This is a genomic window from Lysinibacillus sp. NPDC097279 (assembly GCF_044761745.1).
Lineage (GTDB): Bacteria > Bacillota > Bacilli > Bacillales_A > Planococcaceae > Lysinibacillus.
On record NZ_JBIWDA010000001.1, the window covers coordinates 1,081,466 to 1,139,136 of the forward strand.

The window sequence follows — 57,671 nt, forward strand, 5'->3', positions numbered from 1 at the left end:
AGTTAGTGTTTTTTTCTTTGCTCTAATTAATAAAAAAGAGGGTTTGCGTAATTCTTTTTTGAGTTTTGGTAGTGCTTGAATTGCTTCAAGCGACGGGATAGGTTCTTCAATTTTTTCGATAGTGAGCCCATGTGCAATTAATGTATTAAGTATCGTAGATAACGTTCGATGATACTTAATAACACCGTCCACTAACCATGTTTGCTTTCGCATACCTTCCGCTTGATAATCATCCATTGCATAATGACTTACATCACCATCCTCATCGAAAATCCAATTATCCATTTGTTTGCGTGCTGTGACAATCGGGTGTTCAATGGAAAAAATGATAATACCTTCTTCACGAAGCATTGACGATATTTTAGTAATAACTGCATCGAAATCCTCTATATAATGTAGTGCGAGTGAGCTTGTAATACAATCAAAGCTATTTTCTGGTGCATTAAATTCTTCAAATGATTGTAAACAATAAGATATGTTTGGATGTGCATGTACAGCTTTAGCAACAGCAAGCATATTTTTCGATACATCTATCGCAGTTACATGGCGCGCATTATTTTCAATACAGAACTTTGCAAATTCTCCCATACCACAGCCGATATCAAGTAACTGTAAGTCATGTAGATTAGGCAGTAATGCTTTAAATGCTGGCTGTTCAAGTAATTGATTATAATTGAATGGGGATGTTCGTAATTGTTGGTATTGCTTAAAAAAATTGGGGTTATCATAAATATTCTGTTGCATGTAAAACCTCCGATTTATTTTACATAACGTTATGTTTTATTTGCGCATGTTTATTTTCCCACATAGCCAAAGAAAGAAATAGACTTATAATATAATTTTTGGTAATATGTAGATAGAGGCATGTCTGCTTTATCAAAACCAACTTTTTACGTTAGTGAAAAGTTGGTTTTTTTTTTGAAATGATGAATTACAGGATAAGGATTTGAAGTTTTGTCAAATTATTTAGTGATAAAAACTACATTATGTATATACATTCTTACTACTATAGTTCATCTATTTTTACTGACATTTTCTAATGGGCGAAGCTTGATTGGACTTACAATGATAATTCCACTCCTCTCCGTTTTTCTTATGCAAAAAATAGGTGCAAGCCTACCTATTGTTTATTCCTTTGCTTTTAAAAAGCCAAAATGGAATTGGTTATTAGCAAGCATTGTCATGCCCATTCTCATGGGGGGCAGCATTCATTATTATTTCCTATATACAAATCGAGGGACATTCCTTGTAACGAACATAGCTGATCTTTTTCCATTACTAATCATTGGTCTTACTATTAGTACATTTTCAGCATTATTAGAGGAAATTGTCTGGCGTGGAAATTTTCATTTTTATTTGCGTCAGTATTACGGTTTGTGGCAAACCGCTTGCATAACAGGTGCCATATGGTCTTTATGGCATTTACCAATTGCATTATTAGGGGTAATTATTTATTTGTTACTGCTATATGGGATATCGTTAATACTTTCATTGTTCCGAGAATATGGACAATCTATTATGCCAGTCGCTATATTACATGGACTGATGAATGTGTTTTTTTTAAGTGATGGGTACCAAATGTCGATTTCATTGGATGTCCAAGAAGGCGTAAAAAGTGCTATAATCCTGCTTCTATTCGTTTGCTTTTTCTTGTCTCGCCACATTTTTGTAACATACACCATTAAAAGAAGGATTTTACAGTAGAAAGTGGACACTTAATATAACGGTTTACGTTCTTTTATAAAGAGGCATTCACAGCTTCTACCAAAAAAGGATGTTGGAGGTCGTTATGTTGGAAACAGAAAAAATTTTAAGTATGAGTGGGAATTCGCTATTTGGAGCCTTTATTTTATTGTTAATCGCCATTTTCCCATTTGGACTAGCAGTAAAATCGTCTGGGCGGACGTTTAAAAGGCTTGGTCTTATCCTTACATATTCCGCCTTTGTTTTGCAATTATGCTATTTTATTTTAAGGTGGATTGCAGTAAAGCATGCGCCTGTAAGTAATATGTATGAGTTTATGACGTTTTTTGGCATTATGCTAACGGCTAGTTTTCTTATCATACATTTTTTGTATAAGCAAATTGTCGTAGGGTTGTTTGCTATACCTGTAGTACTTATCATTCTCGGCTATGGAAGCGTTTTTACAAATGAGGTGACACCGCTAGTCCCTTCATTACAAAGTAATTGGTTAACAATTCATGTAATGACAGTTGCCTTTTCAAGTGCTATTTTATCTATCTCATTTGCCACGGGAATAATTTATTTACTAAAAACATTGGATGTTCAAAAGCGATCCCTTAGTACGATTTCGTTAGAATTTGTCATGTACTGTTTGCTTGTTGTCATCGGCTTTAGTGGCGTATCGACTGCATTTAATATAATAAAGAATGACGTACATCTTCAATTTGAAAATGCACAGGGCAAGGAAGAAAAGGTTATTTATACGATGACACCTCTTATTGTCAATGAAGGAGCATTAAAGGATAGTGGAGACTCTATTGGGTTAGTGAAAGTACCCCAGAATATAGATGCAAAAAAGTTAAATTCTATTATCTGGGCATTTATCGTGGGGACTATTTTATATGGACTCATACGAATCATCTTTAGAAAGCGAGTTATTGTTTTATTAAAGCCACTGACAAAACGTGTACAGCCAGCATTAATGGACGAAATTTCATATAGAGCTGTTGTGATAGGTTTCCCATTATTTGCTTTAGGTGGATTATTATTTGCAATGATATGGGCACAAATTGCTTGGGGAAGATATTGGGGTTGGGACCCTAAAGAAGTATGGGCACTAATTACATTTTTATTTTATGCAGCTTTTTTACATTTACGTCTTTCCAAAGGCTGGGAAGGGGAAAAAACTGCATGGTTATCTATCATCGGTTTTGGCATTATTGTTTTTAATCAAGTTTTCGTTAACTTAGTCATTGCGGGTCTCCATTCATACGCTTAGAGAAATATTTACAAATGAAAAGAGACATCCATTAAGGATGTCTCTTGTAGTTTGAACTGTTAATTCTTGAAAAAGAATTAAAGTTTTACAACGTTTGTAGCTTGAGGGCCACGGTTACCTTCTTCAACGCCGAATTCTACTTTTTGTCCTTCTTCAAGTGTTTTGAAACCTTCAGATTGGATTGCAGAGAAGTGTACGAATACATCGTTTCCACCTTCTACTTCGATGAAGCCAAAACCTTTTTCTGCGTTAAACCATTTTACTGTACCTTGAGTCATTTAAAAAACCTCCAAAAATAAATTCAACAATCATATTCCTTCATTCTGTATAAATAAACACATAATCAGAAGATCCCAAAAACACGTTACTATTGAATACGTGGTTTCATTGTTTACGATGAAGTAATTTAATTATTACTTTCATTATATAACAGATTCATACATTTATCCAGCAAATGCCGTTTTTTAGTAAGAAAAAATTACATAATATTGTTTCTAAGTATAAGGATAAACCCATTTACTGAAAGAAAAGAGGTATAAAGAACCTATTTTGTTAATAAAAAACGATAAAATGAATGGATTTTAAACCTTTATCACATTATTAAATACTATGTAATTTTATGCGAAATTTAAGGTATCATAAATGACTCAGTCAATCCATGCTTTTTCCTTCGCAACGATTACCGCCTCTGCACGTGATTCCACTTGTAATCTTACAAAGAGTTTTGATAAATAATTTTCTACAGTACGCTGGGTAACGCCAATTGCAGAGGCGATGGCTTTATTTGTACAACCTTGTGCTACGAGCTGTAAAATTTCTTGTTCTTTATGACTTAGTAACACTTCCTGTTTTGCATTAGAACGATTCGAGTGTTGTTTGACAAAGTCCAAAAAATCAGCGGATAATAAAATCTCGCCGCGTAAAGTAGCTTGAATTGTTTGAATGACTTGTTCTTTCGTAGCAAGCTTTGATAATAGACCGTCCACTTTTTTTTCAATGAGTAGCTCGTAATAATCGGATAATTCGTAGCCTGTATAAAGGATAATGAGTGCTTCGGGCTGTTTTTTCTTAATCATTTCAGCAAGTTGAATTCCGTTTATTGGTTTCATATTAATATCAATTAAAAAGAGCTGAAATGATTGAGCCTCCATTCGGCAAGCGACATTAGCACTTTCTTGCTCTGTTTCAATATGAACGTTTTCCAAGTCTTGTAATAATGTTTTTGTTCCGTCTAAAACGACAGGATGATCATCTACAATCAATATTTCAATCATTTTTTATGGTTCCTCACATTCCTCTTGAATTTGAATAAAGACATGCATGCCATCATTTGGTTTGGAGGTAATGGTCATTTCTCCGTTAAACGCTCGAACACGTTCTCGAATGCCATTAATGCCCATAGAAGCGGATGATTGCATTAAATCTTCAATATTACAGCCGATTCCATTATCGTCGTATTGGAGAACAAAACCATTATTTATCGCAAATAGTTTAAGTGAAACTTTTGATGCATCAGCGTGTTTAATCGCATTATTAAGCAGTTCTTGAACTAGCCGATAAACGACTAAATGTAAAGTTGCATCTTGAAACTGAACTCGGTCAATTTGAGTATTCAATAGAAAGTTAGCACGAATTTTTACTTTTTGGACAAGTTTTTTTAAAGCCATTTCTAAACCAAACGTATCGAGTAATGGTGGGCTTAGATTTTCACAATACTCACGTAAATCTTTCGTGGCATTAATAAGCTGCTCTCGAATGTTTAAAACTTTTTTTTCTTCGATAATAGGGGAGCTTGCGATAACATCTAATTCCCTCGCTAAATGGAGCTGCTCCTGTAAAATAGTGTCATGTAACTCCTGGGCAAGGATACTTTTTTCTTTTTCAATAATATTCCATAATAATTTATCGAGCCAAGGAAGTTGGGTGTTATTTGTGTCTTTCATGTGTTGAATATCGCGTACTAAATCTTCGATATGCTTTAAATTGTCGATAAACATAGAGACATATAAAGCAAGTAACTCCAACCAAAGGAGCTCTTCTTTTTGTAGAGTGTGTCTTATCCGAATAAGAATCTTTTCATCCACTGTATCATGGATAAGCAGTTGTGTCATTTGGTTCTCAATTTGGATGCCACCTTGTGGAAATTGAACGTCTTCGGTTATTGTTTCAAGTGTAAATGCTGTCGTACCAAGTTTCTCGGTAATTTCACTTTTAAGCTTATTAAGTAATTCCTGTTGATTTTTTGCATTACCAATACGATTAACTGCAGCATATAAATTATGTACATAATCACCAGAAGACGAAAATATAATTTTTCGATGTTTAAAATCAAGTTGCTCTTTTATATAGAAGCTTGTAATAAAGCCTACGAAAAGCACGAAAAATACAACAATTAACATTGCAATTGTAAGCTGTGAAAATAGCAATATTGCTAAGAATGTCGTTATGATTAGTGAACTAAAAAAGGCAAGGGATGAATAGTAGCGAAATCGTGATAATTGGTACTCAATATCAAACAATCGTTCATTTAACTGAATGAATATAAAAGAAAAAGGAATAAACAAAATAAATAAAACACTTATTTCGGGCTGTATGATTGTGTTATTACCTAAAATCTCAGGTACGACAAATAATAGTAAAAAAGGCAAAAATGGAATAATGCACGAGATGGCAATTAATCGTATTTTCGCTAACCGTGTTCGTAAATAACTAGTGAGTAATATAAAAATAGCGTATAGAATTAGTAACGCAAATAAACTGAGCGTAATATTAGGTGTGATATTCCTAAACTGTGGCACAAATAATTCAATGACGTAACAAGAAGGTATGATGACTAACGGAATAAAATAGAGCCACTTTGTATCAAAGTATGACCATTTAATATGTAAATAGCGAAAATATTGTTGTAAAAAATGAATGATTAATACTAAACATAAAACGATACAAATACCATTTACGATCATACCAATTCCATTCCCTCGACTTGAAGCACCTGTGCTCGTATAAGCTAAAGAACATGTTAAAAGAAATAGCATAAGTAACTTGGTGATGAAATTGTCTTTATTATGCTGCCATAAGTAGAACGCAACACCAAAACAAAGCATGAAATAAAACATCGGAAAAACTATATGCGTATAAAACTCTTCAGGAAGCTCTCGATGTAATACTTTAATTGTATGTACTGTGCCGTCTAATTTTAAAATCGACAGTTCATTTGCGCTAGGAATATATGTATCTTGTTGGAAAGATTTAAAACCTTTCGCAGATTGTTGATCGATGCTCAGGATAATGTCTCCTTGTTCAATATTTTGTTGTTGTGCCCAACTTGTATAATAAGGATGAATTATGACGGGTAGCTCATTGGACGTATCGACAGAAATGTTAATAAAAGGGGCACGAATGGCAACAACAAGTACATAAATGCCAATAAGTAAGTAGGTTATAAAAATACTAGAAGTTAATTTGTGCATAGTATATCCTCTTTATTTTTCATAATCATTATGAAAATGCCTCGTTTCATCAATAAGTATCAACTATATTATCCCTAATTTTTGGGTTTTTTGGAATACCGAAAGAAGACGTTTCGGAAAACCACTAACATTTTTTCGGAATAACGAAATAGTATTTTCGGTAAAAGCTGTGATAATGTGAATCTAGCTTGTGTGAAGGAAAGGGGAGCCTACATGAAAAGATGTGTGCTAACACTAATCCTATTATTCTTAGTCGCCATCTCATTGTATCCGATAACAACAATGGCTAAAGCTATTGTTGAAACGTCAGTGGAAGTGGATATTTGTATTATTGGAAGAGACAATCATTTTGTTTATAAAATTCCTAAACAGCTACATAACAATACGCCATATAATGAGATGAAAAATGATATCGAAGCCTCTTTAGCAAATCATTGGAAAGTGGAAGGTGCACATTTTGAAACTAATCAAAAGGATGTTGCCTATACATTTTTTATCGGAGATTTGTTTCAAGAAAAACAAGATGGCCAATTGAAATTGTCAATACCCTATCGCACGTTAATTGGCATGTTTAGTGAAGATGAGTCTATTCAATTGCGTATTATGGCAAGTAAATTAACAAATTGGCAAATCAATGCTAAAGAATGGTCAACATTTGGATTTGTCCAACCACTAACATATTTGAGTGAACGTGAATACATCTATAATGGCAAAGTGAATGAATTGTTACAGCAACGCGTTGCCCATTTCGATGGGGCAATTGAAAAACAACAAATGATTTTACGCAGTATTATGTATTTTAGCTTTATTATCGTGCAAATTTTTGCCTGCTTGATTTTATCTAAACGTTTGAAAAAACGAATTCTTCAGCATCCAGAAAATATGCATCAATTTAGAAAACTAAACTACTTATATCAACTCATACCGTTATTAATTGTTATTGCTCAAATTACTTTCTTAGTGATGTCTGGATTATTGACTGCATTTGGACTCTTTTTTAGCCCTGGTATTGATTTGTTATTTATTGTTGGTCCTATCCTTGTATCAATTATCCTTTTACCGATGTTTTTCGTTGCTACAGAAAATGAAATTTCTAAAGAATTACACGATAAAACATTGGGTTCAGACATGTAATTAGTTTGTTGAAGAGAAGTAGAAAAAAATAGCAGATTTTAATGTTTGAGTTAAAATGCCGTTTCTTTTTATTTGAGCGTTCATTTACTACCGTTAGATGGTATAATGTTCAACAGCATATTTGAAGGAGCTGGTGACAAATTGACGCATCCAGAAACTGCGTATTTAAACTTACTACAACATATATTAGAAAATGGAGTTAAAAGGGACGACCGTACTGGAACAGGCACATATAGTGTCTTTGGCTATCAAATGCGCTTTGATTTAAGTAAAGGATTTCCACTTTTAACGACAAAGCGTGTTCCATTTAAACTTGTAGCAAGCGAGCTTCTTTGGTTTATTAAAGGCGATACAAATATTCGCTATTTATTACAAAACAATAATCATATTTGGGACGAATGGGCATTTAAAAAATGGGTAGAATCCGATGAATATTGCGGTCCTGATATGACTGATTTCGGCAGACGCTGTCTAATGGATGAAGCGTTCAATGCGTTATATCAAGCAGAGTTGACATCGTTTTGTGACCGCATTGTTCAGGATGATGATTTTGCGAAAAAAAACGGAGATCTTGGCAATGTTTATGGCAAGCAATGGCGTAATTGGACAACATCAAATGGGGAAAGTATTGATCAATTACAAGATGTCATTCACCAAATTAAACATAATCCAGATTCTCGACGTATTATTGTCAATGCTTGGAATCCTGAAGATGTCATTAATGCAGGTGCAAAGGGGAGTAAAGCTGCTTTGCCACCTTGTCATGTCATGTTCCAATTTTATGTAGCAAACGGGAAGTTAAGCTGTCAATTAATGCAAAGAAGTCTTGATACATTGCTTGGTTGTCCATTCAATATTGCTTCCTACGCATTATTAACACATTTAATTGCCCATGAATGTGGGCTCGAAGTTGGCGAATTTATTCATAGTATCGGCGATGCGCATATTTACGCAAATCACATAGAGCAAGTGAAAGAACAGCTCTCACGTGAGCCACGGGAACTACCAACCTTGAAAATAAACTCAAATAAAACGTCAATATTCGAAATAGAACTTGAGGATCTTTCCATCGAGGGCTACAATCCACATCCAGCAATTAAAGCACCAATTGCGGTTTAATAGAAGAAAGCAGCAACCAAAATGGTTGCTGCTTTTTTGAATAGTCGTATAAAATCGATCAATCTATTGAAAGAAATAGGAAAGAAGTCGGATGGTTAAGTAATGGCACGTCTATTATAGTGTTAATGGTATTAATAGGAATATTTTCTAATTAAATGTTTAGGGGTGGCTGTGTTGATAGAAAAAGTAATGCTTCAAACGACAAACAAAGCAAAAGTTCGTCGGTTGAGGAAAAATATACAAGAACCAGCATCGTTGGAAAAAGAACAGCAGACTCAACACGATAGCTTAAACATTTCAACAACTTTAACACAAGAACAATTAGTGAAAATGATGCAAATAGTTGAAGAAATACGGCTGAATGGCTATAAATAGCTTGAAATGTAAGCGCCTTCCATGATTGAAATAACGCTCATAATCTTAACCATGTTTCGAGTAATCATAAATGACTTCTCCAGTTTTATCATAAAAAGTAAACATTGCTGGGAAAGTATCTTTAGCATTTTCAGGTAGTTTAAATGTTTTCATAAATGGAGCGACTGTATCAACTTTAATTTCTTTTTCGAAATTCTTCCAGTTTGGTGTCAATTTGATTTTGGCAACATTACTGTCTAGTTCGTGTACATATAGTGTGCCATAGTTACCTTTATTTGTTTTATGTTCTCGATAAGTTACTGTGGGATCTGTTGCTAAATAAATAAATTTAAGTTTACCATTCCAACCTTTATTAAAACGTGCATGACCATATTTACTATCGTTAATTTTCAATTGTACTAGCCACATATTGGTTTCTTCTATTCGTTCAAAATGCATTATTTGTATGCTACTATCGATAAATTCCTCTATAAAATCTTTCACAGTCGTTTCGGATGATTTTAGATGATAGTCGTTATAATAAGCATTTCCGTAAATGAAAAGTCCAAATAATAGTAATGGTGAAAATGAGCATATTACGATTAATAATAATTTGATTTTCATACTAAATATCCTCCTTTTTTATAGAAAATCCTTTTACTGATTTTTTTTATAATTTATCATTTAAGTATGAAAAAAAACAAGGAGGAAACCAATATGAAAAAATTATTTTTTATCTTTATTATGATTATTTTCATAGGATTTAATTTGGGAGAAATTCAAGTGAAAGCTTCTAATTTAAGTGCAGAGCAAATGGAACATCTTGAGTCTCTTGGTTTTACTCAAGAAGAAATATTAAACATGCTCCCAGAAGAAATAAATAAAAATTTAGAAATAGATGGAGAAGTTGTTGCAACTAGTACAAAATTTTTAAAAGTGATAGAAAATGATATTTTTAATGAGGAAGATTTAATCAATTTAATTATCGAACTTGATGAGGAGACTTATTTTAAGGAAGTTCAATTACAAGAAGAGAAACAAAATAGGGGCTTTTTTTCAAATAAATCTATTGTAACAAGGAATGCCCTACATAAAAAAGATATTGATAAAAGTACAACTTCATATAAAACAGTTACAACAACTATAGTTGCTTTAGAAGCAAAGAAAAAATATCGAGTAAAAACAGCTATTACATGGCATATTATGCCGAAAAACAGAAAAATAGATGTGATAGGGACAAGTATTAACAGTGCCTTCTGGTCTCCTACTCCTGGTTCACAATATGGACAGCAAAGTTGGTCAGTAAGACATTCATGTAATAAAACGAAACATTTAGTAACAACTTATTCTAGCAGTAGTAATTCTTGGACAAAAGGTCCAACTGGTTATCCTTTAAGTATTGATTTACCTGATGATATTGTGAAATCTTATGCATGTCATAGTGAAAAAGTGTTAACTTTATCTGCATTTTCATATTTTACAGTAGATAGATTAACTTCTACAATTCCAACACAAATAGATGCATTTGGTAAATATTTGCACCAAGAATCCGTTTGGCAAATTTCTCCTTCTATTAACTTTACCTCTTGGTCATTTGGAGTTTCAGCTAGTCAGTCCAGTAAATTTACAGAAGCTACGACACATGCAAAAGTAATATTTTAATAAAAGCCTTCCCTAGGCGAGTATAGAGACTCAACTTAATTTACGCTATAAATCTAAGCACCTTCTAAGCTATAATGGCTAAGGAGGTGTTTTTAAATGAACGTATTTTTTATTGAAACGATTTCAGGGATGGAACTTTTACATATAGTGTCACATGATGTGGCTGGTATACTCGCTGCAGCTCAAGGGGAGAGCGTGACGTTTCCTGTTGGCCATTTTAAATATGAATTTCATAACTTAGATTTTTATGAAGAAAATGGGCAAATCAAACAAGAGCTCGTTATTTATGTGTCAAAAATATAAGAGGGGTAGTTAGATCTCTCAACATGTATTGTGTTCAGTAAGAATGAACAGGTTATGATAAGAGCAAAATACTTGTGATTATCCCGACCTGTAACTATAATAGTTACAACAGGTGGTGATTCATATGGTGAATAGTCGATTCTCGGTCGCTATCCATATACTTTCGCTCATTGCTACAACATCTGATAAAAGTCAGCTAACATCTGATTATATTGCTGGTAGTGTCAATACCAATCCAGTAGTCGTGCGACGAATGATCGGTGTATTAAAAAGAGCTGGTTTGTTAACATCGCAGTCAGGAATTGCAGGCTATGGGCTCGTTTTTGAACCAAAAGATTTGTCGTTATTAACTATTTATCGTGCAATTGATGGTCCTGAACAACTATTTGCAATTCATGATGAGCCAAACCCAGCATGTGCGGTTGGTCGAAAAATTCAGCATACGTTAGAAGCCGTTTATATAGATGTTTGGCATGCAATGGAAAAACAGTTACAAGCACAAACGTTACAAGATGTGCTAGATCAACTTCGTTAATGTAAAACGAGGTCGGTCTTACTGTGATTAACCTGTAACTAAAATGGTTACAATAGAATTGAGGAGGAATTTAAAATGAAAATAGGGGTAATTGGAGCAACAGGGAAAGCAGGACAAAAAATAGTAGAGGAAGCATTACAACGTGGCCATGAAGTAACTGCTATTGTTCGTTCGGCTTCTAAAGTAAAAGAAGATATTAAAGTGATTGAAAAAGATGTATTGAATTTAACACAACAGGACGTTCAAGACTTTGATGTAGTTGTGAATGCTTTTGGGGCACCTTTCGGACAAGAGGCATTGCATGTGAAAGTAGGTCGTCATTTAATTAATATTTTTAATGGCATTACAACAAAACTATTTGTTGTCGGTGGAGCAGGAAGCTTATTTGTTGATCCAGAGAAAACTATTCGTGTGATGGATACACCAGATTTTCCGGAAATGTTCTTTGCAACTGCAAAAAATCAAGGTGAAAATTTAACTGATTTACAAGCATCCAGTATTACTTGGACATTTTTAAGTCCGTCTGCGATGTTTGATCCTGAAGGACCACGTACAGGTAGCTACACTACTGGGAACGATCATCTATTAGTAAATGCATCGGGTGAAAGTTATGTTAGCTACAGTGATTTCGCTATTGCTGTATTAGATGAAATTGAAAATCCGCAAAATATTAATAAACGTTTTACTGTTTCTTCAACGAAATAATAATGCTACCGAGCGTACGAATTGCGCTCGGTTTTTGTTGATTATCGTCAAAATTGAAAAAAAACTTTTGCATTATGGCGAACTGACTGTTTACAAGACGGCATTTATTAGCTACTATCAGTGTGAGTATTACTTCAAAGGAGACGACAATAATGTCCACACAACGTACAGAAAAAGATTTTTTAGGTGAACGAGTATTACCAGGAGAAGCTTATTATGGGATTCAAACGCTTCGTGCAACAGAAAACTTCCCGATTACAGGTTACACAATTCATCCAGCACTTATTAAAGCAATGGGAATAGTTAAGAAAGCTGCTGCGCTAGGTAATATGGAAGTACACCTATTATCAAAAGAAATTGGAGAGGCAATTGTCAAGGCTGCACAAGAAGTCATCGATGGTCAATGGGATGCAGAGTTTCTAGTAGACCCAATCCAAGGTGGTGCAGGCACTTCTATTAATATGAATGCAAATGAAGTTATTGCGAACCGTGCACTTGAAATTTTAGGTAAAGCAAAAGGCGACTATCAAACGATTAGCCCAAACAGTCATGTTAATATGTCACAATCAACAAATGATGCCTTCCCAACAGCTATTCATATCGCTGTTTTAAATTTGATAGATGAACTTCTTGTTACAATGGAAAACATGCAAGCTGTATTCCATCAAAAAGCAGAACAATTTGCACATGTCATTAAAATGGGACGTACGCACTTACAAGATGCAGTACCGATTCGTTTAGGACAAGAGTTTGAAGCATATTGTCGTGTAATTAACCGTGATATTGTCCGTATTCGACAAACACGTCCAAATTTATATGATGTAAACATGGGGGCAACTGCTGTTGGTACAGGGTTAAATGCTTTCCCAGATTATATAAAATCAGTAGACGAACATCTTGCTGAAATTTCTGGCTTGCCATTAAAAGGTGCTACACATTTAGTAGATGCTACACAAAATACAGATGCATATACTGAAGTGTCAGGTGCACTTAAAATTTGTATGATTAATATGTCTAAAATCGCTAATGATTTACGATTGATGGCATCTGGTCCACGTGCAGGTTTAGGTGAAATTATTTTACCAGCACGCCAACCAGGATCATCTATTATGCCTGGTAAAGTAAACCCTGTTATGCCAGAAGTGCTTAACCAAGTAGCATTCCAAGTAATTGGTAATGACCATACGATTTCTTTAGCATCTGAAGCTGGTCAATTAGAGTTAAACGTTATGGAACCTGTTCTTGTCTTTAACTTAATTCAATCTATAAGCATTATGAATAATGTTTTCCGTGCATTTACTGAAAACTGCTTAAAAGATATTGAAGCAAATGAAGAGCGCATGAAGGAATATGTAGAAAAAAGTGTTGGTGTCCTTACTGCAGTGAACCCACATATTGGCTATGAAGTAGCAGCACGTCTTGCACGTGAAGCGATTCTTTCAGGACGTTCGATTCGTGAGCTTTGTATTGAATCAGGTGTTTTAACAAAAGAACAATTAGATTTAATTTTAGATCCTTATGAAATGACACACCCAGGTATTGCTGGTTCTAGTATGATGAAATTAAAATAAAATTGTACGTCCTTTGCTATATGTATAATATGTATAGCGTTGATAGAAGGCATCAGGAGTGAACTCTTGATGCCTTTTCTTTTATTGAAAGACATATTTTCAAAATTTTTTTGCAAACGAGTTAGCGGAGTAAATTGTCCTCAGCTTTTTTTCATTTCATAAATAAAAAGCAGGCGTTTTTCTGTGATTATTAGACTAAATCAACTATAATAATGGTATTATAGTAATATTATAGTTGGGGGAATTTAGTATGAGTTTGCGAAAAAAAAGCATTATCGGTTTTTCGGTATTAAATTTAATTATGATTGTTGTATTAATTATTGATTTGGCCAATTTAACATCTTTTGCTTGGCTTTCTACGATTTTAACAATCGTTGGTATTTCGATTACTTTATCTTATATGTTCTATGTCAAATATAAAGTAATTCTACCAATTAACCAATTATCAAATGCCGCGAAAGCGATTACAATTGGGGAATTTGATTCAGTTACAATTGCTACAGATGACAAAAGTGAGATATCAGAGTTAGCTAAAGCCTTTCATGAGATGAAAGAACAACTTCGTACGATGACGCAAACAATTGCGAACAGCTCGACAGATTTATCTGCAAGTATTGAGGAACTTTCAGCAAGTACAAATGACATTACGATTGCTGTAAAAGAGGTTGACCATCAAATGGAGAAGACGTCAACTGGATTAAAACAAGCTGCACAATCTGCTAATGATAGTGCTATTGCGATGCAGCACACGGTAGACGGCATTGAACGTATTACAACTGCAACACAAGGTGTTTACGACCATGCTAAAGAAGCAAATGATATCGCAGGAAACGGAGCAGAAATATTGCATGTTGCGAAAAAACAAATGGAGTTTATATCTTCTTCAACAGATAAAACGAGTGGATTAATGCAACAGTTAACAAATAAAATGACAGATATTAAAGCAATGACAGAAATGATTACAACTATTACCGATCAAACGAATTTACTTGCTTTGAATGCTGCAATCGAAGCTGCACGAGCTGGTGAACATGGCAAAGGCTTTGCGGTAGTTGCAGAGGAAGTTCGTCATTTAGCAGAGCAATCTAAACATTCAGCTACTCAAATTGTTGATCTTGTAGTAGGCATTGAAAGTGATACAAAACAAGTTGCTGTAGCTGTTGAGGAAGATTTAAAAAATGTCCAACAGGGTGTTTATGTAATTGATGAAGCAACAAAATCTTTTGGCAACATTTCAAATCATGTGAGCCAAATGACGAATCAACTCGAAGATATTTCGACTACTGCCAAACATTTATCGGGCAGTGCAAATGAGGTAGCCACATTAGTAACCAATATTGCTGGTGGTATGGATAAATTATCTCATTACACGGAAGCGGTGTTACAATCGATGGATGAGCAAACGGCATCTATGCAAGCAGTCAATCAAGTTTCACAGGAGTTAACGATTCAGGCAGATGACTTGCAAAAGGTTACAAATCGATTTCAAGTAGTTTAATGATTAGACGAGAAATTTTGCGTCAATAAATACTTCTTTAAAATAAAAATATAAGTTTTATAATATAATTTTTTAGATGTTTCAAACACAGACATAGTAGGCTGTTTCACAAAAGTAATTTATTTTTGTGAAATAGTCTCTTTTTTTTACTTTTTATTCAGAAAACTTGTAAGTTGACAGACAAATAAAAATGTTGAATTTTTTAATATTGTTTCTTATAATAGACTAACTGTTACCTCTTCTAACACACTTCAACTATTGCAACCCGCATTCGCCGGGTCAACATGTCACTTCTATAACCTTCGCAAATCCCAGCGAATTCATAACTTATATGAAAAAACAAACTGTAAGTAAAACTAAATTGTAAGAAAATTGAAAGTCCATATTTTATCTAGAATCATTATAGAAAGATAATTCTGAATTTTTGAAAGAGAGAGATTGGATTGAAGCTATCACAAGTAGAACAAGAAAAATTACTCCTCCATGTGGCAGGAGAACTTGCGCTGAAAAGAAAAGCGCGTGGGTTAAAGCTGAATTATCCAGAGGCTGTAGCACTTATAAGTAGTTACATTATGGAAGGTGCTCGAGATGGAAAAACCGTTGCTCAATTAATGAGTGATGCAAAACATGTTCTTACGGCAGAAGATGTTATGGAGGGTGTTGGCGACATGATTTCCGATGTACAAGTAGAGTGTACTTTCCCAGACGGAACAAAGCTTGTTACTGTACACCGTCCTATTCAGTAAAGGAGGAATTGATAATGATTCCTGGAGAAATCAGACCAAAAAATGATGTTATCGAAATTAATGTAGGTAGAGCAACAAAAAAAGTACTCGTTTCGAACACAGGAGATCGTCCGATTCAAGTAGGCTCCCATTTTCATTTTATCGAAGTCAATAGATTTCTAGAGTTCAATCGACAAGATGCCATCGGAATGCATCTTAACATTCCATCAGGTACAGCAGTTCGATTTGAACCTGGTGAAGAAAAGGAAGTAGAGCTTGTCGAGTTTGGCGGCAAACAACATGTTTTTGGATTAAATATGCTAACAGAAGGCTCTACTCATCATAAGGATGAAATATTAGATAAGGCAATTGAAGGTGGCTTTAAAGGAGCGGAAGACAAATGAAGGTAACACATGAAGCTTACGCGAAAATGTTTGGTCCAACAGTCGGAGATAAAGTTCGCTTGGCCGATACAGATTTGTGGATTGAAATTGAGAAGGACTATACAACATATGGAGATGAAGGCGTATTTGGTGGTGGTAAATCATTACGTGTCTCGATGGGACAAAACGGTAAGAATACACGAAATGAAGGTGTGCTTGACACTGTTATAACGAATGTCATGATCATTGATTATACTGGAATTGTAAAAGCGGATATCGGTATAAAAGATGGACGTATCATAGGCATTGGTAAAGCAGGAAATCCGAATAGCATGGATGGGGTCGACCAAGATATGATCATTGGCGTCGGTACGGAGGTCTATGCAGGCGAAGGGTTAATTGCAACGGCTGGAGCAATTGACACACATATCCATTTCATTAGTCCCGATCAAGTAGAAACAGCATTATTAGCGGGGACAACAACGTTTATTGGTGGAGGTACAGGACCTGCAGCTGGTTCGAAAGCGACAAGCTTAACTGCTGGTGAATGGCATTTACATCGTATGCTGCAAGCTGCTGAAGGTTTTCCAATAAATGTTGGATTACTTGGGAAAGGGAGTGCATCTGATCCTGAACCAATTATTGAGCAAGTTCGTGCGGGTGCGATTGGTATGAAAATACATGAAGACTGGGGAGCAACACCTGCTGCGCTAAACCAGAGTTTAATGGTTGCTGACGACTATGATATTCAAGTGGCATTACATTCAGATACTTTGAATGAGGCTGGATTCGTAGAAGATACGATCAATGCAATTGATGGTCGTGTAATTCACATTTTCCATACAGAAGGAGCGGGTGGTGGCCATGCGCCAGACCAATTAGTGATGGCATCATTACCGAATATATTACCAGCATCTACTAATCCTACAAAACCGTTTACAACAAATACGATAGATGAGCATTTAGATATGTTAATGGTTTGTCATCATTTAAAGCATGACGTACCAGAAGACGTGGCGTTTGCCGATTCTCGTATTCGACCAGAAACGATTGCTGCAGAAGATATTATGCAAGATTTAGGGATTTTAAGTATTATGTCCTCCGATTCACAAGCAATGGGTCGTGTTGGTGAAGTGACAATACGAACATTCCAAACGGCAGACAAAATGAAAAAACAGCGAGGTCCTTTACCGCAAGATGAAGGGAAAGATCACGATAATTATCGCGTTAAGCGTTATATGGCTAAGCTCAATATTAACCCAGCGATTGCGCATGGAATTAGCCATGAAGTAGGCTCATTAGAAGAAGGGAAGCTAGCGGATATCGTGCTTTGGGATCCAGCGTTCTTTGGCGTAAAAGCGGAAGTGGTCATAAAAAGTGGTATTGCAGTTTACGGTATTACAGGTGATCCGAATGCGTCCATTCCGACACCACAGCCGATGAAAGGACGTCGGACGTTTGGCTTCTATGGACAAGGCCCTCAAAATTGTGGCATGACATTTTTACCGAGCATTGCTGTAGAAGAAGGTTTACCAGAAAAATTAGGTTTAAAACGTATGATAGGAACAGTGAGGAATTGCCGAAATATTAGTAAAGCTGATATGAAGCTTAATAGTGCTACACCGAAAATTGATGTGAATCCTGAAACATATGAAGTAAAAATTGATGGTGAGCTAGCTACATGTGAGCCAGTGGATGTATTGCCAATGGCACAACGATATTTCTTATTCTAAAAGAAAAATAGAGAGTGTGTAACAGTAACAGAGGAACAGTAAAAAATTCGATGACGAGGAGCAACATAAATGTTAATTGAAAAAATTATCGGCAATATTGCCAACGAAGAAGAGCATGCACATAAAGCGACTGAGTGGATTGAGCTTGAGTGGGAAGAATTAAGCAAACGTATTCTTCGAACAGAAACTGATAAAGGCACGGATATTGCTTTACGTTTAGAAGGTGACGAGCCATTACAATATGGTGACTTATTATTTGAGGATGATAGCCGTCGCATTGCGATTCGTACAAAGCTCGAACCAGTTATCGTCATTTCACCGAAAGATATGTATGAGATGGGGAAATCTGCATTTGAATTAGGCAATCGCCATACGCCTTGCTTAATTGAACAGAATGAAATCATCGTACGAGCTGATCATACGATTAACCCATTATTAGATGAAATAGGAGTGAACTATGAAACGACAGAACGACGATTTAAACAACCGTTTAAATACCGCGGACACGCTCACTAATTTTTCATTATTGCGTCTATTACAAATTCATGATTCTGCATTTCCAATAGGCTCGTATACCCATTCATATGGGATGGAAACGTATATTCAAGAAGATGTTATTCGCACAAAAGAACAATTAATAGATTATTGCCAAGCGTATATATTTCATAATTTAGTGCATGGTGACGCCTTAATTATTCAGGATGCGTTTCATGCAGCAAAAGTACACGATGTTGCTCGTCTAATAGAACTTGACGAACTTTGTGGGGCTATCAAGCTAGCTAAAGAATCGAGAGATGCTAGTGTCAACGTCGGCAAGCAATTTATACGAACAGTGGCACCTCTTATGGACAGCCCCTTATTATCGCAATGGCAAGAAAAATTAGCTGAAAATAAGGTGCAAGGTCATTACGCTGTACTTTATGCAATTTATAGTGAAGCACTCGGTGTAGATGTCTATCATGCAGTGATGACATATATGTATGCCTCCATTAGCGGATTAGTACAAAATGCTGTACGCGCTGTGCCGTTTGGTCAAAATACAGGTGTACAAGCATTAAATAAACTGCTTGTCTCTATTGAGGAAGCAGCGGAAAAGGTCATGACATTAACGATAGATGACCTATCCAATAATGCTTTAAGTATTGAACTAGCATCGATGAAGCATGAATTTTTATTTTCAAGATTATTTATTTCATAGAAAGAGAGTGGATATAAATGACTCCAATTCGAATTGGTATCGGAGGCCCAGTTGGCTCTGGGAAAACATCTTTAGTAGATCAATTAACACGTGCAATGCATGAAAAATATAACGTGGCGGTAATCACGAATGATATATATACAAGGGAGGATGCCCAGTATTTAATTACTAATGGTGTTCTAGAAGAGGATCGTATTGTCGGAGTGGAAACAGGTGGTTGCCCGCATACAGCAATTCGCGAAGATGCATCGATGAATTTTTCTGCCATTGATGACTTGAACAAACGCTTTGAAGATTTAGATATTATTTTCATTGAAAGTGGTGGGGATAATTTATCGGCTACATTTAGTCCAGAACTTGTTCATGGCTATATTTATGTAATTGATGTTGCAGAGGGACAGGATATTCCTCGTAAAGGTGGACCTGCATTAACACGTTCGGATTTACTGTTAATTAATAAAACATCATTGGCACCTCATGTTGGTGTAGATCTTGAAATCATGGATCAGGATGTGAAAAAAATGCGTGCTGGACGACCATATATTTTTGCAGATGTTCGTTCACAAACTAATGTCGATAAGGTCGTTGAATGGATTCAGCATCACATGTTACTTGAAGGCGCCGAAGCAGTTGACGTGAATGCTTAATCAAGGAAAAGTAAATCATTACGGTAAATTAGAGATGGCATTTGAGCTGAGAAGGGGCTATACACGACTAGTTCATGTGTATCAGCAACCGCCATTAAAGGCAAGTAGAGAGTTGTACACAGCGAATCAGCCAACTGCCACAGTTTTTATAATGGAATCTTCTGGTGGTATGGTAGCGGGTGATCGAAATGACATCTCGGTTAAACTTGCGCCTGAAAGCCAAGTGAAATTACAACAACAATCTGCTCTAAAAATTTATCCTTCTCACACTGGTGAGCCATGCATACAGGAAATTACGGTGGAATTAGCAGAAGGTGCACGATTAGAATGGCTACCTGAAGTAACTATTCCTTTTGAACGAGCGAAATTCCAAGTGAATACAACGATTCGTATGACAGAAAGCTCTACATTAATATGGGGGGAAATAATTGCCCCAGGTAGAGAAATGCGAGGAGAACTCTTTGATTATCAATCTTTCCAATCCAAATACAAAATATTTGTTGAGGAAGCGCTCATTGCATTTGATTCGTTCCTGTTTAAACCACAGGAAATGAACCTTTCAACAATTGGTTTGCTTGAAAAGGCACGTTATATTGGCTCTTTATGGATAGTGTCTCCAAAAGTTGAGCATCTCAATATTCGACATTTGCAGGAAATGATTCAACAAGAAAGCCTGATTCAAGCAAGTGTTACAAAACTAACAGATCATGCAATCCATTGTAGATGGCTTTCAAAGGAGCAGCGAACACTTCACAAAGAAATCAATCGCATGTTTGAACATGTTGCATCACTGCTTTAAATTTCTGAGGTAAATGAAGGAGATAGAGAATTGAAAAAGTTTTCAGTAGTTATTTTATTATTCATACTTAGTCTTGCAGGCTGTAGTAATGAGTCTAGTCAAGGCGAGGAAAAACAGCCATCCGCTGCTTCCTCTTCAAAGGCAAATGAGCTTATTTATGCATCAGAATCTGAATTTGCGGGGTTAAATCCTATTTTAGAGGAAACGAATTTAGATGCATTACTTTTTAGAGGTCTTATGCGCTTTGATGAACATAATGCTCCAGTGAATGACATAGCAAAAAGCATTGAAATATCAGATGACCTGTTGACATATACGATTTTGATTCGTGATGACGTGACATTTCATGATGGACAAAAATTAACAGTAGACGATGTTATGTTTACTATTGATAGCATTCTTGATGATGCAAATGGGTCTTATTTAAAGTCTGACTTCATCCATGTCCAAGCGATGAAAAAAGTAAATGATACTACAATGACAATTCAATTGGATGAACCATTTACACCAATGTTAGATAAATTAACAGTGCCAATTTTGCCAAAGCATGTCTTTGAAGGACAAGACATGAGAACGGCTACGTTTAACCAAGAACCAATTGGTGCTGGCCCATACATGTTTGAAAAATGGGATAAAGGGACAAGTCTAACGCTTCAAGCGTACACTTCCTTCTTCGGAACAAAGGCATCTATTGAAAAAGTTATTTTTAAATTTATTCCAGATAGTAATGTTCGTGCATTGCAGCTGAAATCTGGCGAGGTAGATATTGCGTTACTGGATCCGAATCAGGTTGAAGAGCTTTCGAAAGTAGAACAGTTAAAAATGTACGAAGTAGAATCAGCCGATTATCGTGGCATGTTATTTAATATGAACTACCCCCTTTGGCAAGAAGTCGATGTTCGAAAAGCGATGAGCTATGCGACAGATCGAACAGGCATTGTTAAAGGTATCCTACATGGGTATGGGACAGAAGCTTATTCGCCACTACAAAAGCATGCCTATGTAAACGAAAATATTGAACATTATACTTATGATGTAAAGAAAGCAAATGAATTGTTAGAAAAATCGGGATGGATATTAGCAGACGATGGGTTCCGCTACAAGGACGGTAATAAGCTTGCCTTTACCATTACGGCACCAATTACAGATTCTGTGCGTGTCAATATGGCGAATTATGTCGCTCAAGGCTATAAGGAAATTGGAGCAGATGTAGAAGTAGCGGCACTTGATTGGAGCAATATCGTGATTGAAGAAACGGAAGCGTTTATGGTGGGGTGGGGTAGCCCATATGATGCGGACCACCATACGTATAGTTTATTCTATTCTGGTGAATCGAGCGTAACAAGTGCTGGCTACAATTATGGAAGCTATGCAAATGCAAAAGTAGATGCTTTGCTTGAGGAAGGACGAACAACTGTCGATCCTGAAAAACGCAAGGAAGTCTATATGGCATTACAAGAGGAGCTAGCAGAAGATCCACCGTTCGCTTATTTTGCCTATGTTGATGCTGTTTATGGTATTAATAAAAATATTAGTGGTGTGAAAGAGCGTATTTTAGGTCATCATGGTGCTGGCTTCTTATGGAATGTCGAGGAGTGGAAATGGAATGATCGCTAAGTGGATCGGGAAGCGAGTGATAATGGGGACAATTGTCCTCATTATCGTGAGCTTCCTCTCTTTTTTCATTATGCATGCTGCACCTGGCAATCCTGCTGCTGCTTATTATGGAGGCAATGCTCAAACATTAACAGTAGCTGAGCAACAACGAATTGAAAAAGCGTTTGGTTTAGATAGACCAGTGCTTCTACAATATGGTACTTGGTTAGGCGAAGCGGTAAAAGGAAATTTAGGCTATTCTGCCAAAGAGGGAAGACCCGTCATAGCGATTTTATTAGAACGGTTACCTAACACATTACAGCTAGTGGCACTCACATTATTTATCGTTACAATTGTCTCTACTTGGCTAGGTTTACGCGCGGGAATGAAGGAAGGTTCTTTATTGGATAGAGGATTATCCATTTTTAGTATAGCAAGCTCTGCGATTCCTCCTTTTTGGCTAGGTATTGTCTGTATTATTATTTTTTCGGTACAGCTTGGTTGGTTTCCTTCTTCAGGTATGAATGATGTGCGTGGTAATGGAGGTTTGCTTGATCGTTTAAACCATATGGTGCTCCCTCTAATTGTTTTAGTAATTTCTCATGTGGGCATATTTGCACGTTTTTTACAGGACAGTGTTAAGGCAGAGAATCGTAGTTATTATGTACAAGTTGCACGTGCAAATGGCGTTCCAGACCGACAAATAAGAAACCTCATACTACGGAATTCTATTATTCCGTATATCAATTATATTGGTGTGACGATTCCTTCGTTCTTTGGTGGTTCCATAGTAGTTGAAACACTCTTTGGCTGGTCAGGATTAGGCTCATTGCTTGTGAAATCTGTTATGGTTAAGGATTTTCCTGTACTTATGGGAGCCATTCTAATTATTGGTGTTGTGGTGGTCATTTGCTTATTTGTAATTGACGTTTTAATGATTTGCATCAACCCAAGATTGAGAAGAGGAAAATTAGTATGAGAAAACAACGGAAGATGCCACTCGTTTGGCTTGCGCTTCTTTGCATTATATTAGGAACTACCATCTTCTCCTCACTGTTGGTACCTTTTGAGCCAAATGCAATGGATATGAATCATATTTATGAAGCACCGAATCTTACACATTTACTTGGTACAGATCAGCTAGGCAGAGATGTTTTATCACGGATACTTGTTGGGGGGAAAGTTACGCTTTTCATCGCCATAGTGTCAGTCGTAATTTCAAGCATTATAGGCATTATCTACGGTGGTATTAGCGGTTTTGTTGGCGGTGCCATTGATGTCGTGATGATGCGCATTTTGGAGGCATTTTTAACGATTCCATCCTTAGTAATTGTACTTGCCCTGCAAGCAATTATGCAAGGAAGTGTTTGGCGAATGGCCATGATTATAGGTTTCACAGGTTGGTTTGTTACAGCTCGAATCGTTCGCTCTGAGTTTATTCGCTTAAAGGAAATGGAATTTGTCCAAATGGCTACAATGTTTCGTACCCCATTATGGATAATATTATTTGGTCATTTATTGCGAAATAGTGTGCCTGCTATCTTTGTCGTGACAATATTTAATTTTGCCGGGGCGATTTTTACGGAAGTGTCTTTAAGCTTTTTAGGCATCGGTGTGCCGCCAGCAATCCCGTCATGGGGAACGATGCTGTACACAGCGCAAAATGATTTACTTGTTGGGGCTTGGTGGATCGGTCTTTTTCCTGGCATACTAATTTTTGTGACGATATTATGTGTGCAAGCGATCGGGAGCACATTCAAACAAGGAGGAGGACGATCCCATGTTTAGTATCGAAAATCTAACTGTTCGAGTGAACGATAAAAATCTCATCCATAATATTTCATTAACAGTCCCGAAAGGTGAGATTACCGCAGTTATCGGTGAAAGTGGCAGTGGGAAAAGCACAACAATATCAGCTATTTTAGGGATGCTCCCGCCGCAAGCTGAGGCAAAGGGTGCAGTTTTCTTTAATGGGGAAAATATTATGACGATGTCAAAAAAAGATAGTTTGTTATTAAGGTCAAAGCATATTTTTACGATTTTTCAAGATGCCACAAATAGCTTTTCTCCTACGCAAAAAATGAAACAACAATTGTATATGTTTACTGCCTTACGAGTGGGTGATGACAAAGAGAGGTTTTTCTCTAAAATGACCGCTATATTAAAGGAGTTAAACTTATCAGTAGCTATATTAGAAAGCTATCCATTTGAGTTGTCAGGTGGTATGCTACAACGCTGTATGTTAGCTTGTGCATTGTATAATGAGCCAGACATATTAATAGCAGATGAACCAACTTCTGCACTAGATATGCTGCATCAACAACACTTTATAACATTATTAAAAAACCTTCATGCGCAGCTAGGGACAACTATTATACTGGTTACTCATGATTTAGGGGTTGCTGTTTCACTAGCGAATAACATAGTAGTGATGAAAGAAGGAGAAATCGTTGAGAAGGGGCAAGCGACAGAAATTTTTGAGCAGCCTAAACATCCGTATACGCAACGGCTTGTCGCAAATCATTTTTAGGAGGCGTATATGTATTGCTTCAGGTTGAAAATATAAGTAAAAGCTTTCGAGCAGGCCAGCAAGTATTAGCAAATATAAATCTTTCTGTAGGAGAAGGTGAAATCGTCGGTCTAGTTGGAGAGAGTGGAAGCGGTAAAAGTACTTTAGCGAAAGTCATTATGCAGCTAGAGTCAGCTAATAAAGGGACTGTCCATTTTCAACAACAACACATCACTAAGAAAAATCGAAAGTCCTTTTATGAAAATTGCCAAATTATATTCCAAAATGCAAGTAATGCTCTAAACCCTATGTGGACAGTCAAGCAACTATTAAGAGAGCCATTGCAACATCAAAATTTGGTGACGGACAGCTATTTACAAACGATGCTTGCAAAAGTTAAGTTATCAAACGATGTTTTACATGCTTTGCCCTCTGAACTTAGTGGTGGTGAGAAGCAAAGAGTAAATTTATTACGCTCAATTCTTGTGGAACCGAAATTGATAGTGTGCGATGAAATTGTTTCAAGCTTAGATCGTTTAATTCAGCGAGAAATTATTGATTTATTAATGACGTTAAATAAAGAAAGAAACATGGCTATTTTATTTATTTCGCATGATTTAAAAGCTGTTTCTTATTTAAGTGAACGGATATATGTAATGAGAGCTGGCGAAATTGTCGATGAACAGCACAAGGAACATGATGGATTTCATTTCACTGATAGCTATGCACAAAAGCTATTCCAAGCGATGGAAGGTGAATAATATTTCGTTTTTTCGCAGCCGAAAACAATTAGATACCGTTTTCTGTTGATTGACTTTAAAATTCCATTACTTTACAATATGATTTAATAGTATACTAGTGAGTTTACTATTTATCACAACAAAATAGCGTGTAGTAATAGGTGTAAATTGCGTGCAATTTACTGAAAAGGGAAGTCGGTGCGAGTCCGACACTGTCCCGCAACTGTAAATGTGAGCTTTCTTTTCATATACCACTGTTAAATGACGGGAAGGGAAAAGAAGCTGTGACCATAAGTCAGGAGACCTGCCTGTTACGAGTACACACCATAACCCTACGAGGAATAGGAGGTGGCATGTTGACAAAGCAGAATGTTCTGTTCGTCACAGTACGTCAAACGACCAATACCAAAGGAAATAAGGATATACGGCATCGAGCCAAATCCAAATATCTCCCATTGGTACATTGTTTGATGCTGCTTGATGAATGATAATGATTAGCTGAACGACGGATTTCCTCTCAAAGCAGGAAATCCGTATTTTTATGTGATCGCAACATTTGTTTTGAAAATATGTACGAACTGAGGTGCACGTATGACGAATATTCATGTATGTACAACACAAGAAAAGCAATATGTAGATATGAAGATTTGTAAACTATCACGCGTTGAAGTTGCCAAGCAGCCTAAAACTAGAATGGTCATTGAAGCTCTTGTCGATCAGTTTTTAGCATCAGGACTTATTCGTAACGATCGTTTATTTAATCAAATATTCTTTAACAAAGATATCATTTGGATTCAAAATGAGGTATATGAGGGATGCCTTTTTGCTAAAGCAAGCGTGGCGGACGAGCTCAAAACGAAAAAGAACGGCTTTATGATGTACATGCCAACAAATCCAATTGTTTATGAGGTCAATGGTGAGGCGTATCATTTAATAACACGTATTGATTCGATTCGTGCAAAACCAAATTTAGATAGGCTGAATATAGAGCCGAAACCGATTTTAAGTGCTGCGCGAGTCAATGATTTACTATGCTCAATGGTTATGCGTTTTTATATTACTTATTTAGAAGATTTATCGTTAGTCGTTCATACAAATCAAGATACTAATAAAATATTAGATTTAACAAAATATGTAAAATATGAATACGAACACTTTCTTGAAAGTGTGAAAGAATTAAATGACTATCATTTAAATTGGCACCCACGAGGCAATGGTCATCAATTATTGCTTCAACTGATCGAGCAATTACAAATTTTAAAGAGTAAACCTGGCACGGTTCTTGTTGATTTTACGAATAGTAATGGTTATGTAATTGTGGAATCGGCAAATAGCTTTGTTGCGAAAGTAAAGAAAGCTTTATAGGAAATATAAAAGGCATCGAGATGTTCTCGATGCCTTCAGTTATTTTTATGGAGAATAATATTGATAGATATTGCGGATAACTTTTGAAAACGCCGGTAAAAGCCTAGGAATCGCCGATAGCACCATTGAAAACGCCGATAAACCACTAAAAAGAGCTGTGGTGCTATAGAAATGTGTGTAGTTGCTTAATTACAAGCAATGCATCGCTTCTTTTGCGTCATACCAAGGAACTGAATAGCCCTTACCTTTCGCACAAAAAATACTAGACGATGAATAGTCGGGATCTGCCTGTTTATTGTAATTGATGTGCGCTATTACTTCTTCACTATTATGGCATTTATCATAGCCATCAAATTGTAACGATATTGATCCTTTGCCATTCGTGTAAGCAGCGAAAGTAGTACTATAATGCATAAATGTTGCAACAGGAACGCGTCCTGTTAATGTTACTTGTTCCTCTGTTAAGACGGGTGCATCAAATGTACCGTCTGCTTGCTGGATATCGTTCATCATACGACCGATAAATTCATTCGATGCTTTTAATTTGAAGCGATAATATGGTTCAAGTACGATATTTTCAGCTTGTTCCAACCCTTGTCGAAGTGCACGGAAAGTTGCTTCGCGGAAATCGCCTCCCTCTGTATGTTTGATATGGGCACGTCCTGTCAAAAGGGTGAAGCGTATATCCGTAACGGGGGAGCCTGTTAAAAGACCGTGATGCTCTCGCTCAAATAGATGTTTTTCAATTAGTCGTTGATTGCCAACTGATAAATCATCAGCATGACAAGCGTTAACAAACGTGTTTCCTGTACCTCGAATATTTGGCTCCATTAATAGGTGTACCTCTGCATAATGTTTTAACGGCTCAAAATGACCGTATCCTGTTACAGTTGTTGCAATTGTTTCCATATATAAAATTTTAGGTTCACCAAAAGTAATAGTAAGTGAAAATCGATTTTTTAACACTTCAGCAAGCACTTCAAGCTGAATAACACCCATAATATGTACATGGATTTCTTGGAACTTCTCATGCCATACGACGCGCATCGACGGTTCCTCGGCTTCGAGCAAACGGAATACTTGTAATACTTCCTTTATATGCTGCTGCCCATCATACTGTACTTTAGCTTGTAAAGTCGGCACTAGCTCATATGGTTGAGGAGTCAGTGTACTACCTAAAATATCACCGATTTTTGCTAGACTTAGCCCCTTTACAGCGAAAATTTCTCCAGCTTGCACTTTTTGTGTTGTGACAAAACGACTTCCATTATATAAGCGGATTTCAGTTACTTTTTCAGTCATATCACCAAATGTAAAGTCTTGGCGTGTATGTAAAGTTCCTTCTAAAGCTTTGATAAAGGTTAAACGTTGCATGCCATCATGACGGATTTTAAATACTTCACCTTGAAATGGTCGTTGATGGTCGAATTGCGTTTCTGTAAGTAGGGGTAGCTGTGATAAAAATTCTTTTATTCCAATATCCTTTAATGCAGCACCAGTAAAGCAAGGAAATGCTTGCTCTTGTTTAATGAACTTTTGTAACTGCAATAGGCATGTTTGTGCATCGAGAGTTTCTGTCAAAAAGGCATCGAATAGTTGTTCATCACGCTCAGCTAGCCACTCAGCAATGTGGTTTGGTACGTAATCTGCACACAATGGATCGTCGATTAAAAGTACGTGCTCCGAACATTCTTTTTGAAGCTGTCCCATAACGGCACCCACATCAGCACCCTCACGATCTATCTTATTTATAAAGAAGAAGGTTGGTACGTTATATTGGCGTAGCAATTGCCACACTGTTTCAGTATGAGCTTGTACACCTTCTACAGCGCTTACGATAATGATGGCGTAATCCATTACACGAATTGCGCGTTCCATTTCAGGTGAAAAGTCGACATGCCCAGGCGTATCTATTAACGTATAGATATCACTTCCAATTTCCATCCGCCCTTGTTCGGCAAAGATGGTAATGCCACGAGCTTGCTCGATTGAATGATTATCCAAAAAAGTATCTTGATGATCGACTCTTCCGCGCGTTTGAATACTATTCGTGTGGAAGAGTAGTTGTTCACAAAAGGTTGTTTTTCCTGCATCGACATGTGCGAGCACACCAATCGTTTTATACATAAAAAATCCTCATTTCTATTTTTCCTATACGCTCATTGTAACAGATTCAGCTAAAAAACATTTCGTGTTTAATAGTGCTCGTTCATGTTAAAATAGTAGTAAATAATTCATAATTATTAGTTATGGATTTTTTTGTGTGATTGAAAACAAAAACTAGTTCTGCTAGGCTATTTTTATAACTTAATACTGCTATATATTGGTGCAAATGGTTTTTGCCATTTGCTTAAAAGGGAAATCGGTGTAAATCCGATGCTGTCCCGCAACTGTAAATGGGGAGTTTATACAACAGTCACTGTAGTTTAACTATGGGAAGACGTATAAATGTTGAACCTAAGCCAGGATACCTGCCAATATGTATTTTTTACTTAATACCACGAGGATGGGAATAGTGATTGGTTCATTAACCATTGTTTTTTCACTATGTCGCCCTCTTGGAAGCAAGAGGGTTTTTTTGTGTCTTTTTGAAGAATAGTAGCATGATGAGTTTTCAATTTATATTAAGAAAAGTCAAGAATAGCCCATGATCAGTAGCTAAGAAGTCTTTGATTTCTTACTATATAATGAAAAATTACAAACTAAAGGAGAAACAAACATGAAGAAATGGAAAGGCATGTGGTTAGTTCTTGCCATTGCACTATTAAGTATTTTAGGGGCATGTAGTGCAAAAAATGATTCACAAAGTGAAAACATCGAACCAGCACAAACAGGAGCAAAAGAAGTAACCATTGAAAATAATGAGACGACGCAAGTTTATAAAGATGCACCGAAAAAAGCGATTAGCTTAAATCAACACGTCACAGAAATAATGCTTGCACTAGGCTTAGAAGATTCAATGGTGGGTACTGCCTATTTAGATGATAAAATTTACGAACCTTTACAAGCAGCTTACGATAAAGTACCAGTGATAGCTGAGCAATACCCGACAAAGGAACAAGTCATTGATAGTGAAGCAGATTTTTTATACGCTGGGTGGAAAAGTGGTTTTAGTGAAAAGGGTGTCGGTACACCAGAAGAATTAGAGGCACTTGGTATTCACACCTATTTACATACTTCTTCAAGTATTACAAAACCAACATTAGACGATATTTTTACGGATATCCGTAATATCGCAAAAATCTTCCGTGTGGAAGAGCGCGGTGAAGCATTGATTGAACAGATGACAAATGATGTTGATGCTGTACGTGCAAAGTTACCAAAAGAGGATAAAGAATTACGTGTTTTAGTTTACGATAGTGGGGATAAGGAAGTTTTTACAGCGGCACAAAACTTTATGGATGAACTTGTCACAGTCGCGGGCGGTCAAAACATTTTTGGCGATGTCGAATCGGGCTGGACAACAGTTTCGAAAGAAGAAACTGTTGAACGCAATCCTGAAGTGATTGTCGTAATTGATTATGGTTCCCAAACTGCAGAAGACAAAATTAAATTCCTGAAAAGTGACCCAGCATTAAAAGAAACAAATGCTGTGAAAAATGAGCGCTTTGTCATTTTACCACTTTCAGCCGCTTCAGAAGGGGTTCGAGCTGCAGAAGCTATTGAAATTTTAGCAAAAGGTTTTTATCCTGAAAACTTTTAAATAACAATCAAAAGAGCTAGCTATTTGCTAGCTCTTTTTCATAAGGAGCACAAATGATGAATGCCTTTCATTCGAATATACCAGATCGAACATTTGAAAAACTAAATGTTAATGGAAACTTTACACGCCTTGCAGTAAGTCCAGGTATTATCAATAAGCATTATACACCAGCTCAATTTCAAAAAATTGCAGAGATTGTCGGTGAAAGTGGCGCAATTAAATATTCAGCTTCCTATAGTATTCTTTTATCTGTCCCAACTAAAAAAGTAAAGGAAATTATCAATGAGCTTCAAGCAGTGGGCTTATATATTGCTAAGCAAGGTCCCATCGTCGCGATAAAAGCTTGTGATTTTTGTGATGGGGATAAAATGGATGCGGCTGAAATAACAGAACAACTATACGAAGCACTACAGGAAGAAACTGTACCGTCTAGACTACGGTTAAATATTAATGGCTGTGCGTCTGCCTGCTATAATGCTGTATATGATGATATTGGACTTGTTTATCAAAAGGATAGCTTCGATGTTTACTTAGGCGCCGTGCCGATGGGGGCCCATGCAAAGGCGGGTACACTATTTGCTAAAAGGGTGTCAGTACAAAAAATAGAAAGCTTTCTAAAACAAATCATTGAGCTGTATCAGAAACATGCCCGCCCAAATGAACCTTTCTATAAGTTTTATCGTAGAACAAATAGCGCCGAATATTGGCAAGCATTAAAGGGAAAGTGATTCAACTTAGTTTATTTCTGCTTAGAACATAAGTTTCACAGCTTAATAGAGATGATGTGGAATTTCTGCATATACGAAGAAGAGAGCTAGCTAAATGCTAGCTCTTTTTCAAATGGTAAACAATATGAGCCAAGACAGCATTTAGTTGTGCAGTTTAATGTTTTTATGGGGAAGTATAAGTCTGAGCGAATTGTAAATTAGATTAAAATAATCAAAAATAGGGAAAGATAAGGACGGCAATCTAAAAATAGGGGGCGAAGAAATGACGACAATAAACGCTCATAAAAACAAACAAGTTTATGTAAGTCGTAATTTACTGTCAGGGTTTTTATTTGGGATAGGTCTAGTAGCTTTTATAGACGAGACTATTTTTCATCAACTATTTCGCTGGCATCATTTTTATGATAAGTCGACAACGGATATTGGCTTAATTTCTGATGGGATATTCCATGCGATTAGTTGGTTTGCAACTATCGCAGGATTATTTTTACTTGCAGATATTCGTCGTAAAAGTGGTTTTTGGTTGAAGAGATGGATGGGTGGTTTGATGCTAGGAGCAGGCGGCTTCCAATTATATGATGGGATTATTCAACATAAACTAATGCGAATACACCAGATTAGGTATGTAGAAAATGTCATCATCTACGATATCATTTGGAATGTCATTGCAGCTATTATCCTCATTATAGGACTTTATCTTACCGTTCGCACTAGCAACAACAAAATAAAAGCAGAGGCTATTACTAATGAGCGCTAACCATCATCAAATAGCCGAGGGTAGTCATAGTCAAAATCTTTTCGGAATAATACATCCTCAACTAATTTTTCTTATTGTATTTATTACTATATTATTATTGTATATTTTGGCCGCAGTGATGACGAATCGTAAATATAAAAAATGGCCCCATTATCGTATTGCAAGCTTTATTTTAGGGGTTTTATTGGCGATTCTTGCTGTTGTGGGTCCTTTAGCGAATCGTGCTACGATAGATTTTACAGCACATATGTTTAGCCATTTACTTTTGGGTATGCTAGCACCGTTACTTATTGCTCTCGCCGCACCAATGACCCTATTACTTAGAACTTTAAGCACCCGATTAGCGCGGAAACTTTCAAGTATTCTAAAAAGTTGGCCTGCAAGGATACTTACGCATCCAATAATCACTTCCTTACTGAATATCGGTGGTCTTTGGATATTGTACACGACTAACCTATATTCATTAATGCACGACAATAGTCTAATACATCTATTTGTCCATTTCCATGTATTCATAGCAGGCTATCTATTTACAATTTCTATTATCTATTTTGATTCTGTAAATCACAGGAAATCCTTTATATACAGGGCCATTGTCTTAATTATTGCATTAGCAGGACATGGAATATTGTCTAAGTATATTTATGCTCAACCTCCTAAAGGAGTTCCGATAGAACAAGCAGAAATCGGAAGTATGGTTATGTACTATGGTGGAGATGTAATTGATGCCATAATAATTTTTATCCTTTGTTTGCAATGGTATAAAGCAGTAAGACCAAGAAATCATGAACTGCCAACAGTAAAGGCACATTAACAGTGAATCAAAGAAAGAGTGACTCTAGCGGAGTTACTCTTTTTTAGTGTAGTTTTTGATGTTTCTATTATTGAGAATTTTTAGTTCAGTTATTAAAATAAAAATATAATCATGTGGTTAAATACTATCATAATGGTTCATTTTCATAACTCTAAGTTTTGTCCTCCATTTTCGCTAGGCGTTTTCCATGAGCATCCAGATTTTACTCGAACAGCTAACATTCTAATATCCCAGTCTAGCCTTTTGATGAGCCATAATAATGGTATTTTACCTAATAAAATATCGAAAGGGGTTAAGATTAGATGAAAAAAATAGGTTTGTCCTTTGTTGCAATGTCAGTTTTAGTTTCTTCACTCTTTTTTGGGGATGGTACAAAAGTTTTTGCAACGACAGGAGAAGAGTCATCTTTGACAGATAAAGATCTTTTAAATGCTGGTGAACAGTTAGAATCTTATATTTATTATGAGGACGGAAAACCGTTTGTTAATATTGAAAAAGTAAAATTAGATGGCTTAGCAGAGGAATATATTGAAATTAGTTTGATGGTGAATCACATTAGTAAGAGTTACGCTAACTATCAAGCAAACACTACAATGATTACAAGAAAAGGGTTACCTATTTGGGGGAATTGGTGTGGTCCTGGACATGGTTCTGGCCCTCCACAAGATGTATTAGATAGAGGTTGTCAAATACATGATATGTGCTATGAAGATAAAGGGTATTTTAGCTGTTCATGTGATTGGGAGCTTGTCGCTTATATAGATAGAAATTTTCATAGAATGGGACTTAAAGAAAAACTAATTGCTTCTGCGATAAAAATATATTTTAATAAAAACTTATGTAATCCGTTGAAATAAGGAATGGTTAAAATGGTGAAAGCATTAGCTGTAAGTACGATTATTATTTCTTTATTACTTTGGGTACCGAATATTGTGTTTCAAAAAGCATCAACTTTATGGATTTTCACGTTTGTATTATCAGGCATAGGTATTGTCTTAGCTGCATGCGTTAAATCTAAAATTTTAATTATAGGGAATATCATCACATTCTTAAGTTTTTTTATCCTAATGTTTTTAGGTTATATTTTTGTTTTTTTAACAAAGTAATGGATACTTGCTTCAAAAAAAGTAGACAAAGTTGAATAACTCGACTTTGTCTACAGTCTAATAGTGACTTGATGTAAGTCGCTCTTTTTTAGTTTAATTTTTCAATAAAAACAACTTTTAAGTAATTGAATTCAGGATGTTCACGTGGCACGCGGAAATCCTTTGGTAAACCGTATTCCTCAACGATTTTATAACGCGTATTTGTTTCTTTAAACGCTTGGTCAATAAAGCCTTTGAACTTTTTCATGCCAAAGCTTGCATTGTTTGTAGACGCAACAATAATACCATTTTTTTCGGTAATAGCAATTGTATCCTTTAATAACTTTGGATAATCCTTTGCAGTTGAAAACGTCATTTGTTTTGTTCGCGCAAAGCTAGGCGGATCTAATACAACTAGGTCGAATTTTAACTGATGACGCTGTGCATATTTGAAATAATGAAATACATCCATTACTTTAATGTCCTGTGCCTCATAGTCAATATTATTGACACTAAATTGCTCGATTGTTTTCGCTAAACTCCGTTTGGCTACATCGACACTCGTAGTTTTTGTTGCACCACCAAGTGCTGCTGCCACAGAGAAAGCACCTGTATAAGAAAATGTATTTAACACGGTTTTATGTTGAGAATAGCGTTCACGGATGGCAAGTCGCACTTCACGTTGGTCGAGGAAAATACCAGTCATGGCACCATCATTTAAATGTACAGCATAGTTCATACCATTTTCCTTCACGATAAGTGGGAATTCACCAGGTGTACCCATAACAAAATCGTCCTGTTCAATATATTGCCCTTTACTATCAAAACGTTTTTTCTCATAAATGGCTTTAAAGTTGACTGTTTCTGCAAGTGCCTCATAAATGGCTTCTTTAAATGAATAAATACCTGCACTATACCAGCTCACCATATAATAGCCTTCGAAGAAGTCGATTGTCATGCCACCAATTCCATCACCTTCGCCGTTAAAAGCACGAAATGCCGTTGTATCAGGGTTATTAAAGAATGTCTCGCGATTTTGTAGCGCCTTGCTTATTTTTTTTGCAAAAAACGCCTTGTCAATTTCTTCATTAACATCAGTAGTTAACAGCCAGCCGATGCCTTTATTTTGAATACCATAATAGCCTGTGCCGATAAATCGATTATGAATATCTAGTAGTCGAAGTAGCGCACCTTCCTCAGCAGGCAGTTTTCGTGTATCAACTGCTTCTTTTGAGATTAGTGGGTAGCCTTTTTTCAATGGGCCTGCATATTGATTATTAATTTGTAATGCAATCGTTTGTGTCATGTTGTCATCCTTTAAAAAACATTTTGCTCTATTATCGCATTGTTTAGTAGCATTACACAAACTTATTTCACGAATGTCGCAATTTTTTCAACTGTCTCCATTGTAGCAGCCTCAAAAAACTCCATTTTACTAAAATAACTATGAATTAAACCTGCCATATGGACATGCTTAACGTAAACGCCCGCTTCAGTTAATTTTTGAGCGTAAGTCAGACCTTCGTCGTAAAGTACATCTGCTTCAGCCGCAATGATTATTGTTTTTGGAAGTACACCAAGGTTTTCAATATACATAGGTGAAACAAGTGGATTGTTAAAATTATTGGCCTCTGTATAATGCTCAGCAAACCATTGCATTCCTTGCTTATCTAAACCAAAATGTTCTCCGTAAGAACTATAAGAAGCCGTCGTAAAATCAAGGTTTGTAACAGGATAAATTAGCGCTTGTGCAGAAATAATTGGACCATCTAAGATCGCTGCTAAGTAGGAAACAATTGTTGCTAGATTTCCCCCAGCACTATCACCAGCTACTATTAATCGCGTGTTATCACCACCGAACGCTGTTATGTTGTTATAAACCCACAGTAACCCATCATATGCGTCGTTTAGTGGGATAGGGAAGGGGTGTTCAGGTGCTAAACGATAATCTACGGATACGACAATAGCATGCGCTTTGTCAGCCAATAACTGACAACCCGCATCCGAGGACTCTAAATTGCCAAAGACCCATCCACCACCATGATAATAAATAATAACAGGTAATTTTTCTGTATGTTCGGGAATGTAAACGCGGATATTAATCTCGTGTCCATCTCGCATACGTATTTTTCGATTCTCGATAGATGCGAGCACAGGCATATGGACAGATTGCCAAGTTGGTACTGCGCGCATAACTCTTGCTTCCTGTGGTGATTGTTCATAATAATGTGGTTTACAATCCATCGCTTGAATATAGCAAACAGCCTCATTGGTTAAACGTGTCATAACATCATCCTTTAAAAATTTTTATTGTTATCTTTCATTATAAACTATTCTTATAAATTTACTATGATTTAAGATCGAAGAAGAAATTTATTTTAAAAATGAGCAGAAATATTCCGATAGTAAAGTAAAATTATGTTTATAATAGGATGAATGATATAACTTGGAGGGTAATGATGATTTCATTAATAGTAGCGCATGATAATAACCATGTCATTGGATATGAAAATGGGATGCCGTGGCATTTACCAGGTGATTTACAGTATTTTAAGGAAAAAACGATGGGCAAACCAATGATAATGGGACGGAAAACATTTGAATCGATTGGTAGACCGTTACCTGGGCGACGTAACATCGTAATTACACGTGATGCCAACTATCGTGCTGAGGGTATTGAAGTAGTAACTAGTCTCGACGAAGCACTTTCTATAGCAGGTGATGTGCCTGAAATCATGATTATCGGTGGCGAACAAATTTTTAGATTGTCAATGGACATCACAGATCGAATTTATGCTACAAAAATTAATCATTCCTTTAAAGGGGATACATATTTCCCTAAATATGAAGAGGAATTTGTGCTCGTCTCGTCACAACAACCTGTAACAGCACCAGAAGGTTACACATTTCAATATCAAATTTTTGAACGTAAAGATTAATTAGATTGTTTTAAGCTCAATGAAGAAAAAAGCACACGGATTTGCTTATGCCGTGTGCTTTGTTGCGTTACAAATACATATTTTTTAAATTATAAATAAAAATAAATACAGGCATACATCGAGCCACATCCAGCTAACACAAACAGATGCCAAATTGTATGATTATAAGGGAGGCTACGCCAAGCGTAAAAAATAGCACCAAATGTATAGAAAAGACCGCCAGCTAATAAGAAACCAAAGCCATTACTTCCTAAGAAAAAATAAATCGGCTTAATGGCAAAGATAATAAGCCAGCCCATACCAATATAAAAAATGAGCGAAAGTATTTCAAAGCGATTAATAAAAAAACATTTAAATACAACACCTAGTAAAGCAAGTGTCCAAATAACACACAATAAAGTGACCCCTAATGTTCCACCAATTGCGATTAATAAAAACGGTGTGTAGGTCCCCGCAATTAAAATATAGATAGAAGAATGGTCAAGAATAGCGAAAAAATACTTGTATTTTTCAGGCATACTATGGAGTAATGTTGACATTAGAAATAAGATGATAACAGAGGCACCAAAAATGCTAAATGATGTAATATACAATGCACTTCCATTTTGGACAGCAGTTAATATTAAAATAACAAGTGCTGGAATACTTGCAAGTAAGCCTATACCGTGAGTAATGGCATTCCACAATTCTTCCTTCCATGTTTTATAGTCAAATGAATCCACCATATACAACACTCCCTTCGTTCTGTATTTACTATAGCCCAATAATGTGCTTCTTACTATTTACATTTGTCACATATTTACTTATCTAAAATGTCATGTCGAATTTTAGAGGAAATTGTTAGACAAATTTAGTGGAAAAAGGCTATAGTATCGAAGGAAGTGCAATTGAAAAGACTTGAAATAGACACTTGAAATGACAAATGTCATGTTTACATATGGAAACATTAGTCTATATAATTAATTTCAATGATGTTAAAGGATGTGTCGAAGTGGGACGAATTCATATAGTAACGGACTCAACTTGTGATTTAACAAAAGAAGAAGTAGAGCAACACGGTATACATATAGTACCGTTAACAATTCAAATTGATGGGAAAACATATATAGATGGAGTAGATTTAGATCCACAGCCTTTTTTAGGTCTGATGAAGAATGCTAAAGAACTGCCGAAAAGTTCGCAACCAGCACCAGGGAAATTTAAAGAACTATATGACGAACTTGGCAAAGATGGGGACCAAATACTTTCTATTCATATGACAGGTGGAATGAGTGGGACAGTTGAATCTGCTCGACAGGCTGCTCAAATGACAGATGCTGATGTAACGGTTATTGATTCTCGTTTTATCGCAATTGGGCTTGCTATCCAATTGAGAGAAGCGATAAAGATGCGCGATGCTGGAGCATCTGTTGAGGAAATCGTCACACGTTTAGACAAGGTGCGTGACAATACACATTTATATGTAATTGTTGACACACTAGAAAATTTAATTAAAGGCGGCCGAATTGGTAAAGGGACAGGATTTATCGGTTCTTTGCTAAATATTAAAGTAATTGCAAACCTAGAGGGAGGGGCATATAACCCTGTATCGAAAGTTCGCAGTCATAAACAGGTTGTAAACTACTTATTCAAACAATTCCAAGCAGATACTGCTGGTAAAACAGTTAAGGCTGTAGGTATTTCACATGCCGACGGTTTGATTACAATGGGTGGTCCATTAAAAGAGCTAATTGAAGGAACAGGCTTTAATGATGTTGAGATTGCTTTTACTTCACCAATTATTTCTACACATACTGGACCAGGTGCAATTGGTTTTATTTATTTTTCAGAATAATTAACAAGAGCTGCTACATAAGTAATTGTAGTAGCTTTTTAACGCTTTTCGTAGCAAGTTGTAAAAATTGTATACAGGTAATGTGATGATAATGCTTGGATTTTTCTTGATAAACTGAAGCGTCGTCACTTTTCATTGTAGCGACAACTATTTATAATAGAACTAACAGTAAATGATGGAAGGTGGTCAAATGGGCATCTGGCGAATTATTTTGTCATGTTTGATCGTCTTAGTACTAAGTGGTTGTGCAATATCAATAGATGAACCGATTGCGCCTGCAGACCAAGATAGTGAGCAGGCAGAGACGGAGCAAGATATGAGACAGGATGAGCAACAAGCAGAAGAGGAGGCAAAACCTTCTAGTAATGTATTGACGCAAATTTTTGAACATTTTTTTGAACCTTCAGAAGAGGATTTACGGCAAATTGATGATGATAACGCAAAGCAACTACATTACTTGGCACTTGGAGATTCATTAACAGATGGTGTCGGGGATGAGTATAGTCAAGACGGTTATGTTGGAAGATTAGCAGATTCAATGCAAGCTTGGACTTCGATTTCAGAAGTCGATGTTGATAATCGCGGAAAAAGAGGAAGACGGAGCGATCAGCTATTAAAATTAATAAAAAAAGGGCATTATGATGAAGAGCTGCAACAAGCACAGCTTATTTCATTAACTATGGGTGGAAACGATGTAATGAAAGTAGTCAAACAGGATCTGTTTAATTTAAAACGAGATGCGTTTGACAAGGAATTATTAACTTATGAGAATCGTTATACGAAAATTATTGATGGTATAAGGGCAAAAAATCCTACCGTGCCTTTATTGCTCATTGGCTTTTATAATCCTTTTTCGATTGTTACAAACGAGGCAAATGAATTTGATACAATTATTACTGAATGGAATAGTGTCATAAAAAAAATCGCAAGTAAAGATTCAAATGCTTGTTATGTCTCAGTTGAAGACTTGTTTGATTCGAATCAAGAACTTGTCTATCATACAGATTTTTTTCATCCTAATGCAAAAGGCTATGATAAAATGACTGAGCGAATATTAGCTACAATGGAGCAATGTAAAATGGAACAGAAAATTAATAAGGAAATAGGCTTCGAGGAGTGACTAAATGAATAAATGGAAATTCGCATTTTTTGCGTTAGCAGGTATGGTTCTTTTTTCAATCCTCCTCGTCGTTTATTTAGCAACGAAACCAGTTGATGGATATGATTTAGCAAAGAGCTCAGACAAAGATACTGAAATAACAGGCAATGTTTTAGTTGTCCAAACGACAACGAAAGAATTAGAGTCAATTACAAAGAAATATTTAAAGGACAGCGCAAAAGGTTCGCCACTCCCATTGGATTTTACCATTGGGGATGATATTGAATTACGCAGTAAGTTAACGGTTTTTTATACTGAAATCCCAATTTCAATGAATTTTGAGCCAATTGTCGATGACAAGGGTAATATTATTTTAAAGCAAACAGGGATGAATGTAGGGCTATTAAATATTCCACCAGAGACGACAATGAAAATAATGAGAGATTCGGTGGATTTCCCTTCGTGGATTACAGTGAATCCGAATAAGGCTGAAATTTATATTGATTTATCACGAGTTAATATAGCTTCAGGTTCTCGTGTACGTGCGAAGGAATTAGACTTACCAAACGATAAAATTTTATTGGAAATTATTGTCCCTGGAGAATAAGGAGTGATATATATGGCAATGAAAAAGGCAACATTTGCAGGCGGCTGTTTTTGGTGTATGGTTAAGCCTTTCGATGAAACACCTGGCATTGAAGCTGTAGTTTCTGGTTACACAGGTGGACATGTGGAAAATCCAACATATGAACAAGTATGTTCGGAAACTACAGGTCATGTAGAAGCGGTTCAAATTACGTTTGATGATGATATTTATTCATATGAGCAATTATTAGCTACATTTTGGACGTTAATTGATCCAACAGATGCAGGTGGACAATTTTATGATCGTGGACAATCCTACACTACTGCCATTTTTTACCATGATGAAGAACAACAAGAATTAGCGGAACGTTCGAAGGCTGATTTAGAGGCTTCAGGTAAATTTGATAAACCGATTGCAGTGAAAGTTTTACCTGCAAGTACATTTTATGCTGCTGAGGACTACCACCAATATTATTATAAAAAAAATCCAATGCATTATGAACGCTATGCAGTGGGATCTGGTCGAAAAGCATTTCAAGAACAACACTGGGGGCATAGAAAATGAATAAAGAACAACGATTAAAACACCTAACAGATATGCAGTACTATGTAACTCAGGAAAATGGCACTGAGCCACCATTCCGAAATGAATATGATCAACATTTTGAAGAAGGTATTTATGTAGATATTGTTTCGGGCAAGCCATTATTTAGCTCGCACGATAAATTCAACTCAGGCTGTGGTTGGCCTGCTTTCTCAAAACCGATTGCAAACGAACAAGTGACGGAGCACTTTGATACATCCCATGGCATGCGCCGTGTAGAAGTACGAAGCAAGGACGCGGACTCTCATTTAGGACATGTCTTTCCAGACGGACCTGCAGAATTAGGTGGCCTACGCTATTGCATTAACTCTGCATCACTTCGTTTTATTCCTAAAGGTGATTTAGAAAAAGAAGGCTACGCGGAATATTTATCATTATTTAAGTAATAAATCTGTGGACGTAAGCGAGTTACGGTAAACTTAGGTAAAATCGCCGATAGAAGCCTGCGAATCGCCTGTAAACTATCAGAAAGGCGTGCGTAGTGGACAAAGGGCACTGCAAAAAAGTGTTAGATTGATTGTAAACAATCTAACACTTTTTTTATTTGTCTCAATCTTGTTTTGAGGGCAATATTTGCAAAAAAAGAATGCCTCTATAGAAAAGAGACATTCTTTTTTTGTTAAATTTTGAATGCACCGACGACATTGCGTAAACTATCTGCTTGATGGGCTAATTCCGTAGCGGCTGCATTAATTTCCTGCATGGATGCAGAACCTTGCGTAGCAGCTGCAGCAGACATCACCGTATTGGAAGCGGTTTGTTCAGCATAAGCGTTAATATGCACGAAATCATTTGCTACAGCATTACTGTAATCAAGTGTTTGCGCAATTTTTTCAACCATTGTCGCAATAATTGTAGTCGTTTCTTTTGTGTGCATTAAAATATTAGACAATGACTGGTTTGTTTCATTTGTCACTTCGACTCCACGTATAACAGTTGTGACACCATCATGATTTTGTGTAATTATTGATGCTACCTCATCCTGTATGGACGTTACAATTGTTGTTACTTCTTTTGCAGCAGTTTGTGATTGCTCAGCGAGTTTGCGTACTTCATCGGCTACTACAGCAAAGCCACGACCATGCTCTCCAGCACGAGCAGCTTCAATTGCCGCATTCAATGCAAGTAAATTTGTTTGCTCTGAGATGGCTGTAATAGTACCAATTATCGATGTAATATTTGCTGATTTACGACCAAGTGCTTCAATTGTTGTGGCAGTAGAAGCTATTGTTTCTTCAATAGATTGCATAACTAATGTAGATTGCTGAACTGAACGACTACCTTCATCTGCCGCTTGTTGCATGGCAAGTGATGCACGTTGAACTGCATTCGCTTGCTCGTTTAATTGATGCATGGAATGATCTAAATCACTCATCTTTTGTTGTGCACTATTCATACTATTGATTGTATTTTCACTATCACTCGCTATATCTGCACTAGCATCCGCTATATTTTGAATTGTACGAGCATTATCATCCGCTAATGTCATCAACTCTTGGCTACTGCTTGATACGTGATCAGCCAGTTCGCTAACACGTTTAATAAGGTTTGAAATAGAAATGATAAGGGTATTCGTAGAGTTAGCAATAATAGAAAATTCATCGTTATTACGTACATGGACACGCCTTGTTAAATCACCACCAGCTTGGGCTATATCAAGAATGGAGTGGTTAATCGCTCGTGTATTGTTTTTCAATGATTTAAATAGCATAAAGCCAAAAATAATGATTGCTATAAGACCGATGATTGAAATAATTAAGAAAGTACTATTTGACAAAGTAACCTGCTTATTCAACGTATTAAGTTTAGCTTTATTGGATTTATCCATGACACTGTTGATGGCTTCAATATTTTGGTCAATATGCAATTTCATTGTTTCACCTGTACCTTCAATCATCAGCTTACGTGCTTGTTCTAGCCCAAGCTCATCACGCATCGTCATGACCTTTTTCGAGTACTCAAGGTAATTTTTATAATATTGACCGATTGCTTGTATATGGCCAAGCTCAACTTGGCGGTCTGCAAATTTTTGTTGTAAAGCAGCTATTTTTTTATTGATAGAATCGATTTTCATTTTGTAAGAAGTAGAATAACTACCATTTCCCGTAATTATATAGGCTTGTTCTAAGTTTGTTAATCTAGCAATTTCATAGGCTAGCTGATTAACGGTAAGTTGCTCCTGTACATTCTTCTCAGTAAAATCTTTCATTTGCTGTTGAAGATTCGTTATATTGTTGTACGACAATATACCCATTGCGGCGGTAATAAAAATAAGAAGAGAGAAAATAATAAGTACTTTGCCGCGAATTAAATGATAAAAACGTTGTCGTTTTTCTGTAGTAGGAGGGAGATTATGCCTACTAGCGTTAGAATCAATAGCTTTCTTTCTTTTAAAAAAGCTAGAATCTAAGAGAGACGGGCGTTTTCTCGTTGGTTTACTTGATTTTTTCTTGTTTTTCATCGCCATCACCTTCCTAATTTTTGCAGTATTGTATACAATTCTAGCGTATAATACTAAAAAATTCTATCTTAAATTCACAAAATTTTCATTTTTCAGATAAAAAAGCGTAATATTTTTGCATGTCAAAAGTCTAATAAGGTGAAAAAGACTTTACGTAATTTACTTACTAGGAAAAATTACTTAAATAAAAATATAGTCCATTTTATGACGAAATGTATTTTTTTTGATAAACTAGCGGAAAGTAAAAATGACAAGAGGAGGGCACTTTTCAATTATGAAAAAGAGCTTTTATTTATATGTACTAACATTCCGTGGAGGAGACTGGTCGGATGCTAAAGTTCGCTTTGCTGAAGAAGTATTTCATGAACATAACTTCCCTAAACAAAGCATAGATTTTGATGAGCTATCTACATATATCGAAACATATGCAACAGATAACTTAAAAACAGATGTGTTTGATGAATTATGGGATTTATATATTGAACAAGGTCGCTAATATTAGAATACTCTAATTATTCTTTCTTTTAGAGTTGCTAGACGTCTAGCATTGCGTAAATACGTGAAACAAAGTATTATTTATATTGATAACTGACAGAAAAGAGGGATTGCAGTATGAGTATTCATATTAATGCAAAAAAAGGCGAAATCGCTGACACTATTTTACTTCCGGGAGATCCACTACGTGCAAAATACATTGCCGAAACATTTTTAGAAGATGTTACTTGCTATAACGAAGTGCGCAATATGTTTGGTTATACAGGTACGTATAAAGGTAAACGTATTTCTGTACAAGGTACTGGTATGGGTGTGCCTTCCATTTCTATTTACGCAACAGAGTTAATGCAAGAATATGATGTACAAAAATTAATTCGTGTAGGTACTTGTGGTGCAATTCAAAAAGATGTAAAAGTACGTGACGTTATTTTAGCTCAAGGTGCTACAACTGATTCTCGTATGAATCAAATCATTTGGGGCAACAACATTGACTTTGCACCGATCGCAAACTTCGACCTATTATTAAAAGCGTATAATGCTGGGAAAGAAGCAGGCTTAAGCCTTCAAGTTGGTAACATCTTCACAGCTGACCTGTTCTACTCAGATGAACACCAAAATGAAAAGCTAGCTAAATATGGTGTATTAGCAGTTGAAATGGAATCTGCAGCACTTTACACATTAGCAGCGAAATTTGGCCGTCAAGCTCTTTCTGTCTTAACAGTAAGCGACCACATCCTAACAGGTGAAGTAACAACTTCTGAAGAACGTCAAACAACATTCAACGACATGATCGTTGTTGCGTTAGAAGCGGCTATTCAAGAGTAGTTGATAAATCAACGTTTAAAGCAAGCATAAAACAATAACAATAAGAGCAACCGACTAAAAAGTGACCATTTTTTTAAATGGAATCGAAGAAGTTGGTTGCTTTTTCCTTTATATGGAAAACGACTATAGGTGACAAAAAGGAGAGCATTTATGAAAAAACTTTAAGGACACACTATCCTAATAACAGTTCTTTAAATAATATAATATTGGGTGGTAAATGGATAAAAAGGAATTGGCTTCAAAAAGAAAAACCTATAATGGTTCACATTAACTAAAAAACTAGCCTTTGGAGATAATTTCTCCTAAGGCTTTTTTCATGAAGTAGAAACAGGTAGGCACGAGAGTTAAAGAATGTTCTTGAACTCAAATTGTATAGAGATAATAAAGTTGTTAAATAATCCTTCTTCCACTCCCATGAAAGATCGCAATAAACTTTCATTTTCTGATGTGTAGGGTTGATGGTATATGACCTGGGCAGATAACTTGGCAGAATACTTGAAGAAGGGGATATTGAAAACAATGTAGAATAGGTTGCACCCCGCATAACGAGATAGTGGAGGTATTATCAGAAAAGGGTCTTTCAAGGAACGTTGTATCCCTTGAAAGAAGCGAAAGGAGTAGAAATACACATGAAAGAACCAGCTGAACTACTCATTGAAATGCTTGGCCGACCGTATAATCCCAGGAATGTTCAAGCGTTATTGCAATCATTCGGTGTCAAAAGAATGCCCTCTCCGAACAGCTATTTCAAAGACGATATTATCTGGTCTGTGAAAACATCCATCCGTTTCGATATTTATCGCCCACCAAAAATAAATGATTTGACTGGACTCAACTATACAAATCAAGACGAATGGATCATTGGTGCCATACATTTTCTTGCGCCTGGGTCGGATGACAGAATTAAAGCTCCGTTTTCTGGAAAGCTTCCAAAGGGGGTCACGATGAGCTCAACACCAGAGCAGTCGATAAAGGCATATGGTCAACCTGAAATGGATGAAGAATGTAGCTGGTCTGGATTTTCCGGTCGAATTTTGGCATGGCGCAAGTCAGGCGTAAATATCGTAATTGAATATGCGAACAGTGAAATCGAAAAGGTCATGCGAAGCTACACGGTCTGTCTAATTGGTTGCATAGGCGCCTGGCGAGACGATAATCCAGAAGTCTTTGCTCCTTGATAAAAGGTTGCATTACCGCGGCTGCGGATGGCAGTTTGGTACTCTCAAAAGAATGGCATTGCTAATCAAACTTGAATATCTTTACTTGCCATTTTCTGTGCTGAATGGAGTTCACTAGTAAAACAGTGGGAGCATTTAGTGAATGTACTAGAAACCGAATTAAATTTAATAGAATCAGCAGTGACCAAGAGGCTTATTTGATAGGCATCTTGGATTTTTTTATATAAAAATGACAACAATAAAAAAAGATTTTTTAGTAGAAAACAAGCTTTACCACCATTCATGATGAAACGTGGTCCGTCTCCATAGTCGTGTTATAATTAAAAAAATCTTGTTTCTCACAAGGTAAATTTCAATAAAAATTCTGGGCGGTGAATTCATTTTCCATGTAATCACCGCATCCATAATAAAATTGTCACACAGAGCATGTAAACTAAAAAACGAAAAAAAGGGGAACAATCTGCCCTCGTTTGGAGTGATAATATGTTTATTACTATATGTGATGTATTGAAGATGGAGAGGTTCGAAAACGTAGAAGTGATTGCTGGCCATTCTGGTTTGAGCCGCAGAGTAGAAAACGTGTATTTTATGGAAGTTCCTGATATTTACGCATATATCGATCAAAACGGATTACTGCTCACCACATTATATCCTGTTGCGGATAAACCAGCGCTTATTCAAACATTGATTCCGAAATTGGCTGAAATGAATCTTGCAGGGATTGCCATTAAGCCAGGAAGATATGTCGCTGAAATTCCAGAAATCATGGTGAAGCAAGCAAATGAACTTGGGATTCCATTGCTGAAACTCCCTAATGATGCAAACTTATCGACACTTGCCAATCAGGTACTAACAAAGTTTTTAGACGTAAAGACCTCACTTTTAGAATTCAGGAATAAGATGCATCAGCAATTGCTAGAGTTATTATTGGAAGGCACTGAAGTAAACAAGTTCATTCATTCTATAGCTAGTCTTGTAAACGCACCTGTTCTGCTTCTTAACAATGATTTCGATTATGTTGGGTCGTCTATACAAAAAGAACACGAAATTATAGTTCATCACAAGCCAACTAATTCAAACTCGAACACGAATACATTTTCTGTGCAAGTCGGTAAAGACATTTATGAAAAAAATGATCTTTTTATTCAGTGTATTTACGCTAGTGGTAATGAATATGGCTTTTTGGTCGTATTACTGGATAAAGAAAAAAATCTGACAGAAAATATGATTATCGCTATCGAGCAGGCATCTTTTATCATCGCTTTTTTATTTCAAACAGAGGAGACAATGCTTCAAAAAGAAAGAAATCATTTAAGCAGTTTTGTCAGGGACATCATTCATAATCAATATACCTCCCAAACCGAAATGATTGAAAAAGCGAAGGTGTTTAGATGGAACTTGCAATTCCCCCTTGTTTTGCTAAGCATTAAAACAAGTGAGAAAGAAAGCGAAAAGAAATTAGCAATATTCCACAAAATGCTCGATTCAGGTTTGATTGAAAGGTCTGCTTCAAAAATTGTCGATGTACCTATAGAAAATTGCAAGATGTTATACATTAATGACTCTTTAGTATGTTTTATCAGTCTCGTTTCAGAAATACATGTTCGGCAAAAGCTTCATAATCTAGGGTATATGATTCTCTCTCTATTCGAGAAATACGGAAATCTTGGAGTCAGCATTTCCGATACAATTTACCATTTTAAACAAATAAAAGAGTACTACGATAATTCAACATTAGTATTTAAAGTGTATAAAGAAAATTTACATAAACAATCCTATGTGCATTTTTATAGTGATATCGGATTGTTCCGTCTTTTTCATTATGTTGAGAATCTTTTCATCTTGGAAGACTTCGTAAATGAAAAATTAGGTAAAGTGTTCGAATATGATAAAAAGAAGAATACCAATCTTTTAGAAACCCTTAAATACTATATACAAAACAATACAAATATGCATAAAACAGCAGAGGATATGTTTGTTCATTATAATACAATGCGCTACCGCATTAATAAGCTGAAAGAACTTGGAATCGATGGGGAGAATGGATTTGAATTAACAGAAATCGCATTAGCATACCAATTGCATCAATATTTGCAACTGAAAAAAGAGTAAGCATGGAACTCCCAATTGAATTCATTTTGGACATTGTCTACAAGGCAATGTCTTTTTTTTGTAAGAAAGATGTTCCTCATTGTAGAAAGTTGCCAATTATTAGTGAAATTAATATCAACTTCTTACAATGATTACACCGCTTTCAAGTGCTATTATTTAGGTATTAAAGGATGGGGAAATCAATATACATCCCTCATAGAAATAAGATTTTATTGATAGGTTTCTGTAACGACTTATGTATACAAGGAGTGTTTAGTATGCGTGACTATCTTTTGTCATTAGCAGGTGGTTTGATTGTAGGCATTTTATTTTCATTAGTTAAGTTGCCTTTACCTGCCCCTCCGTTAGTTGGAATATTTGGAATGGTAGGTATATTTTTAGGAGGTGTTCTAATGGATTCTCTTTTCAAATTCCTCAAAGAAAAGAGAAAGGTCAGTACATAATAGTTTAAGAGTACCTGATGGGTTGCCTAGTTTTTGAATAAAATTTTATACGTAAAAGGAGCAATTAAGATGTTACAGATAGTCTTATCTTTATTAGGAGGTTTACTTGTAGGCATATTATTTAAATTCATCAAGCTGCCAGTTCCAGCTCCTCCGCTTATCGGAATTGTTGGGGTAATAGGAATCTTTCTTGGCGCAGAGTTAGTAAACGCTGTTCTTCATCTATTTTAAAGAAAACATTTAATCATCCTTCCTTTATTTATAAATTTTTAACTATCTCAAAATAATGACTACGCTTCAAAAAAGAATCCTTGTAAAAACAAATTACGGATATCTACTTAGATCCATATATTTTGGAATACATTCGAAAGGGGATATTTAGATGAGTAAAGTATATACAATAGATGCGAAACCTTATAGTTTTGAATTTGAGTTAGAAAAAACGGCTCTAGTCATCATTGATATGCAGCGTGACTTTTGTGCACCTGGCGGCTTTGGCGAAAAGCTTGGGAATGATATTTCGCTAACTCGCTCCATCATACCTACTGTGCAAAAAGTACTAGAAGAAGCGCGCGAAAAAGGAATAATGGTGATTTATACTCGTGAAGGGCATCGACTAGACTTATCGGATTGCCCGCCTAGCAAACTGAAACGCGGCAGCAAGCAAGGTGCAGGCATCGGTGACGAAGGCCCAATGGGAAGGATTCTTATTCGAGGGGAATATGGACATGATATTGTAGATGAGCTACAGCCGCTAGAAGGTGAGATTGTTATTGACAAGCCTGGGAAAGGCGCTTTTTATCAAACAGACCTTGAAGTGATTTTGAAAAATAAAGGCATTACACACTTGCTTGTCGCTGGCGTAACGACACATGTCTGTGTGCAAACAACAATTCGTGAAGCGAATGACCGTGGATTTGAATGCTTACTGCTCGAAGATTGCTCAGCGGCATTTGATCCAAGAGACCATGAAGATTCCATACACATGATCAACCAGCAAGGCGGTATCTTTGGATGGACAGCATCTTCTCAGAACCTGCTTGCTTCACTAGGTAAATAAGAAAAGCAACTTTCCACCAGATAAATCTATGAAATTTCCTAATGTTGAATAAAGCTTTTGAGGGCATGCTCAATTTTCATGTCTACTGCATGCCCCATTTAGCTCCAAAATTCCTTCTGCTACAAGACGAAAAATATATCAAGCTTTCAAGGGAGGACAATTCTCAATCTTTTTATTTGTTTAAACTTATAAATTTGGTGATATCAATGGTCAGAACAAATACATGTAAAATCAATCAAATGGACGGCCGTCTGCTTGAATGGTTACGACACCAAGCGATTGGCGAACAAATCGGAGCAATCCACAGTATTTTTGATAAGGTGGTCAATCTTATAACCAATGATGGCAATATGCTATTTTCTTTGGCAAAGAATGAGGTGATTCAATCACCAGGAATGATGAAAACCTTAGAAAATGATCTTTTTTCTGAAATGTGTTCAGCTTTAAAGTCGACTAAAGAAATTTATTTAGTAGATTATAATCTTTTGAAAATTAGCGATTGGCAATGGGATTTTTCAAAGGCGGTGCTTTGGAACAGAGGTATTAAGCCTTGCTGTCAGGCTAAGCAAGAGCCAACTTGTTACCACTTGTCACTATTGAACCATTTCATTCTACACAACGGAGCAACGGGAGGGATTTTTCCAGCATGGAAAAGTTTTACTTATCCAGATTGGGAAGTTTCTACTGCCACACGGAAGGATTTCTACTTTTCCTCTTTCCTGGAGGGGTTAAATCAGCTAAATAGGGAAATAAAGGGAAATAAGCTCGATACGTTTTTATTAAAGTTTGCGGGTCTTGGAATCGGGCTGACGCCAGCAGGCGATGATTTTCTAACAGGGCTGCTGGCAACTTGGAAGTATTTTGAAGCCCCTCTATATAAGAGAGTTGAATGCTGCAGCGCCGAGTGGCTACAGAAGTTGAAAGGAAGAACAACCACCGTTAGCTATTTTATGTTAAAGCAATGCTTGGAGGGGCAGCTTAATGAAGCCTTGCTAGATGTATTGGACAACATGGATAGTAATCCAATTCCTCATTTACAGCGAGTGTTAAAAATTGGATCTACCTCTGGGACGGATATGTTGACTGGTGTCAGCGTGGCATACCAACAGCTTATAGACCATAAGGAGGAAATACATAATGGCATCTAAAGTATTGATAGAAAGGAACGCCTATCATGATTCGGTAACGCTAATGTCACTGTCCAGCAAAATGAATAGTATCGAGGGTGTCGAACAAGCAGTTATCTCGATGGCGACCCAAATGAACAAAGATTTGCTGGCAAACATTGGACTGCTGACAGATGAGGCAAAAGTAGCAACGGCAAATGATTTGATTATTGCCTTGATTACAGATACAGATGAGCGTGCAGAGGAAGTGATGGAGCTCATCTATACGGAATTAACAGCTAAGAAGGAAAAGAAAGGGAAAGAAAATAATCAAACAGCGAAAACAATAAATACTGCATTGCATCTTATGCCCAGCGCTAATATGGCAATTATCTCTGTTCCTGGGAAATATGCTGCACGCGTAGCGAATCAAGCTTTAAAGAAAGGCATGCACGTCATGCTGTTCAGTGACAATGTGAGTATCGAAGATGAAAAAGTGTTGAAGGAAATAGGAAGAGATAATGGGTTATTTGTCATGGGACCAGATTGCGGGACAGCAATTATTAATCGCAGCGGACTTTGCTTTGCGAATAAAGTAAGCGAAGGAGGCATTGGTTTAGTCGCAGCTTCTGGTACTGGGCTACAAGAAGTGACAGTGCAAATCGACCGCCTCGGGTTTGGCATTACACAAGCGATTGGCACAGGGGGGCGCGATCTCCATGAATCAATCGGTGGTATTATGATGCTTCAAGGGCTTAAAGCATTGGAGAATGATGAGAATACGAAGGTCATCACATTAATTTCCAAGCCGCCTGCTCCAAGTGTTCAGGACAAAATTCTTGCAGCAGTGAAAAAATGTAAAAAACCAGTAGTAGTCTGCTTCCTGGATGGAGATGCAAAAGCAGTAGAGGCAGCAGGAGCAACTTTTTCACCAACATTAATTGATGCTGCCCGCAAGTCTGTTAAATTGCTCGATCCACAAGCAGTAATTGACACTGAAATTACGGATGGTGTGCAAAGATGGATCACTGCAAAAAAAGCAAAATTAGATGATTCCCAACAGGACATTCGCGGATTATTTTGCGGCGGTACGCTGACGGCAGAAGCATTGTCCATTATCCGATCTACAGGAAAAACTGTCAAAAGCAATGTAGCTAAAAAAGCGGAAGAGAAACTTAGCGATATTACCTATAGTGTAGGCCACACGTTGCTGGATATGGGAGATGACGAATTTACAAAAGGTAAACCTCATCCGATGATAGAACCCTCACTTAGAAATGAACGAATTCTTCAAGAAGCAAAAGACCCAAAAACCGCTGTCTTGTTATTGGACTTTGAATTGGGATTTGGTGCTCATGAAGATCCAGTAGGTGTGACGCTAAATACGATTAAATTAGCAAGGGATGAGGCAGCACAGGCAGGAAGGTACTTGCCAGTCGTTGCCTATATTTGCGGAACTTCTAAAGATAAGCAAGATTATCAGCAGCAGCAAAAGAAACTTCAATCTGTTGGTGTTTATGTGGCTGACAGCAATGAAATGGCAACGAGAATTGCAGCAATGTTTGTGCAAAAGGAGGTCAATTAAATTGAGTACGCTAAATGAGCTTTTTAATCAGCCATTACGAGTAATGAACATCGGAACGTCCAAATTTAAAGAAGATTTAGATCTGCAGGGCATCGAAACAATTCAAGTGGACTGGCAGCCACCAGCAGGAGGCAATATTCAACTACTCAAAGCATTAGATTTCTTTCAGGACAATGAAAGAGTAGAAAAGGCAAACAAGGAAGCCATTCAACGCATTAAGGATGCTCATCCTTTCTTAATCGATATTGAGCAGGCTATCGATGTCATTCCAAGTATGCACAGCAAAAAAATACTGCACTCTGGACCTCCTATCGCCTGGGAAAACATGGCTGGTCCAATGCAAGGTGCAATTATCGGAGCGCTCATTTTCGAAGGAATGGCAGCGAACGAGGAAGAAGCAAGAGCATTAATTAATACAGGAGAAATTGAATTTGGCTCATGCAATGAGCATTCAACAGTTGGGCCGATGGCGGGCATCGTCTCGCCATCCATGCCAGTGCATGTCATTGAAAACAGAACACATGGAAATAGAGCCTATTGTTCGATTAATGAAGGTCTAGGCAAAGTATTGCGTTTTGGTGCTTTTTCCAGCGAAGTAATTGATCGGCTAAAGTGGCTGCGCGATGTTTTTGCCCCTGCATTGAAAAAGGCTCTTGTGCTAACAGGTGGTATTGATTTGAAATCCATCACTGCTCAAGCACTTCATATGGGGGATGAATGCCATAATCGCAATAAGGCGGCAACAAGTCTTTTCTACCGAGAGATTGCTGATTATTTCATGCAGATCGATATCGAGACTGACACATTAAGAGAGGTTTTGCGTTTTATCCAAAACAATGAACACTATTTCTTAAATCTGTCCATGCCAGCATGTAAAGCTGCACTTGATGCAGGGCATGGCGTTCCTTATTCCACTGTTGTCACGACAATGGCCAGAAATGGTGTAGAATTTGGCATTTGCATTAGTGGGTTAGGAAAAACAGAATGGTTTACAGCACCCGCAAACTACATTAAAGGTTTATTTTTCCCAGGGTACTCTAAGGAGGAGGCAACTAGAGATCTAGGAGATAGTGCCATTACAGAGACGATGGGAATTGGCGGATTTGCGATGGGCGGTTCCCCTGCAATTGTTCAATTTGTTGGAGGCGAGGTAAAAGACGCAATTCAATATAGCGAGCAAATGTATGAAATTACGGTAAGTGAAAATAGCAATTATTCCATTCCCACTTTAAACTTTCGCGGAGCTGCCTTTGGAATTGATGTTAAAAAAGTAATTGAAACAAACATTCTTCCAGTCATTAATACAGGTATAGCACATAAAGTAGCTGGAATCGGGCAAATTGGCGCTGGTATCGTCCATCCTCCTATGGAATGCTTCGAAAAAGGCTTCCTTCGTTTCTATGAAGTTTATGGAGAGGGCGCTGTAAATGAGTAGAATCTTAATAGCGCTTGGAGGAAACGCTCTTGGTTCTACGCCCCAGGAACAGCAGCAATTAGTACACGGTGCGGCAAAACCGATTGTCGATTTAATTGAACAAGGCCATGATGTAGTGATTGCCCATGGAAACGGGCCGCAAGTCGGTTCTATTAATCTTGCATTTGAAAAAAGCTCGAAGGAACATGCTAGCATTTCCAGCATGCCATTTGCTGAGTGCGTGGCAATGAGCCAAGGGTATATAGGCTACCATTTGCAAAATGCAATCCAAGAAGAACTGTTAAAGCGCTCCATCAATAAATCAGTCGCAACGATTGTCAGTCAGGTGGTGGTTGATAAGAACGATCACGCCTTTCAAAATCCTACAAAACAGATTGGTTCCTTTTATTCAAAAGAAGAGGCACAAAGATTAATGGCTGAAACAGGTGACATTTATATTGAGGATTCTGGCCGCGGCTATCGGCGGGTTATTCCATCGCCTGTTCCTATTAAAATCGTTGAAAAAGATATTATTAACGACTTGGTGAATGCAGGACGCATTGTCATTGCTGTTGGTGGCGGAGGTATTCCAGTAGTCGAGGAAAACAATCATTCCTTAATCGGCGTGGAAGCGGTCATTGACAAAGATTTGGCAAGTAGATGCTTAGCTGATGAGTTGAATGCAGACTTTTTGTTCATTTTGACAGCCGTCGAAAAAATCGCGATCAACTTTGGTAAGCCGAATCAGCAAAACCTTGATCATTTATCTGTTGACGAGGCGGAAAAATTGATTAGAGAAGGACATTTTGCACCTGGAAGTATGCTTCCTAAAGTCCAGGCAGCTATTTCATTCGTCAGAGGCAAGCAAGGCAGAAAGTCGATAATCACCTCGCTAGATAAAGCAAAGGATGCAATCCTTGGAAGGACAGGTACCGTTATTTTCGACTAAACGAGTATCGCACGGACATGAAAATATCATATAAGGAGTGATTGGAATGACCGAAAAAAAGACGAAGGTGAAAATTAGTGATGAATTAAAGTGGAATACATTTACAGAGCACTGCAAAGTCCATCACCATGAGCTTCTAAGTGCCAAAGAGGCGGATGAACTAGGTGTAAGTGTCAGCTCGGTCTTAAGAGAACGCATTGAGGTGGGCGGAGCCGTACTGCCCCATTATCACGACGTGGCTGAAGTGATTCATATTACAAAAGGAAAAGTAAAACTCCTACAAAACGGTGAATGGAAGTCCTATAAAGAAGGTGACACATTCCTAGTTCCAAAAGGAGTCGTTCACTCTGTTGCTAATGACGATGTCGAACCTACCGAACAGATAAGCATCTTCATACCAGTTCATGAAGGAATCCATAACGAAAATTTCACATCACATATGGTAGATGTAGAAAATTAAATTCATCAATACCAAAAAGGGCAATTTCCAAAAATAGTCGGGATTGCTCTTTTGGTGTAACGTGCATGGCGATTGGCTAGACGTTGAAAAAACGTTTTAGAATGGATTGGCGCCAAATTCAGAATAACCCTTAATCTTTAAAAAAAGTAGGAAGCCCAACTTCTCTTAATAGGTCATTAAAGTTATATTTATGTTCTTCAAGTCCTGAGTCAGTTAGCACTTCTATAAGTACCAAGTACAATTGCTTTTCAACTAAACTAAATTGTGCTGTATTATTTAACTGGATTAAATAATTTATTATTACATTATATAAAATTGGAAACTCTTGTTTAATTGCCTCTCTATGATCAATAAACGTTCGAACATAATCTTCAACATTATAAATCCTGTCTTTAGACGAATTGTATATTTGATTTTTATTTGGGTGAAAGATAATGCTTGAGCCCATTAACCAATTACCCAAACCAGCAGCAAAAATTAGAAGAGAATACTTCCTAACTTCGAAATCCGGATTTGAAAAGTATTGATAATACTCATCATAATTATCTTCATCCCAATTTTTAGCTGTATCAAAAAATCCAATTTCAATTCCTTCTAAAATACTCTTTGCCTTGTCAACTATAGTCTCTTTCATATGAAATTCCTCATTTCTTACTTTATTGGAAATCCTCTATAAATATAATAATCTATTTAGAAACAGATTCACCATCAACTGTAAAAACCTTGTTAGATTAGAAAACTCATTAATTAGGGTTTTACAAGCTAAGGTATCCTTTTGTTAAAGAAAAAACCGCTCATTACACCATACTTTTATTAGCGTTCATAGTCACACTTTTCTAGCTTCAATTAACACGTTCTTATCAAATTTAATGGCTAATTTATCCTTTGAGCCAAAACATGGTCAACTGGAAATTGAGGTATGCATTTCTAATTACATTTGTAATTTCTCATATAAGGCAATACAACCATAATTAATCTAAAAAATTGTAACTATATATTACCTTTTTATTATGGATTAATCATTGATAAAATAAATTCTTGATATTTATGGACAGAATATCAAAAATATATAATTTTTTAGGAGAGAAATGTAAGTGAAGGAATTTTGGAAAAAATGGTTAAGTTGTAGCGTTGTACTTGCGCTCTTTATAGCGTATATTCCATTTGGGAATTTTACGCTACACGCAGACGCAAAAAACAACAAAGAAGAAAATAAGCATGAACAAAAAAAGCCAACTGAATTAGTTGAGTTGCGAACGGAGAATGCAAAAACGTTCGATAATATGGATGGGACGTATACCGCAGAGATTGCACAAGAACCTATTCACTTTCAAAATGAACAAGGTAAATGGGAAGACATCGATAATGATTTAGTTGAAACGAAGAATGGACAAACCGTGAAGAATAAGGCGAATGACTTCTCTATAGAGATTGATAAAGCTACGAGTTCTTCACAACAAAACATCACGATTACTGATGAAACGAGTAAAATCGATTTTGGCCTAGTTTCAGCCCAACATAAGAAGTCAAATATAACAGAACCAGTTCGAAATACAGAAGGTCTTGTACAAGACAATACAATAAAATATCCGAATATTTTAGAGGATACTGATGTCATTTACACAATAGGTTCTGATCGTGTAAAAGAAGATATTGTTTATCGTGAAAAGCCTACGGGTGGTTTTCCGCAGAAGCTTACTTATAAAGTAAATGTGGATGGGTTAAAAGTCGAACAAGTTAACCAAACCATTTATTTAAAGGATGCCACTACCAATGCTCCTTTATATTTAATTGAAGCACCGTACATGTATGATAGCTATAAACCTGAAGGATACCAAAGTGTTGATGAAATACAATCAGTTCCTGAAGAAGCAAAATCTTATTTATTAACATTAAGTTATGAAGTAATTGGACAAGATTTATTTGTTTACTTAGCACCAGATGCTACTTGGTTAAATAGTGAGGACCGTGTATACCCAATAACGATTGATCCTGCGATTGTGCGCCTATAGACTTCAGCAAACATGGAAGATACGACAATTCGTAGCGCTGCACCTACACAAACTGGTGGAAATGACTTTGAACTAGGTGTAGGGACTGCAGTAGGGGGCAATACGGTTAGGAGCTTATTAAAATTTGATTTAAGTGCTGTACCTTCGAGTACAACAATCGTATCTGCTGATTTAAATTTATGGTTTTCATCCACAAATAATAATTCACCTATTGCAATTAATTTACACAATGTAACAAGCACATGGGAAGAAAATCAAGCTTCTTGGACCTATGCCAAAACAACTCCATACACAACATGGAAAACTGCAGGTGGAGATTTCTCAAGTAATAAACTTGGTAAGGTAAAGGATATTGGCACACCACCAACATCTATAGCAGACGCAATGGTTAACTGGAAGGTTCCACTTAATGTTG

61 protein-coding genes and 2 riboswitches (2 of these 63 running past the window's edge) are annotated in these 57,671 nt (G+C 36.6%); of the genes, 50 read left to right on the top strand and 11 right to left on the bottom strand.

Annotation, left to right across the window (positions count from 1 at the left end):
• On the bottom strand, positions 1-744 hold the 5' portion of the coding sequence (locus ACIQ1H_RS05515; RefSeq protein WP_402887129.1) for a class I SAM-dependent methyltransferase. Its footprint begins 6 nt before the window's first position; 744 of the gene's 750 nt are visible here — the first part of the coding sequence; it begins with the start codon at positions 742-744; its stop codon lies beyond the left edge, outside the window.
• A gap of 210 nt (positions 745-954) precedes the next feature.
• Between ACIQ1H_RS05515 and ACIQ1H_RS05520 the strand changes: the two genes are divergently transcribed.
• Positions 955-1,704, top strand: a complete 750-nt coding sequence (locus ACIQ1H_RS05520) for a CPBP family intramembrane glutamic endopeptidase (RefSeq protein ID WP_402887130.1) — start codon at positions 955-957, stop codon at positions 1,702-1,704.
• Between the two features lie 103 nt (positions 1,705-1,807).
• Positions 1,808-2,962 (top strand): c-type cytochrome biogenesis protein CcsB, encoded by a 1,155-nt coding sequence (ccsB, locus tag ACIQ1H_RS05525; protein WP_402888555.1) that lies wholly within the window; start codon positions 1,808-1,810, stop codon positions 2,960-2,962.
• A 77-nt stretch (positions 2,963-3,039) separates the two neighbouring features.
• Here ccsB and ACIQ1H_RS05530 read toward each other — a convergent pair whose 3' ends face one another.
• From ACIQ1H_RS05530 to ACIQ1H_RS05540, 3 genes are all read right to left on the bottom strand, one after another.
• The gene (locus ACIQ1H_RS05530) at positions 3,040-3,240 is read right to left on the bottom strand and encodes a cold-shock protein (protein ID WP_010859201.1); all 201 of its coding nucleotides are present in this window, start codon (positions 3,238-3,240) and stop codon (positions 3,040-3,042) included.
• A gap of 369 nt (positions 3,241-3,609) precedes the next feature.
• Positions 3,610-4,236 carry a response regulator gene (locus tag ACIQ1H_RS05535; RefSeq protein ID WP_402887132.1) on the bottom strand — a complete coding sequence of 209 codons (627 nt, stop codon included), beginning with the start codon at positions 4,234-4,236 and terminating at the stop codon, positions 3,610-3,612.
• 3 nt (positions 4,237-4,239) lie between these two features.
• Entirely contained in the window at positions 4,240-6,432 is a 2,193-nt protein-coding gene (locus tag ACIQ1H_RS05540; RefSeq protein ID WP_402887134.1) for a sensor histidine kinase, read from the bottom strand.
• 213 nt (positions 6,433-6,645) lie between these two features.
• Between ACIQ1H_RS05540 and ACIQ1H_RS05545 the strand changes: the two genes are divergently transcribed.
• The 3 genes from ACIQ1H_RS05545 (at position 6,646) to ACIQ1H_RS05555 (ending at position 9,060) form a co-directional block, all read left to right on the top strand.
• Positions 6,646-7,566: a hypothetical protein gene (locus ACIQ1H_RS05545; RefSeq protein ID WP_402887135.1), complete on the top strand. Its 921-nt coding sequence runs from the start codon at positions 6,646-6,648 to the stop codon at positions 7,564-7,566.
• 141 nt (positions 7,567-7,707) lie between these two features.
• Positions 7,708-8,685: a thymidylate synthase gene (locus ACIQ1H_RS05550; RefSeq protein ID WP_402887137.1), complete on the top strand. Its 978-nt coding sequence runs from the start codon at positions 7,708-7,710 to the stop codon at positions 8,683-8,685.
• A 174-nt stretch (positions 8,686-8,859) separates the two neighbouring features.
• Entirely contained in the window at positions 8,860-9,060 is a 201-nt protein-coding gene (locus ACIQ1H_RS05555; protein WP_172771654.1) for a hypothetical protein, read from the top strand.
• A 45-nt stretch (positions 9,061-9,105) separates the two neighbouring features.
• Here ACIQ1H_RS05555 and ACIQ1H_RS05560 read toward each other — a convergent pair whose 3' ends face one another.
• Positions 9,106-9,663 (bottom strand): hypothetical protein, encoded by a 558-nt coding sequence (locus ACIQ1H_RS05560; protein ID WP_402887139.1) that lies wholly within the window; start codon positions 9,661-9,663, stop codon positions 9,106-9,108.
• A gap of 93 nt (positions 9,664-9,756) precedes the next feature.
• On the opposite strand from ACIQ1H_RS05560, the gene ACIQ1H_RS05565 reads away from it, so the two are divergent.
• The 19 genes from ACIQ1H_RS05565 (at position 9,757) to ACIQ1H_RS05655 (ending at position 27,008) form a co-directional block, all read left to right on the top strand.
• Entirely contained in the window at positions 9,757-10,701 is a 945-nt protein-coding gene (locus tag ACIQ1H_RS05565; protein ID WP_402887141.1) for a hypothetical protein, read from the top strand.
• A gap of 96 nt (positions 10,702-10,797) precedes the next feature.
• On the top strand, positions 10,798-11,004 hold the full coding sequence (locus ACIQ1H_RS05570; RefSeq protein ID WP_402887142.1) for a thymidylate synthase: 207 nt from the start codon (positions 10,798-10,800) through the stop codon (positions 11,002-11,004).
• A 124-nt stretch (positions 11,005-11,128) separates the two neighbouring features.
• Positions 11,129-11,539: an Rrf2 family transcriptional regulator gene (locus ACIQ1H_RS05575; protein ID WP_172771651.1), complete on the top strand. Its 411-nt coding sequence runs from the start codon at positions 11,129-11,131 to the stop codon at positions 11,537-11,539.
• 75 nt (positions 11,540-11,614) lie between these two features.
• Positions 11,615-12,244: an NAD(P)-dependent oxidoreductase gene (locus ACIQ1H_RS05580; RefSeq protein ID WP_402887144.1), complete on the top strand. Its 630-nt coding sequence runs from the start codon at positions 11,615-11,617 to the stop codon at positions 12,242-12,244.
• A gap of 152 nt (positions 12,245-12,396) precedes the next feature.
• Positions 12,397-13,815, top strand: a complete 1,419-nt coding sequence (gene aspA / locus ACIQ1H_RS05585) for an aspartate ammonia-lyase (protein WP_402887146.1) — start codon at positions 12,397-12,399, stop codon at positions 13,813-13,815.
• Positions 13,816-14,065: 250 nt separating this feature from the next.
• Positions 14,066-15,313, top strand: a complete 1,248-nt coding sequence (locus ACIQ1H_RS05590; RefSeq protein WP_402887147.1) for a methyl-accepting chemotaxis protein — start codon at positions 14,066-14,068, stop codon at positions 15,311-15,313.
• Positions 15,314-15,756: 443 nt separating this feature from the next.
• Positions 15,757-16,059: an urease subunit gamma gene (gene ureA, locus ACIQ1H_RS05595; RefSeq protein ID WP_172771647.1), complete on the top strand. Its 303-nt coding sequence runs from the start codon at positions 15,757-15,759 to the stop codon at positions 16,057-16,059.
• Between the two features lie 14 nt (positions 16,060-16,073).
• Positions 16,074-16,442 (top strand): urease subunit beta, encoded by a 369-nt coding sequence (locus ACIQ1H_RS05600; RefSeq protein ID WP_402887150.1) that lies wholly within the window; start codon positions 16,074-16,076, stop codon positions 16,440-16,442.
• Positions 16,439-18,154, top strand: coding sequence for an urease subunit alpha (gene ureC / locus ACIQ1H_RS05605; protein ID WP_402887152.1), 1,716 nt, complete (start codon positions 16,439-16,441; stop codon positions 18,152-18,154). The genes ACIQ1H_RS05600 and ureC overlap by 4 nt, the downstream gene beginning before the upstream one ends.
• 69 nt (positions 18,155-18,223) lie before the next feature.
• The gene (locus ACIQ1H_RS05610) at positions 18,224-18,670 is read left to right on the top strand and encodes an urease accessory protein UreE (RefSeq protein ID WP_172771644.1); all 447 of its coding nucleotides are present in this window, start codon (positions 18,224-18,226) and stop codon (positions 18,668-18,670) included.
• Positions 18,612-19,352, top strand: coding sequence for an urease accessory protein UreF (locus ACIQ1H_RS05615; protein WP_402887153.1), 741 nt, complete (start codon positions 18,612-18,614; stop codon positions 19,350-19,352). The genes ACIQ1H_RS05610 and ACIQ1H_RS05615 overlap by 59 nt, the downstream gene beginning before the upstream one ends.
• A gap of 17 nt (positions 19,353-19,369) precedes the next feature.
• Positions 19,370-19,999: an urease accessory protein UreG gene (gene ureG / locus ACIQ1H_RS05620; protein WP_172771643.1), complete on the top strand. Its 630-nt coding sequence runs from the start codon at positions 19,370-19,372 to the stop codon at positions 19,997-19,999.
• A complete protein-coding gene (locus ACIQ1H_RS05625) occupies positions 19,992-20,798 on the top strand; it encodes an urease accessory protein UreD (protein WP_402887155.1) in 807 nt (268 codons plus the stop codon). The genes ureG and ACIQ1H_RS05625 overlap by 8 nt, the downstream gene beginning before the upstream one ends.
• A gap of 30 nt (positions 20,799-20,828) precedes the next feature.
• Positions 20,829-22,415: an ABC transporter substrate-binding protein gene (locus ACIQ1H_RS05630; RefSeq protein ID WP_402887157.1), complete on the top strand. Its 1,587-nt coding sequence runs from the start codon at positions 20,829-20,831 to the stop codon at positions 22,413-22,415.
• The gene (locus ACIQ1H_RS05635) at positions 22,405-23,373 is read left to right on the top strand and encodes an ABC transporter permease (RefSeq protein ID WP_402887159.1); all 969 of its coding nucleotides are present in this window, start codon (positions 22,405-22,407) and stop codon (positions 23,371-23,373) included. Before ACIQ1H_RS05630 ends, ACIQ1H_RS05635 begins: the two co-directional genes overlap by 11 nt.
• Entirely contained in the window at positions 23,370-24,182 is an 813-nt protein-coding gene (locus tag ACIQ1H_RS05640) for an ABC transporter permease (protein ID WP_402887161.1), read from the top strand. The genes ACIQ1H_RS05635 and ACIQ1H_RS05640 overlap by 4 nt, the downstream gene beginning before the upstream one ends.
• Positions 24,175-24,924, top strand: coding sequence for an ATP-binding cassette domain-containing protein (locus ACIQ1H_RS05645; RefSeq protein ID WP_402887163.1), 750 nt, complete (start codon positions 24,175-24,177; stop codon positions 24,922-24,924). The genes ACIQ1H_RS05640 and ACIQ1H_RS05645 overlap by 8 nt, the downstream gene beginning before the upstream one ends.
• Before the next feature lie 14 nt (positions 24,925-24,938).
• The gene (locus ACIQ1H_RS05650; RefSeq protein WP_402887165.1) at positions 24,939-25,664 is read left to right on the top strand and encodes an ABC transporter ATP-binding protein; all 726 of its coding nucleotides are present in this window, start codon (positions 24,939-24,941) and stop codon (positions 25,662-25,664) included.
• Between the two features lie 121 nt (positions 25,665-25,785).
• Positions 25,786-25,969, top strand: a riboswitch (cobalamin riboswitch).
• Between the two features lie 265 nt (positions 25,970-26,234).
• Positions 26,235-27,008 carry a hypothetical protein gene (locus tag ACIQ1H_RS05655; protein ID WP_402887166.1) on the top strand — a complete coding sequence of 258 codons (774 nt, stop codon included), beginning with the start codon at positions 26,235-26,237 and terminating at the stop codon, positions 27,006-27,008.
• A gap of 189 nt (positions 27,009-27,197) precedes the next feature.
• Here the strand turns inward: ACIQ1H_RS05655 and ACIQ1H_RS05660 are convergent, their stop codons facing one another.
• Positions 27,198-29,135 (bottom strand): GTP-binding protein, encoded by a 1,938-nt coding sequence (locus ACIQ1H_RS05660; protein ID WP_402887168.1) that lies wholly within the window; start codon positions 29,133-29,135, stop codon positions 27,198-27,200.
• A 180-nt stretch (positions 29,136-29,315) separates the two neighbouring features.
• Positions 29,316-29,501, top strand: a riboswitch (cobalamin riboswitch).
• A gap of 226 nt (positions 29,502-29,727) precedes the next feature.
• Here ACIQ1H_RS05660 and ACIQ1H_RS05665 point away from each other — a divergent pair.
• The 6 genes from ACIQ1H_RS05665 to ACIQ1H_RS05690 all read left to right on the top strand — a co-directional run bounded on the left by ACIQ1H_RS05665 (position 29,728) and on the right by ACIQ1H_RS05690 (position 34,116).
• Positions 29,728-30,711, top strand: coding sequence for an ABC transporter substrate-binding protein (locus ACIQ1H_RS05665; protein WP_402887170.1), 984 nt, complete (start codon positions 29,728-29,730; stop codon positions 30,709-30,711).
• Between the two features lie 53 nt (positions 30,712-30,764).
• Positions 30,765-31,439 carry a precorrin-3B methylase gene (locus ACIQ1H_RS05670; protein ID WP_402887172.1) on the top strand — a complete coding sequence of 225 codons (675 nt, stop codon included), beginning with the start codon at positions 30,765-30,767 and terminating at the stop codon, positions 31,437-31,439.
• 262 nt (positions 31,440-31,701) lie between these two features.
• The gene (locus ACIQ1H_RS05675; protein WP_402887174.1) at positions 31,702-32,196 is read left to right on the top strand and encodes a DUF2243 domain-containing protein; all 495 of its coding nucleotides are present in this window, start codon (positions 31,702-31,704) and stop codon (positions 32,194-32,196) included.
• Positions 32,186-33,010, top strand: a complete 825-nt coding sequence (locus ACIQ1H_RS05680) for a cytochrome c oxidase assembly protein (protein WP_402887176.1) — start codon at positions 32,186-32,188, stop codon at positions 33,008-33,010. Before ACIQ1H_RS05675 ends, ACIQ1H_RS05680 begins: the two co-directional genes overlap by 11 nt.
• 302 nt (positions 33,011-33,312) lie before the next feature.
• Entirely contained in the window at positions 33,313-33,867 is a 555-nt protein-coding gene (locus ACIQ1H_RS05685) for a phospholipase A2 family protein (protein ID WP_402887178.1), read from the top strand.
• A 12-nt stretch (positions 33,868-33,879) separates the two neighbouring features.
• Positions 33,880-34,116 carry a hypothetical protein gene (locus ACIQ1H_RS05690; protein WP_402887179.1) on the top strand — a complete coding sequence of 79 codons (237 nt, stop codon included), beginning with the start codon at positions 33,880-33,882 and terminating at the stop codon, positions 34,114-34,116.
• Between the two features lie 88 nt (positions 34,117-34,204).
• Here the strand turns inward: ACIQ1H_RS05690 and ACIQ1H_RS05695 are convergent, their stop codons facing one another.
• Together ACIQ1H_RS05695 and ACIQ1H_RS05700 are read right to left on the bottom strand one after the other, a co-directional pair.
• The gene (locus ACIQ1H_RS05695) at positions 34,205-35,401 is read right to left on the bottom strand and encodes a class I SAM-dependent rRNA methyltransferase (RefSeq protein WP_402887181.1); all 1,197 of its coding nucleotides are present in this window, start codon (positions 35,399-35,401) and stop codon (positions 34,205-34,207) included.
• Positions 35,402-35,463: 62 nt separating this feature from the next.
• On the bottom strand, positions 35,464-36,381 hold the full coding sequence (locus ACIQ1H_RS05700; protein WP_402887183.1) for an alpha/beta hydrolase: 918 nt from the start codon (positions 36,379-36,381) through the stop codon (positions 35,464-35,466).
• Between the two features lie 173 nt (positions 36,382-36,554).
• Here ACIQ1H_RS05700 and ACIQ1H_RS05705 point away from each other — a divergent pair, with 173 nt between their 5' ends.
• Complete coding sequence (locus ACIQ1H_RS05705; RefSeq protein ID WP_172771608.1) at positions 36,555-37,034, top strand: dihydrofolate reductase; 480 nt, start codon at positions 36,555-36,557, stop codon at positions 37,032-37,034.
• Between the two features lie 89 nt (positions 37,035-37,123).
• Here ACIQ1H_RS05705 and trhA read toward each other — a convergent pair whose 3' ends face one another.
• Positions 37,124-37,759, bottom strand: a complete 636-nt coding sequence (gene trhA, locus ACIQ1H_RS05710) for a PAQR family membrane homeostasis protein TrhA (RefSeq protein WP_172771607.1) — start codon at positions 37,757-37,759, stop codon at positions 37,124-37,126.
• Positions 37,760-38,025: 266 nt separating this feature from the next.
• Between trhA and ACIQ1H_RS05715 the strand changes: the two genes are divergently transcribed.
• The 5 genes from ACIQ1H_RS05715 to msrB all read left to right on the top strand — a co-directional run bounded on the left by ACIQ1H_RS05715 (position 38,026) and on the right by msrB (position 41,542).
• The gene (locus tag ACIQ1H_RS05715) at positions 38,026-38,868 is read left to right on the top strand and encodes a DegV family protein (RefSeq protein WP_402887186.1); all 843 of its coding nucleotides are present in this window, start codon (positions 38,026-38,028) and stop codon (positions 38,866-38,868) included.
• Positions 38,869-39,058: 190 nt separating this feature from the next.
• Entirely contained in the window at positions 39,059-39,988 is a 930-nt protein-coding gene (locus tag ACIQ1H_RS05720; protein WP_402887188.1) for a GDSL-type esterase/lipase family protein, read from the top strand.
• Between the two features lie 4 nt (positions 39,989-39,992).
• Positions 39,993-40,574 (top strand): YpmS family protein, encoded by a 582-nt coding sequence (locus tag ACIQ1H_RS05725; protein ID WP_172771605.1) that lies wholly within the window; start codon positions 39,993-39,995, stop codon positions 40,572-40,574.
• A 12-nt stretch (positions 40,575-40,586) separates the two neighbouring features.
• Positions 40,587-41,117, top strand: a complete 531-nt coding sequence (gene msrA, locus ACIQ1H_RS05730) for a peptide-methionine (S)-S-oxide reductase MsrA (RefSeq protein ID WP_402887191.1) — start codon at positions 40,587-40,589, stop codon at positions 41,115-41,117.
• On the top strand, positions 41,114-41,542 hold the full coding sequence (gene msrB, locus ACIQ1H_RS05735; protein WP_402887193.1) for a peptide-methionine (R)-S-oxide reductase MsrB: 429 nt from the start codon (positions 41,114-41,116) through the stop codon (positions 41,540-41,542). Before msrA ends, msrB begins: the two co-directional genes overlap by 4 nt.
• A gap of 233 nt (positions 41,543-41,775) precedes the next feature.
• On the opposite strand, the gene ACIQ1H_RS05740 is transcribed toward msrB, so the two are convergent.
• The gene (locus ACIQ1H_RS05740) at positions 41,776-43,617 is read right to left on the bottom strand and encodes a methyl-accepting chemotaxis protein (protein WP_402887195.1); all 1,842 of its coding nucleotides are present in this window, start codon (positions 43,615-43,617) and stop codon (positions 41,776-41,778) included.
• A gap of 274 nt (positions 43,618-43,891) precedes the next feature.
• Here ACIQ1H_RS05740 and ACIQ1H_RS05745 point away from each other — a divergent pair, with 274 nt between their 5' ends.
• The 12 genes from ACIQ1H_RS05745 to ACIQ1H_RS05800 all read left to right on the top strand — a co-directional run bounded on the left by ACIQ1H_RS05745 (position 43,892) and on the right by ACIQ1H_RS05800 (position 55,244).
• Positions 43,892-44,113: a YozE family protein gene (locus ACIQ1H_RS05745; RefSeq protein ID WP_337981148.1), complete on the top strand. Its 222-nt coding sequence runs from the start codon at positions 43,892-43,894 to the stop codon at positions 44,111-44,113.
• A 116-nt stretch (positions 44,114-44,229) separates the two neighbouring features.
• Positions 44,230-44,937 (top strand): purine-nucleoside phosphorylase, encoded by a 708-nt coding sequence (gene deoD, locus ACIQ1H_RS05750; protein WP_402887196.1) that lies wholly within the window; start codon positions 44,230-44,232, stop codon positions 44,935-44,937.
• 629 nt (positions 44,938-45,566) lie between these two features.
• Positions 45,567-46,115, top strand: coding sequence for a hypothetical protein (locus tag ACIQ1H_RS05755; protein ID WP_402887198.1), 549 nt, complete (start codon positions 45,567-45,569; stop codon positions 46,113-46,115).
• Positions 46,116-46,598: 483 nt separating this feature from the next.
• A complete protein-coding gene (locus ACIQ1H_RS05760; RefSeq protein WP_402887200.1) occupies positions 46,599-48,227 on the top strand; it encodes a PucR family transcriptional regulator in 1,629 nt (542 codons plus the stop codon).
• Positions 48,228-48,484: 257 nt separating this feature from the next.
• Positions 48,485-48,670 carry a XapX domain-containing protein gene (locus tag ACIQ1H_RS05765; RefSeq protein WP_402887202.1) on the top strand — a complete coding sequence of 62 codons (186 nt, stop codon included), beginning with the start codon at positions 48,485-48,487 and terminating at the stop codon, positions 48,668-48,670.
• Positions 48,671-48,739: 69 nt separating this feature from the next.
• On the top strand, positions 48,740-48,901 hold the full coding sequence (locus ACIQ1H_RS05770; RefSeq protein WP_402887204.1) for a DUF1427 family protein: 162 nt from the start codon (positions 48,740-48,742) through the stop codon (positions 48,899-48,901).
• A 151-nt stretch (positions 48,902-49,052) separates the two neighbouring features.
• Positions 49,053-49,730: a cysteine hydrolase family protein gene (locus ACIQ1H_RS05775; protein WP_402887206.1), complete on the top strand. Its 678-nt coding sequence runs from the start codon at positions 49,053-49,055 to the stop codon at positions 49,728-49,730.
• A 41-nt stretch (positions 49,731-49,771) separates the two neighbouring features.
• Positions 49,772-50,878 (top strand): oxamate carbamoyltransferase subunit AllH family protein, encoded by a 1,107-nt coding sequence (locus tag ACIQ1H_RS05780; RefSeq protein ID WP_402887207.1) that lies wholly within the window; start codon positions 49,772-49,774, stop codon positions 50,876-50,878.
• Positions 50,868-52,421, top strand: a complete 1,554-nt coding sequence (fdrA, locus tag ACIQ1H_RS05785) for an acyl-CoA synthetase FdrA (protein ID WP_402887208.1) — start codon at positions 50,868-50,870, stop codon at positions 52,419-52,421. The genes ACIQ1H_RS05780 and fdrA overlap by 11 nt, the downstream gene beginning before the upstream one ends.
• Position 52,422: 1 nt before the next feature.
• Positions 52,423-53,856: a YlbE family protein gene (locus ACIQ1H_RS05790; RefSeq protein ID WP_402887210.1), complete on the top strand. Its 1,434-nt coding sequence runs from the start codon at positions 52,423-52,425 to the stop codon at positions 53,854-53,856.
• Positions 53,849-54,784, top strand: coding sequence for a carbamate kinase (gene arcC, locus ACIQ1H_RS05795; protein ID WP_340824451.1), 936 nt, complete (start codon positions 53,849-53,851; stop codon positions 54,782-54,784). The genes ACIQ1H_RS05790 and arcC overlap by 8 nt, the downstream gene beginning before the upstream one ends.
• Before the next feature lie 46 nt (positions 54,785-54,830).
• The gene (locus ACIQ1H_RS05800; RefSeq protein WP_402887212.1) at positions 54,831-55,244 is read left to right on the top strand and encodes a cupin domain-containing protein; all 414 of its coding nucleotides are present in this window, start codon (positions 54,831-54,833) and stop codon (positions 55,242-55,244) included.
• Between the two features lie 130 nt (positions 55,245-55,374).
• Here the strand turns inward: ACIQ1H_RS05800 and ACIQ1H_RS05805 are convergent, their stop codons facing one another.
• A complete protein-coding gene (locus tag ACIQ1H_RS05805; protein WP_402887214.1) occupies positions 55,375-55,878 on the bottom strand; it encodes a hypothetical protein in 504 nt (167 codons plus the stop codon).
• A 460-nt stretch (positions 55,879-56,338) separates the two neighbouring features.
• On the opposite strand from ACIQ1H_RS05805, the gene ACIQ1H_RS05810 reads away from it, so the two are divergent.
• Both ACIQ1H_RS05810 and ACIQ1H_RS05815 read left to right on the top strand, forming a co-directional pair.
• Complete coding sequence (locus tag ACIQ1H_RS05810) at positions 56,339-57,256, top strand: hypothetical protein (protein ID WP_402887216.1); 918 nt, start codon at positions 56,339-56,341, stop codon at positions 57,254-57,256.
• A gap of 12 nt (positions 57,257-57,268) precedes the next feature.
• On the top strand, positions 57,269-57,671 hold the beginning of the coding sequence (locus ACIQ1H_RS05815) for a DNRLRE domain-containing protein (protein ID WP_402887218.1). The gene runs 3,584 nt beyond the window's last position; 403 of the gene's 3,987 nt are visible here — the first part of the coding sequence; its start codon is at positions 57,269-57,271; its stop codon lies beyond the right edge, outside the window.

Bases quoted from the DNA above. Each gene is read 5' to 3' on its own strand.
- ACIQ1H_RS05745 (WP_337981148.1), top strand. From the start codon at position 43,892: ATGAAAAAGAGCTTTTATTTATATGTACTAACATTCCGTGGAGGAGAC.
- ACIQ1H_RS05675 (WP_402887174.1), top strand. From the start codon at position 31,702: ATGACGACAATAAACGCTCATAAAAACAAACAAGTTTATGTAAGTCGT.
- ACIQ1H_RS05570 (WP_402887142.1), top strand. From the start codon at position 10,798: ATGAACGTATTTTTTATTGAAACGATTTCAGGGATGGAACTTTTACAT.
- msrB (WP_402887193.1), top strand. From the start codon at position 41,114: ATGAATAAAGAACAACGATTAAAACACCTAACAGATATGCAGTACTAT.
- ACIQ1H_RS05635 (WP_402887159.1), top strand. From the start codon at position 22,405: ATGATCGCTAAGTGGATCGGGAAGCGAGTGATAATGGGGACAATTGTC.
- ACIQ1H_RS05580 (WP_402887144.1), top strand. From the start codon at position 11,615: ATGAAAATAGGGGTAATTGGAGCAACAGGGAAAGCAGGACAAAAAATA.
- ACIQ1H_RS05545 (WP_402887135.1), top strand. From the start codon at position 6,646: ATGAAAAGATGTGTGCTAACACTAATCCTATTATTCTTAGTCGCCATC.
- ACIQ1H_RS05740 (WP_402887195.1), bottom strand. From the start codon at position 43,617: ATGAAAAACAAGAAAAAATCAAGTAAACCAACGAGAAAACGCCCGTCT.
- ureC (WP_402887152.1), top strand. From the start codon at position 16,439: ATGAAGGTAACACATGAAGCTTACGCGAAAATGTTTGGTCCAACAGTC.
- deoD (WP_402887196.1), top strand. From the start codon at position 44,230: ATGAGTATTCATATTAATGCAAAAAAAGGCGAAATCGCTGACACTATT.
- ACIQ1H_RS05780 (WP_402887207.1), top strand. From the start codon at position 49,772: ATGTTGAATAAAGCTTTTGAGGGCATGCTCAATTTTCATGTCTACTGC.
- ACIQ1H_RS05610 (WP_172771644.1), top strand. From the start codon at position 18,224: ATGTTAATTGAAAAAATTATCGGCAATATTGCCAACGAAGAAGAGCAT.
- ACIQ1H_RS05755 (WP_402887198.1), top strand. From the start codon at position 45,567: ATGAAAGAACCAGCTGAACTACTCATTGAAATGCTTGGCCGACCGTAT.
- ACIQ1H_RS05765 (WP_402887202.1), top strand. From the start codon at position 48,485: ATGCGTGACTATCTTTTGTCATTAGCAGGTGGTTTGATTGTAGGCATT.
- ACIQ1H_RS05560 (WP_402887139.1), bottom strand. From the start codon at position 9,663: ATGAAAATCAAATTATTATTAATCGTAATATGCTCATTTTCACCATTA.
- ACIQ1H_RS05625 (WP_402887155.1), top strand. From the start codon at position 19,992: ATGCTTAATCAAGGAAAAGTAAATCATTACGGTAAATTAGAGATGGCA.
- fdrA (WP_402887208.1), top strand. From the start codon at position 50,868: ATGGCATCTAAAGTATTGATAGAAAGGAACGCCTATCATGATTCGGTA.
- trhA (WP_172771607.1), bottom strand. From the start codon at position 37,759: ATGGTGGATTCATTTGACTATAAAACATGGAAGGAAGAATTGTGGAAT.
- aspA (WP_402887146.1), top strand. From the start codon at position 12,397: ATGTCCACACAACGTACAGAAAAAGATTTTTTAGGTGAACGAGTATTA.
- ACIQ1H_RS05705 (WP_172771608.1), top strand. From the start codon at position 36,555: ATGATTTCATTAATAGTAGCGCATGATAATAACCATGTCATTGGATAT.
- ACIQ1H_RS05760 (WP_402887200.1), top strand. From the start codon at position 46,599: ATGTTTATTACTATATGTGATGTATTGAAGATGGAGAGGTTCGAAAAC.
- ACIQ1H_RS05640 (WP_402887161.1), top strand. From the start codon at position 23,370: ATGAGAAAACAACGGAAGATGCCACTCGTTTGGCTTGCGCTTCTTTGC.
- ACIQ1H_RS05645 (WP_402887163.1), top strand. From the start codon at position 24,175: ATGTTTAGTATCGAAAATCTAACTGTTCGAGTGAACGATAAAAATCTC.
- ACIQ1H_RS05775 (WP_402887206.1), top strand. From the start codon at position 49,053: ATGAGTAAAGTATATACAATAGATGCGAAACCTTATAGTTTTGAATTT.
- ACIQ1H_RS05530 (WP_010859201.1), bottom strand. From the start codon at position 3,240: ATGACTCAAGGTACAGTAAAATGGTTTAACGCAGAAAAAGGTTTTGGC.
- ACIQ1H_RS05800 (WP_402887212.1), top strand. From the start codon at position 54,831: ATGACCGAAAAAAAGACGAAGGTGAAAATTAGTGATGAATTAAAGTGG.
- msrA (WP_402887191.1), top strand. From the start codon at position 40,587: ATGGCAATGAAAAAGGCAACATTTGCAGGCGGCTGTTTTTGGTGTATG.
- ACIQ1H_RS05770 (WP_402887204.1), top strand. From the start codon at position 48,740: ATGTTACAGATAGTCTTATCTTTATTAGGAGGTTTACTTGTAGGCATA.
- arcC (WP_340824451.1), top strand. From the start codon at position 53,849: ATGAGTAGAATCTTAATAGCGCTTGGAGGAAACGCTCTTGGTTCTACG.
- ACIQ1H_RS05725 (WP_172771605.1), top strand. From the start codon at position 39,993: ATGAATAAATGGAAATTCGCATTTTTTGCGTTAGCAGGTATGGTTCTT.
- ACIQ1H_RS05670 (WP_402887172.1), top strand. From the start codon at position 30,765: ATGATGAATGCCTTTCATTCGAATATACCAGATCGAACATTTGAAAAA.
- ACIQ1H_RS05690 (WP_402887179.1), top strand. From the start codon at position 33,880: ATGGTGAAAGCATTAGCTGTAAGTACGATTATTATTTCTTTATTACTT.
- ACIQ1H_RS05700 (WP_402887183.1), bottom strand. From the start codon at position 36,381: ATGACACGTTTAACCAATGAGGCTGTTTGCTATATTCAAGCGATGGAT.
- ACIQ1H_RS05615 (WP_402887153.1), top strand. From the start codon at position 18,612: ATGAAACGACAGAACGACGATTTAAACAACCGTTTAAATACCGCGGAC.
- ACIQ1H_RS05665 (WP_402887170.1), top strand. From the start codon at position 29,728: ATGAAGAAATGGAAAGGCATGTGGTTAGTTCTTGCCATTGCACTATTA.
- ACIQ1H_RS05655 (WP_402887166.1), top strand. From the start codon at position 26,235: ATGACGAATATTCATGTATGTACAACACAAGAAAAGCAATATGTAGAT.
- ACIQ1H_RS05565 (WP_402887141.1), top strand. From the start codon at position 9,757: ATGAAAAAATTATTTTTTATCTTTATTATGATTATTTTCATAGGATTT.
- ACIQ1H_RS05685 (WP_402887178.1), top strand. From the start codon at position 33,313: ATGAAAAAAATAGGTTTGTCCTTTGTTGCAATGTCAGTTTTAGTTTCT.
- ACIQ1H_RS05660 (WP_402887168.1), bottom strand. From the start codon at position 29,135: ATGTATAAAACGATTGGTGTGCTCGCACATGTCGATGCAGGAAAAACA.
- ACIQ1H_RS05540 (WP_402887134.1), bottom strand. From the start codon at position 6,432: ATGCACAAATTAACTTCTAGTATTTTTATAACCTACTTACTTATTGGC.
- ACIQ1H_RS05695 (WP_402887181.1), bottom strand. From the start codon at position 35,401: ATGACACAAACGATTGCATTACAAATTAATAATCAATATGCAGGCCCA.
- ACIQ1H_RS05535 (WP_402887132.1), bottom strand. From the start codon at position 4,236: ATGATTGAAATATTGATTGTAGATGATCATCCTGTCGTTTTAGACGGA.
- ACIQ1H_RS05680 (WP_402887176.1), top strand. From the start codon at position 32,186: ATGAGCGCTAACCATCATCAAATAGCCGAGGGTAGTCATAGTCAAAAT.
- ACIQ1H_RS05720 (WP_402887188.1), top strand. From the start codon at position 39,059: ATGGGCATCTGGCGAATTATTTTGTCATGTTTGATCGTCTTAGTACTA.
- ACIQ1H_RS05600 (WP_402887150.1), top strand. From the start codon at position 16,074: ATGATTCCTGGAGAAATCAGACCAAAAAATGATGTTATCGAAATTAAT.
- ACIQ1H_RS05575 (WP_172771651.1), top strand. From the start codon at position 11,129: ATGGTGAATAGTCGATTCTCGGTCGCTATCCATATACTTTCGCTCATT.
- ureG (WP_172771643.1), top strand. From the start codon at position 19,370: ATGACTCCAATTCGAATTGGTATCGGAGGCCCAGTTGGCTCTGGGAAA.
- ACIQ1H_RS05590 (WP_402887147.1), top strand. From the start codon at position 14,066: ATGAGTTTGCGAAAAAAAAGCATTATCGGTTTTTCGGTATTAAATTTA.
- ACIQ1H_RS05805 (WP_402887214.1), bottom strand. From the start codon at position 55,878: ATGAAAGAGACTATAGTTGACAAGGCAAAGAGTATTTTAGAAGGAATT.